General features: G+C 39.4%; 56 protein-coding genes and 1 other annotated feature (1 of these 57 running past the window's edge). Of the genes, 2 read left to right on the top strand and 54 right to left on the bottom strand.

Annotated features, from left to right (window positions below; translation table 11 throughout):
* Together V7150_RS05815 and V7150_RS05810 are read right to left on the bottom strand one after the other, a co-directional pair.
* Positions 1-832, bottom strand: partial view of a DAK2 domain-containing protein gene (locus V7150_RS05815; protein ID WP_335514763.1) — the start only. 851 nt of this gene lie to the left of the window's left edge; the window shows 832 of its 1,683 coding nt (coding positions 1-832); it begins with the start codon at positions 830-832; its stop codon lies off the left edge, out of view.
* A 15-nt stretch (positions 833-847) separates the two neighbouring features.
* On the bottom strand, positions 848-1,210 hold the full coding sequence (locus V7150_RS05810) for an Asp23/Gls24 family envelope stress response protein (RefSeq protein ID WP_283922595.1): 363 nt from the start codon (positions 1,208-1,210) through the stop codon (positions 848-850).
* A gap of 285 nt (positions 1,211-1,495) precedes the next feature.
* Here V7150_RS05810 and rpmB point away from each other — a divergent pair, with 285 nt between their 5' ends.
* Positions 1,496-1,684: a 50S ribosomal protein L28 gene (gene rpmB, locus V7150_RS05805; protein WP_007087786.1), complete on the top strand. Its 189-nt coding sequence runs from the start codon at positions 1,496-1,498 to the stop codon at positions 1,682-1,684.
* Positions 1,685-1,895: 211 nt separating this feature from the next.
* On the opposite strand, the gene spoVM is transcribed toward rpmB, so the two are convergent.
* The 17 genes from spoVM to V7150_RS05720 form a co-directional block, all read right to left on the bottom strand.
* A complete protein-coding gene (gene spoVM, locus V7150_RS05800; RefSeq protein WP_308184389.1) occupies positions 1,896-1,979 on the bottom strand; it encodes a stage V sporulation protein SpoVM in 84 nt (27 codons plus the stop codon).
* Between the two features lie 104 nt (positions 1,980-2,083).
* The gene (locus tag V7150_RS05795) at positions 2,084-2,731 is read right to left on the bottom strand and encodes a thiamine diphosphokinase (RefSeq protein WP_335514758.1); all 648 of its coding nucleotides are present in this window, start codon (positions 2,729-2,731) and stop codon (positions 2,084-2,086) included.
* 59 nt (positions 2,732-2,790) lie between these two features.
* Positions 2,791-3,435, bottom strand: a complete 645-nt coding sequence (gene rpe, locus V7150_RS05790; RefSeq protein ID WP_335514755.1) for a ribulose-phosphate 3-epimerase — start codon at positions 3,433-3,435, stop codon at positions 2,791-2,793.
* A gap of 1 nt (position 3,436) precedes the next feature.
* Positions 3,437-4,318, bottom strand: coding sequence for a ribosome small subunit-dependent GTPase A (gene rsgA, locus V7150_RS05785; RefSeq protein ID WP_335514753.1), 882 nt, complete (start codon positions 4,316-4,318; stop codon positions 3,437-3,439).
* 99 nt (positions 4,319-4,417) lie between these two features.
* Positions 4,418-6,397, bottom strand: a complete 1,980-nt coding sequence (pknB, locus tag V7150_RS05780) for a Stk1 family PASTA domain-containing Ser/Thr kinase (RefSeq protein WP_335514751.1) — start codon at positions 6,395-6,397, stop codon at positions 4,418-4,420.
* A gap of 6 nt (positions 6,398-6,403) precedes the next feature.
* The gene (locus V7150_RS05775) at positions 6,404-7,153 is read right to left on the bottom strand and encodes a Stp1/IreP family PP2C-type Ser/Thr phosphatase (RefSeq protein ID WP_335514946.1); all 750 of its coding nucleotides are present in this window, start codon (positions 7,151-7,153) and stop codon (positions 6,404-6,406) included.
* A 5-nt stretch (positions 7,154-7,158) separates the two neighbouring features.
* Positions 7,159-8,250, bottom strand: a complete 1,092-nt coding sequence (gene rlmN / locus V7150_RS05770; protein WP_335514748.1) for a 23S rRNA (adenine(2503)-C(2))-methyltransferase RlmN — start codon at positions 8,248-8,250, stop codon at positions 7,159-7,161.
* A gap of 3 nt (positions 8,251-8,253) precedes the next feature.
* The gene (rsmB, locus tag V7150_RS05765) at positions 8,254-9,603 is read right to left on the bottom strand and encodes a 16S rRNA (cytosine(967)-C(5))-methyltransferase RsmB (RefSeq protein ID WP_335514744.1); all 1,350 of its coding nucleotides are present in this window, start codon (positions 9,601-9,603) and stop codon (positions 8,254-8,256) included.
* 1 nt (position 9,604) lies between these two features.
* Positions 9,605-10,549, bottom strand: coding sequence for a methionyl-tRNA formyltransferase (fmt, locus tag V7150_RS05760; protein WP_335514741.1), 945 nt, complete (start codon positions 10,547-10,549; stop codon positions 9,605-9,607).
* Complete coding sequence (def, locus tag V7150_RS05755) at positions 10,546-11,031, bottom strand: peptide deformylase (protein ID WP_335514738.1); 486 nt, start codon at positions 11,029-11,031, stop codon at positions 10,546-10,548. The genes fmt and def overlap by 4 nt, the downstream gene beginning before the upstream one ends.
* Positions 11,032-11,153: 122 nt before the next feature.
* On the bottom strand, positions 11,154-13,565 hold the full coding sequence (gene priA, locus V7150_RS05750; RefSeq protein WP_335514735.1) for a primosomal protein N': 2,412 nt from the start codon (positions 13,563-13,565) through the stop codon (positions 11,154-11,156).
* Positions 13,552-14,775 carry a bifunctional phosphopantothenoylcysteine decarboxylase/phosphopantothenate--cysteine ligase CoaBC gene (coaBC, locus tag V7150_RS05745; protein ID WP_335514732.1) on the bottom strand — a complete coding sequence of 408 codons (1,224 nt, stop codon included), beginning with the start codon at positions 14,773-14,775 and terminating at the stop codon, positions 13,552-13,554. Before coaBC ends, priA begins: the two co-directional genes overlap by 14 nt.
* Positions 14,776-14,972: 197 nt before the next feature.
* Positions 14,973-15,191, bottom strand: a complete 219-nt coding sequence (gene rpoZ / locus V7150_RS05740; RefSeq protein WP_283922584.1) for a DNA-directed RNA polymerase subunit omega — start codon at positions 15,189-15,191, stop codon at positions 14,973-14,975.
* A 1-nt stretch (position 15,192) separates the two neighbouring features.
* On the bottom strand, positions 15,193-15,807 hold the full coding sequence (gene gmk / locus V7150_RS05735) for a guanylate kinase (RefSeq protein ID WP_335514728.1): 615 nt from the start codon (positions 15,805-15,807) through the stop codon (positions 15,193-15,195).
* 11 nt (positions 15,808-15,818) lie between these two features.
* Complete coding sequence (gene remA / locus V7150_RS05730) at positions 15,819-16,082, bottom strand: extracellular matrix/biofilm regulator RemA (protein ID WP_283922582.1); 264 nt, start codon at positions 16,080-16,082, stop codon at positions 15,819-15,821.
* A gap of 61 nt (positions 16,083-16,143) precedes the next feature.
* Positions 16,144-17,019 (bottom strand): YicC/YloC family endoribonuclease, encoded by an 876-nt coding sequence (locus tag V7150_RS05725; protein ID WP_335514724.1) that lies wholly within the window; start codon positions 17,017-17,019, stop codon positions 16,144-16,146.
* Positions 17,020-17,122: 103 nt separating this feature from the next.
* On the bottom strand, positions 17,123-19,801 hold the full coding sequence (locus tag V7150_RS05720) for a calcium-translocating P-type ATPase, SERCA-type (RefSeq protein ID WP_335514721.1): 2,679 nt from the start codon (positions 19,799-19,801) through the stop codon (positions 17,123-17,125).
* A gap of 322 nt (positions 19,802-20,123) precedes the next feature.
* On the opposite strand from V7150_RS05720, the gene V7150_RS05715 reads away from it, so the two are divergent.
* Complete coding sequence (locus V7150_RS05715; RefSeq protein WP_335514717.1) at positions 20,124-21,833, top strand: Rqc2 family fibronectin-binding protein; 1,710 nt, start codon at positions 20,124-20,126, stop codon at positions 21,831-21,833.
* Between the two features lie 122 nt (positions 21,834-21,955).
* Here V7150_RS05715 and pyrE read toward each other — a convergent pair whose 3' ends face one another.
* The 35 genes from pyrE to mraY all read right to left on the bottom strand — a co-directional run bounded on the left by pyrE (position 21,956) and on the right by mraY (position 57,591).
* Positions 21,956-22,585 carry an orotate phosphoribosyltransferase gene (gene pyrE, locus V7150_RS05710; RefSeq protein WP_335514714.1) on the bottom strand — a complete coding sequence of 210 codons (630 nt, stop codon included), beginning with the start codon at positions 22,583-22,585 and terminating at the stop codon, positions 21,956-21,958.
* A complete protein-coding gene (gene pyrF / locus V7150_RS05705; RefSeq protein ID WP_335514711.1) occupies positions 22,582-23,298 on the bottom strand; it encodes an orotidine-5'-phosphate decarboxylase in 717 nt (238 codons plus the stop codon). The genes pyrE and pyrF overlap by 4 nt, the downstream gene beginning before the upstream one ends.
* Positions 23,270-24,211: a dihydroorotate dehydrogenase gene (locus tag V7150_RS05700; protein WP_335514709.1), complete on the bottom strand. Its 942-nt coding sequence runs from the start codon at positions 24,209-24,211 to the stop codon at positions 23,270-23,272. Before V7150_RS05700 ends, pyrF begins: the two co-directional genes overlap by 29 nt.
* On the bottom strand, positions 24,208-24,978 hold the full coding sequence (locus V7150_RS05695) for a dihydroorotate dehydrogenase electron transfer subunit (protein ID WP_335514944.1): 771 nt from the start codon (positions 24,976-24,978) through the stop codon (positions 24,208-24,210). The genes V7150_RS05700 and V7150_RS05695 overlap by 4 nt, the downstream gene beginning before the upstream one ends.
* Positions 24,978-28,184, bottom strand: coding sequence for a carbamoyl-phosphate synthase large subunit (gene carB / locus V7150_RS05690; RefSeq protein ID WP_335514706.1), 3,207 nt, complete (start codon positions 28,182-28,184; stop codon positions 24,978-24,980). The genes V7150_RS05695 and carB overlap by 1 nt, the downstream gene beginning before the upstream one ends.
* Positions 28,163-29,269: a carbamoyl phosphate synthase small subunit gene (locus V7150_RS05685; RefSeq protein ID WP_335514703.1), complete on the bottom strand. Its 1,107-nt coding sequence runs from the start codon at positions 29,267-29,269 to the stop codon at positions 28,163-28,165. The genes carB and V7150_RS05685 overlap by 22 nt, the downstream gene beginning before the upstream one ends.
* A complete protein-coding gene (locus V7150_RS05680; protein WP_335514700.1) occupies positions 29,266-30,552 on the bottom strand; it encodes a dihydroorotase in 1,287 nt (428 codons plus the stop codon). Before V7150_RS05680 ends, V7150_RS05685 begins: the two co-directional genes overlap by 4 nt.
* Positions 30,512-31,456 (bottom strand): aspartate carbamoyltransferase catalytic subunit, encoded by a 945-nt coding sequence (locus V7150_RS05675; RefSeq protein WP_335514697.1) that lies wholly within the window; start codon positions 31,454-31,456, stop codon positions 30,512-30,514. Before V7150_RS05675 ends, V7150_RS05680 begins: the two co-directional genes overlap by 41 nt.
* A gap of 150 nt (positions 31,457-31,606) precedes the next feature.
* A complete protein-coding gene (locus V7150_RS05670) occupies positions 31,607-32,917 on the bottom strand; it encodes a solute carrier family 23 protein (protein ID WP_335514694.1) in 1,311 nt (436 codons plus the stop codon).
* Positions 32,918-33,092: 175 nt separating this feature from the next.
* Complete coding sequence (pyrR, locus tag V7150_RS05665) at positions 33,093-33,635, bottom strand: bifunctional pyr operon transcriptional regulator/uracil phosphoribosyltransferase PyrR (protein ID WP_335514691.1); 543 nt, start codon at positions 33,633-33,635, stop codon at positions 33,093-33,095.
* Between the two features lie 183 nt (positions 33,636-33,818).
* Entirely contained in the window at positions 33,819-34,730 is a 912-nt protein-coding gene (locus tag V7150_RS05660; protein WP_335514689.1) for an RluA family pseudouridine synthase, read from the bottom strand.
* Positions 34,702-35,211, bottom strand: a complete 510-nt coding sequence (gene lspA / locus V7150_RS05655; RefSeq protein ID WP_283922569.1) for a signal peptidase II — start codon at positions 35,209-35,211, stop codon at positions 34,702-34,704. The genes V7150_RS05660 and lspA overlap by 29 nt, the downstream gene beginning before the upstream one ends.
* Before the next feature lie 222 nt (positions 35,212-35,433).
* Entirely contained in the window at positions 35,434-35,718 is a 285-nt protein-coding gene (locus V7150_RS05650; protein ID WP_335514684.1) for a hypothetical protein, read from the bottom strand.
* 148 nt (positions 35,719-35,866) lie between these two features.
* Positions 35,867-38,638: an isoleucine--tRNA ligase gene (gene ileS, locus V7150_RS05645; protein ID WP_335514680.1), complete on the bottom strand. Its 2,772-nt coding sequence runs from the start codon at positions 38,636-38,638 to the stop codon at positions 35,867-35,869.
* Positions 38,639-38,715: 77 nt separating this feature from the next.
* Positions 38,716-38,959, bottom strand: a binding site (T-box leader).
* A gap of 51 nt (positions 38,960-39,010) precedes the next feature.
* Positions 39,011-39,526 carry a DivIVA domain-containing protein gene (locus V7150_RS05640; protein ID WP_335514677.1) on the bottom strand — a complete coding sequence of 172 codons (516 nt, stop codon included), beginning with the start codon at positions 39,524-39,526 and terminating at the stop codon, positions 39,011-39,013.
* Between the two features lie 84 nt (positions 39,527-39,610).
* Positions 39,611-40,384 carry an RNA-binding protein gene (locus V7150_RS05635; protein ID WP_335514674.1) on the bottom strand — a complete coding sequence of 258 codons (774 nt, stop codon included), beginning with the start codon at positions 40,382-40,384 and terminating at the stop codon, positions 39,611-39,613.
* A 31-nt stretch (positions 40,385-40,415) separates the two neighbouring features.
* Complete coding sequence (locus tag V7150_RS05630; protein WP_335514672.1) at positions 40,416-40,679, bottom strand: YggT family protein; 264 nt, start codon at positions 40,677-40,679, stop codon at positions 40,416-40,418.
* A gap of 5 nt (positions 40,680-40,684) precedes the next feature.
* The gene (locus V7150_RS05625; protein WP_335514669.1) at positions 40,685-41,146 is read right to left on the bottom strand and encodes a cell division protein SepF; all 462 of its coding nucleotides are present in this window, start codon (positions 41,144-41,146) and stop codon (positions 40,685-40,687) included.
* A gap of 11 nt (positions 41,147-41,157) precedes the next feature.
* Positions 41,158-41,835: a YggS family pyridoxal phosphate-dependent enzyme gene (locus tag V7150_RS05620; protein ID WP_335514666.1), complete on the bottom strand. Its 678-nt coding sequence runs from the start codon at positions 41,833-41,835 to the stop codon at positions 41,158-41,160.
* A complete protein-coding gene (gene pgeF, locus V7150_RS05615) occupies positions 41,832-42,662 on the bottom strand; it encodes a peptidoglycan editing factor PgeF (protein WP_335514664.1) in 831 nt (276 codons plus the stop codon). The genes V7150_RS05620 and pgeF overlap by 4 nt, the downstream gene beginning before the upstream one ends.
* A 62-nt stretch (positions 42,663-42,724) precedes the next feature.
* Positions 42,725-42,994 (bottom strand): YlmC/YmxH family sporulation protein, encoded by a 270-nt coding sequence (locus V7150_RS05610; protein WP_335514660.1) that lies wholly within the window; start codon positions 42,992-42,994, stop codon positions 42,725-42,727.
* Between the two features lie 96 nt (positions 42,995-43,090).
* Positions 43,091-43,870: an RNA polymerase sporulation sigma factor SigG gene (gene sigG / locus V7150_RS05605; RefSeq protein WP_040204876.1), complete on the bottom strand. Its 780-nt coding sequence runs from the start codon at positions 43,868-43,870 to the stop codon at positions 43,091-43,093.
* Between the two features lie 170 nt (positions 43,871-44,040).
* Positions 44,041-44,760 (bottom strand): RNA polymerase sporulation sigma factor SigE, encoded by a 720-nt coding sequence (sigE, locus tag V7150_RS05600; protein ID WP_283922558.1) that lies wholly within the window; start codon positions 44,758-44,760, stop codon positions 44,041-44,043.
* 44 nt (positions 44,761-44,804) lie between these two features.
* Positions 44,805-45,743, bottom strand: a complete 939-nt coding sequence (gene spoIIGA, locus V7150_RS05595; protein WP_335514655.1) for a sigma-E processing peptidase SpoIIGA — start codon at positions 45,741-45,743, stop codon at positions 44,805-44,807.
* A gap of 331 nt (positions 45,744-46,074) precedes the next feature.
* Positions 46,075-47,208, bottom strand: coding sequence for a cell division protein FtsZ (gene ftsZ, locus V7150_RS05590; protein ID WP_335514653.1), 1,134 nt, complete (start codon positions 47,206-47,208; stop codon positions 46,075-46,077).
* Between the two features lie 36 nt (positions 47,209-47,244).
* Positions 47,245-48,540 (bottom strand): cell division protein FtsA, encoded by a 1,296-nt coding sequence (ftsA, locus tag V7150_RS05585; RefSeq protein WP_335514651.1) that lies wholly within the window; start codon positions 48,538-48,540, stop codon positions 47,245-47,247.
* 121 nt (positions 48,541-48,661) lie between these two features.
* Positions 48,662-49,024, bottom strand: coding sequence for a small basic family protein (locus V7150_RS05580; protein ID WP_335514648.1), 363 nt, complete (start codon positions 49,022-49,024; stop codon positions 48,662-48,664).
* Positions 49,024-49,755, bottom strand: coding sequence for a DUF881 domain-containing protein (locus tag V7150_RS05575; RefSeq protein WP_335514942.1), 732 nt, complete (start codon positions 49,753-49,755; stop codon positions 49,024-49,026). The genes V7150_RS05580 and V7150_RS05575 overlap by 1 nt, the downstream gene beginning before the upstream one ends.
* A gap of 43 nt (positions 49,756-49,798) precedes the next feature.
* Entirely contained in the window at positions 49,799-50,509 is a 711-nt protein-coding gene (locus V7150_RS05570) for a DUF881 domain-containing protein (RefSeq protein ID WP_335514644.1), read from the bottom strand.
* 4 nt (positions 50,510-50,513) lie between these two features.
* Positions 50,514-51,275, bottom strand: coding sequence for a cell division protein FtsQ/DivIB (locus V7150_RS05565; RefSeq protein ID WP_335514641.1), 762 nt, complete (start codon positions 51,273-51,275; stop codon positions 50,514-50,516).
* 390 nt (positions 51,276-51,665) lie between these two features.
* Positions 51,666-52,574, bottom strand: a complete 909-nt coding sequence (gene murB, locus V7150_RS05560) for a UDP-N-acetylmuramate dehydrogenase (protein ID WP_335514638.1) — start codon at positions 52,572-52,574, stop codon at positions 51,666-51,668.
* Between the two features lie 62 nt (positions 52,575-52,636).
* On the bottom strand, positions 52,637-53,740 hold the full coding sequence (gene murG / locus V7150_RS05555) for an undecaprenyldiphospho-muramoylpentapeptide beta-N-acetylglucosaminyltransferase (RefSeq protein ID WP_335514635.1): 1,104 nt from the start codon (positions 53,738-53,740) through the stop codon (positions 52,637-52,639).
* A gap of 153 nt (positions 53,741-53,893) precedes the next feature.
* Positions 53,894-54,994: a stage V sporulation protein E gene (gene spoVE / locus V7150_RS05550; RefSeq protein WP_335514632.1), complete on the bottom strand. Its 1,101-nt coding sequence runs from the start codon at positions 54,992-54,994 to the stop codon at positions 53,894-53,896.
* 269 nt (positions 54,995-55,263) lie between these two features.
* Positions 55,264-56,613 carry a UDP-N-acetylmuramoyl-L-alanine--D-glutamate ligase gene (murD, locus tag V7150_RS05545; RefSeq protein ID WP_335514629.1) on the bottom strand — a complete coding sequence of 450 codons (1,350 nt, stop codon included), beginning with the start codon at positions 56,611-56,613 and terminating at the stop codon, positions 55,264-55,266.
* Complete coding sequence (gene mraY, locus V7150_RS05540; RefSeq protein ID WP_335514626.1) at positions 56,614-57,591, bottom strand: phospho-N-acetylmuramoyl-pentapeptide-transferase; 978 nt, start codon at positions 57,589-57,591, stop codon at positions 56,614-56,616.
* Positions 57,592-57,671: the final 80 nt, after the last annotated feature.

The following is a 57,671-nucleotide window of genomic DNA, read 5'->3' as shown; positions in this document are numbered from 1 at the left end:
ATAACGAGTCCCCTAATTTACTTAGGTCATTTCGGAAAACAACTTCATTGAATGGATGTTTTGCAGTTTTGTCCTGTTCAAACCTAACCATAAATTCTGTACAATAGCCAAAAACAATATCTTCAGTGTTTATATGGCCTTGAACACTTTTATGATGTTCAGCACTAACCATTTCCGACATAGAAGGAAGCAGGTCTGATGATTCCGGCAGCTTTTCCCCTTTTAGTTCAGCGAGAAAACCTTCATAAACGAAAACAAGTCCTTGTCCACCGCTATCAACAACACCGACCTCCTTTAAAACAGGAAGCAGGTCTGGTGTACGCTTTAGGGATGCCTTTGCTTCTTTTAGTATTTCATCCATAATGACAATAATATCATCTGATTTTTGAGCAGCTTGAAGTCCCATTTTAGCAGAGTCCTTTGCTACTGTTAAAATGGTTCCTTCAACAGGCTTCATGACAGCTTTATAAGCTGTTTCTACTCCTGCCTCTAAGGCATTGGCAAAATCTTTCCCGGAAATTTTCGCTTTCGTTTCAACTGCCTTAGAAAATCCTCGAAATAGCTGTGAGAGAATGACACCTGAATTTCCGCGTGCTCCCATAAGCAAGCCTTTGGAAAGGGCTGTCCCTACTTTACCAATATGTTCCTGAACATTATTTTTTACTTCCTTCGCCCCGGAGGTCATTGATAAATTCATATTTGTTCCCGTATCACCGTCGGGCACAGGAAAAACGTTTAAGGCATCAACCATTTTTGCATTCACAGCTAAATGATTCGCACCTTGAATCACCATCTCTGCAAAACGTTTTCCATCTAATGCTGTTATTGACACAAACTTTCCTCCTAACTACAGGTTCGTCACACGAACTCCCTGAACGTAAATATTGACCGAGTCAACGGCAAGTCCAACTGTCTTATCGAGGGTGTATTTAACCTTTGATTGCACGTTGTTTGCAATTTCGGAAATTTTCGTTCCATAGCTGACAATAATGTACATATCAATATGTAATGCCTCATTTTCCTGGCGCACAATTACGCCCCGAGTAAAGTTTTCTTTTCTTAATATTTCCGTAATTCCATCTTTAATTTGATTCTTAGAGGCCATACCGACGATTCCATAACATTCGATTGCCGCTCCACCAGCAATCGTAGCAATTACTTCGTTTGAAATATCAATTTGTCCGTACTTTGTTTTTAATTCAATGGACATGAATCGTTCCCCCTTTGGAAAATTGCTCCTTGACTACAGTCATTTTACTATAGTCAATCCAATATTGAAAGTCATACCTGCCTGTTTACTATAAGAGCATTTATTTATTACCTATGTCAAGGATTTTTTCTTGAAAGGTTTACTATTGCATTCGGGTAAGTTGTATGATAAATTATTAAAGTATCTTAAGACTAGAAAATTTGCATTTGACAATTTTCTATATCCTGATAAAGCATCTTAATGATTGCTGTATAAAGCTTTGGGTAGTTAAGGAGGGAAATCATTATGCCACGTAAATGTGTAGTAACTGGAAAGAAAACAACAACTGGTAACGCACGTTCTCACGCTATGAACGCTAATAAGCGCACATGGGGTGCTAACCTACAAAAAGTTCGTATTCTTGTTGATGGAAAGCCTAAGCGTGTTTGGGTTTCTGCAAGAGCGTTAAGATCCGGTAAAGTAGAACGCGTATAATAAGACCTGAGCATCCTAAATTAGGGTGCTCTTTCTTTTTGGATAGGCGAAAAAACTTCTTGGGTGTTAAACAAATATTGAACAAAAAAGAACAATTTCCAACCTGATTCCATTACTATTCCCTATCGAACAAAATAAAAGCACCCAAATTTTTAATAGGTGCCTTTAGGAACATGAAAAATTTTACCATTCCGAAAAATTGTTAAAAATTCTATTCGTTCTTCTTAAACACACCAATCATCGCCCGGACTATTCCGCCTAAAAATCTTGGCAGTTTAATTGTATAAAATTTCATACTGTCCCTCCTCACAAATCTCCCCGGCTTATTCCATTTACCTTTTTCGTACGCCCTACCATTTTATTCAAACGAACGAAATTAGTACCTAATAGTAATGCCTATTAATCGTGACTTCTTATCACTATTAATATGCCTTCGGAAAATGAAAAAGTACCATAATCATTAATAAGTTCATTACTAATACATAGTGTTGATCCAAGGGAAATATGACGATTCTTCAAAGGAAATTTAAAGCCCTCTAGTGTTATATCACGGACATTTAGCGTTAAAGGCACAAAAGATACATATTTTTTATCTTTCATCCTAGTGATTTTATAACTTCCTGGCTCCTTTAAAAAGACTATATTATTCCGGTCAATTAAGCAGACATCAGCTGAATGTTTTTCTTTTAGCGGATTAAGCAGGAGGTGAACATTTGCAAATAAATGATCAAGTCTGCCGCCTGTTGCTCCAAACAAACGAATGGTCCTTGGTTCTTGATCTAATGCCCAGTTGAGGGCAAGTTCCATATCTGTTTCATCTTTCTCTGGTTTAAACCTCTTTAATTCTGTAACTTTGCTTTCAATAAAGTGTAACTCTTCCTGTGAAACGGAATCAAAATCACCAAAAGCAATCGCGGGTTTAATGTTTCTTTTTAGCAAATGAAAGACCCCGCGATCGACACCGACCCAGATGGCATTTTCCGCTTCAAATTCCGTTAAATCAGGCAGCAGTTCCACAGGGCCTCCAGCAAGAATATTAATAACCATTTTATTTACTCCTTTTCACTATGCAAAAAGCCGAGCATAATACCCGGCTTTCTTTCAGACTACCCTCTAATTAATGATATGGCTTTTGCGTAATCTGGTTGATTATAAATTGCCGAGCCTGCAACGAGGACATTGGCACCGGCTTCCATGCATTGTTTCGCTGTCTCTGGATTGACACCGCCATCAATTTCAATCTCCAGGTTTACTCCTTTTTGTTCAGCCATTTCCTTGACTTTTCTTATTTTCGGAAGAACCTCAGGAATGAATTTTTGACCCCCAAAACCAGGATTGACTGACATTAATAATACCATATCAATGTCCCCGATTACATGTTGAATGGATTCCACTGGAGTAGCCGGATTTAATACTACGCCAGCCTTGATCCCAAAAGATTTGATATTTTGAATGGTCCGATGAAGATGCCGGCATGCTTCCACGTGTACAGTAATATAATCCGCCCCCGCCTTAGCAAAGGCCTCAATATATTGATCAGGGTTTTCAATCATTAAGTGCACGTCTAGCGGCAGCTTCGTAATCGGACGAATAGCCTCAACAATAAGGGGTCCAATCGTTATATTCGGAACAAAATGACCATCCATGACATCAATATGAATGTAGTCTGCTCCTCCTTTTTCAACTGCTAGAATCTCTTCCCCCAATTTTGAAAAATCGGCAGAAAGAATTGAAGGTGCTATTTTTACCATGTTAATACCTCGGCTTTCTATCTTTAATTTCCTGTAGGAAATCCACATAATGTTCGTAACGATACTCGGGGATTTCACCGGACTCAACCGCTGACTTCACAGCACATTTTGGCTCTGTCACATGTAAACAGCCCCGAAATTTACAATTCTCACTCGCTCTTAGTAATTCAGGAAAGCAAAATGATAAATCTTCCGCTTCAATGTTGGTGAATTCCAATGAGCTAAAGCCCGGTGTATCGGCAATAAGTCCATTACCGATCTTCATGAGCTCCACATGTCTTGTTGTGTGCTTTCCTCTTCCAAGATGGGACGATATATCATTGGTTTTTAATTCAAGGTCAGGTCTTAAGACATTCAGTAATGATGACTTCCCCACACCTGATTGCCCGGCAAAGACAGATATTTTATTTTCTATATGTGGATTTAATTGTTCAATTCCTGCTTCAGTTTCAGAGGAAGTTAAAATTACTTCATAGCCAGCAGTTTTATATTGTTCAGCGTATTGTGAAATCATCTGCATTTGATCATTATTAGTAAGATCAATCTTGGTAATACAGATTAGTGGTTCAATGTGATTAAACTCGACCAAAACAAGAAAACGATCCAATAAAACCGTACTGAAGTCTGGCTCCACCGCAGAAAAAACAAGAATGGCCTGATCCACATTCGCTATCGGCGGTCGGATTAATTCATTTTTCCGCTCTTTCACTTCTAGAATGTAACCTTCCAAATCATTCTCAGCTTGAAAAACGACCTCATCCCCCACAAGCGGGGAAATTTTGTTTTTTCGAAATACTCCTCTTCCTCGACATTGGATTAAGTTCTCATCATGAAGAACATAATAAAAACCACTTAATGCTTTGACAATTTTTCCTTCAGGCATAGCCACACTCCTTGCCCTGTTACTTACCGTGTAATTACTTTTTCCCCTTTAGAATTTGAGCGTATTCATTCCTTTTTATTCAGTAGAATGCAATACTAACTATTCTGTTTCTGAATAGTATTTCTTCTCATCGAAAATGACCTGGGAATCACGAATGACTTTGTATCCGGCTTTTCCGCCATATGGAATTAATAATTTAATTGGTATTTTTTTATTTTCTGTTATATAAAAGGTATCTGCCGCCTCTGTCATGCTGTGTCCCATATCCTCAATGAATATTGTAACCAATTGTTTTTGGCCAGGCTGACCTGGAACAGCTGGTTCATATGGAATTGTTAGATCAATGATAACCTCTTTTGGAGGTTTTTCCTCTTTCCCTTTTGAAATGATTACCGTAACCTTGTCGCCCTTTTTCATTTCTGTACCTTTTACAGGTGATTGGGATATCACCATGCCTTTAGGAATTTTTTCATCAAATTGTTCTTGTGAGGCGTCTAAATTCAGTCCTACCAATGAAGCATAATCCTGAGCGCCTTGTAAATTGTATTGGGTTAAATCCTTTAATACAATTTTTTCCGGACCTTTGCTAACTTCAAACTCTAAGACTGTCTCCTCTGGAACAACCTTTTTCCCTCCAGAAGGATTTTGGTTGATAATGGTTCCTGGGTCACTGTCATCGGTCTTCTCAATTTTCTTTATATCTTTAAAATTCTGATTATCAAGTAAACGGAGAACATCTTCATACTGCCGTCCTACATAATCAGATAGTTCATATTTTTCTTTTCCTGAACTAATATATAGAGTGATTTTGGAATTTTCCTTTACCGTAGTGCCAATTTCCGGATTAGTCTTGATTATTCTTCCCTTTTTTACTTTTTCATCGATAATCTCAATTTTATTTCCTGCCGCTAATCCTTTTAGCTTAAGCTCGGAAATGGCATCATCTACATTCATACCACTTATATCTGGTATTTTCACGTCCTTTGCAGACATCATTCCAGGTAAAAATATAAAAGTTAATAATCCAAGAATGGCAAGTACTAGGAAGGTAGATATTAAGATAATCGGCCACTTTTTTCTTTTTTTATTTTTATCTTTTCCTTTTTTTTCTGCTTTTTTCGGATTAGGTACGGATTTTTCGTTACTATGCACTAATGTTTCATCTAGATTCTTTAGGGGCTGGTTATCTGTTATAACCGGTATTGCCTTTGTAGCTTCATTATCAATTGGGATGGAAAACTTTGGTTCATCCATCCTCTCCGGATTAAGTGCTGTTCGTAAATCTTCTTCCATTTCATCAACACTGTTATAACGATGAAATGGATCTTTGGCAGTAGCCTTTAGGACTATATTTTCAACACTTTGTGGAATAGCAGGGTTCCATCTTCTTACAGAAGGTGTTTCTGATTGAAGATGCTTCAAGGCAATTGATACAGCCGACTCCCCTGAAAACGGAAGCCTTCCTGTCAATAACTCAAACATCACAATCCCTAATGAATAAATATCAGACTTCCTGTTTGCCATTCCGCCTCTTGCTTGTTCTGGTGATAAATAATGAACCGAACCTAATACAGAATTGGTCTGTGTAATACTTGTAGCACTTAGTGCCATCGCAATACCAAAATCTGTAATTTTCACATTACCATCATGATCAACTAAAATATTATGTGGTTTTATATCACGATGAATAATATGGTTTTGATGGGCATGAGAAATCGCTGAAGTAAGTTGTCTCATGATTCCAATTGCATCTTCCACTCTTAATGGGGAATTTTGCTGTATGTATTGCTTAAGTGTGTGACCATCAACAAACTCCATTACAATATAATAAAGATCATTTTCCTCGCCAACATCGAAAATATTAACAATATTGGGATGAGCAAGGCTTGTTGCCGATTGTGCTTCGCGGTGAAATCTACGGATAAACTCCTCATCATTTGCAAAATCTAGCCGAAGCATTTTTACTGCTACATCGCGGTCAAGGATCATGTCATGGGCAAGGTAGACGTTGGCCATGCCGCCTCCACCAATCATATCGAGAATTTTATAACGGCCGCTAATTCTTTTCCCAATTAACATTTATCTTCACCCTCTTTCATTATGATCATCAAACTCTAGTATGATAAGGGTGATGTTGTCTTCTCCACCATTTTCATTTGCCAAGTTAATCAGTGATGAAGCCTTTATTTCCAGTGAGTCCTCAGTTTGAAGTATAGAAACCATCTCTTCTTCTTTTACTTTATTCGACAATCCATCAGAACATAAAAGAAGGATGTCTCCTTCCTCAAACATAATCGTTTTAGTATCTATTCTTACATCCGGCTCAGTACCTATTGCACGTAAGATAACATTTTTTCTCGGATGATGCTCGGCATCCTCCCTGGATATTTGCCCTGTTCGCACTAATTCATTTACAAGTGTATGATCTTCAGTCAACTGCTGAAACCCGCTATCATTGAAAATATAACAACGACTGTCACCAACATGGGCAATCGTAGCAAAATGATTTGTGGCAATCACAGCTTCAATCGTTGTGCCCATACCATCACATTCTTCATTGTTATTTGCATGTTCAAAAACCAATTGATTTACCTCGAGAATATGAGTTTGAAGCCATTTTTCAGCATCGTCTGCCGTTTGAAAACCTTCTGCTTGTTCCCACAATTCTTGCAAATGGGTCACGCTCATTTTACTTGCCACATCACCGGCTCGGTGGCCGCCCATACCATCTGCTACAATGGCTAGGCGCTGACCATCCCGGTTGACAAAAGTTCCACCGCTGTCCTCATTATTTTGGCGAACTCTGCCTTTATCCGTCTTATAAACAGCCTTCACTATCGTCACCTCGTCTCCTCTTTCCGCTCCTTTGCACGAAGTTGTCCACATGCTGCATCAATATCATGACCGTGCTCTCTGCGAATTGTCACATTAATCCCACGTTTTTTCAATGTTTTTTCGAAAGCAAAAATTTTGTCTCTGGGTGTACGTACATAGTCCCTTTCAGGAACATAGTTAACCGGAATAAGATTCACATGGCATTTGATTCCTTTTAATAGTTCTGACAACTCCTCTGCATGCTCAGTTGAATCATTCACACCGCCAAAAAGTCCGTATTCAAAGCTAATTCGGCGTCCAGTCTTATCGATATAATACCGTACCGCTTTCATTAAGTCATCAAGTTTATACGCCTTGTTAATCGGCATTAACTTTGATCGTAATTCCGTATTAGGAGCGTGCAAGGAAATAGCAAAATTTATTTGCGTCTTTTCATCAGCAAATTGATAAATTTTTGGGACGATTCCACTTGTCGAAACAGTGATATGGCGAGCCCCAATATTTAGTGCTTTGTCATGATTAATGATTTTTAAAAAGGCAAGCATGTTGTCGTAGTTATCGAACGGCTCACCGATCCCCATAATCACCACTGAGTCCACTCGCTCTTCTGTTTCATCAAGAGCCTGCTGCACTTTGACCACCTGTGCAACAATTTCTCCTGCTTCGAGGTGTCTTTTTAAGCCGCCAAGTGTAGAGGCACAAAAGGTGCAGCCAATCCGGCAGCCAACCTGTGTTGTAACACATACAGAGTTTCCATAATCATGGCGCATTAGCACTGTTTCAATTGAGTATCCATCCTGAAGCTCGAATAAGAATTTAATCGTTCCATCAGAGGATGTTTGTTGGATGACTGTATTTAATGTGGTAATTTGAAAATGACTCGATAGCTTTTCTCTCAAGCCATTAGATAAATTGCTCATGTCTTCAAAAGCAGTAATTCTTTTTTTATAAAGCCAATCGTATATTTGTTCAGCACGAAACGGCTTTTCTCCATTCTCTGACAGCCAGTTTTTTAATTCGTGAAGCTCCAGTGAGTATATAGATTTTTTCTTTATGTCCATTGTTGTTTTTGTCTCAGTTGTATTCAATTGTTCCAACTTTCACACCTTCTTTCTTAATGCTGCAATATAAAAACCATCTGATCCAAAATCCTGAGGGAATATTTGCAGATCATTGCCCATTACTAATGGTTGAATGGCTTTAGGCATCCTGCTTTTAAACGATTCATCGCTTTCGAACTCAGGATTATTTTCTAAAAATGTCTTTACTGTGTATTCATTTTCTTGTTTATCTACTGTACATGTACTATAAACAAGTATGCCGCCATTTTTCAATAATGGAGCAACAGATGTTAGCAGCTGTTGCTGAATTTTACTTAAACGGCCAATATCCTGTTCTGTTTTTGTATATTTCATGTCAGGCTTCCTTCTCATCACGCCAAGGCCAGAGCACGGAGCATCGAGTAGAATTCGATTGAATGATTCATCCTTGAACTTTTCCCGTAAAAGTCTTGAATCCGAAACATTTGTTTTTATATTTGATAATCCTAACCGTCGGGCATTATCATTGATTAATTTTACTTTGTGCTGATGAAGATCAACGGAGATTACTTCACCCGTATTTTGCATTTTTTCAGCGATATGTGTACTTTTACCTCCGGGCGCTGCACAAGCATCCAGGACAAATTCATTTTGCTCTGCGCCTAATGCATAGGCGGCAAGCATCGAACTTTCATCTTGTATTGTTAACAATCCATATTTAAAGGCAATTGTGGAAGCTAAGTTTCCCTTTAGCGACCTTATCGCCTCAGGAATGATGGGACTTTTTTCGATTTGAAAACCATCTTCTTCTAGAATTGCCACACATTCGTCTCTAGAAATCTTTGTGAGATTCACTCTTGCTGTTTGCAATGGTGCTGTTAAGTTAATTTCACACATTTCTTTTATTTTGTCATAACCAAATTGGTGAATCCACCTGCTCACAAGCCATAAAGGGTGACTCGTTTCAAGTGATAATCTTTCGGCAGGGTCAGAAACCTCACTAAAAGATGGGAGTCCTTCTCTCTGAATGCTTCTTAATACTCCATTTACCAAACTGGCGATTCCTTTATGGCCGCGTTTTTTGGCAATTTCCACCGCTTCGTAAATAGCGGCTCTATCTGGAATTCGATCAAGGTAAACCATTTGGTATAGCGTGAGTCTAAGTAAATGGTGGATCCAACTCGCTAGCTTCTTATTGTCTTTAATGAATGGCTTTAAAAAGAAGTCTAGCGCCATTTGTCTTTGTAATGTTCCATAAGTTAACTCTGTTAGTAAGCCGACGTCGATTGCGGACAAATCGTTTTTTTCAATCACATTGTTAAGAAGCAAATTGCTGTATGATTGATTTTTCTCAATTGTTACAAGAAGATCCATGGCGATGGCACGTACATTTTTTTTTGTAGAAGTCATCTTATTCTCCCAGCCTGCTGCCTAATGAAATTTTTGAACCCGCACCCCGTAAAAATTGTTCACAAGACATTTTAGTTTTCCCGGAAGGCTGTAGTTCGATGATTTTAATTGCAGTTTCATTACCCGTGCTAACCGTAAAGCCATCTGAATCTATTTTTATAATGGTTCCAGGCTCTTGTCTCTTTAAGTCAGATGTCTTTTCGGTCCGCCATATTTTTATGACCTGGCCCTCCATCGTAGTAAATGCAACGGGCCACGGATTTAACCCACGGACATGATTATAGATTTCTTCCCCCGTTTTCTCCCAGATAATCTTTTCCTGCTCTCGCTTAATGTTTGAAGCAAATGTAGCTTCCGCCTCATTTTGCGGTTTTGGAGTAAGGCGACCTGCCAATAATAGCGGCAAGGTTTCTGATAATAATTTTGACCCTGCAGCACTTAACTTTTCATGAAGGGTACCGACATTGTCGTCTTCAGTTATGGGTAATTCTACACTCGTTAACATATCTCCGGCATCTAATTTTTCGACCATATACATGATTGTAACACCGGTCTTCTTTTTCCCTTGCATGATGGCGTAATGAATCGGAGCGCCGCCGCGAAGCTCAGGCAATAGGGATGCGTGAACATTAATACAACCGAATTTAGGTGCATCCAACAGCTTTTTCGGTAAAATTTGCCCAAATGCAGCAGTAACAATTAAATCCGGCTGTAATGAAAGGATTTTCGCAAGCTCTTCTTCTTGGCGAATTTTTTCCGGTTGAAAGACGGGGATCCCATTTTTTAATGCCTCCACCTTTACAGGTGGTGGTGTTAACACTTTTTTTCTTCCAACCGGCCTGTCAGGCTGGGTTACAACACCAATGACCTCATGGCCATCATGAATGATTTGCCGTAAGACAGGTACGGAAAAATCAGGGGTTCCCATAAAAACTATTTTCGTCATTCACTTTCTACTCCTTTTAACTCGTCTTCCTCTAGGTATCTCGTTACTTTTGTGGTAAATAATATTCCGTCAAGATGGTCGATTTCATGCTGAATGGCTCTTGCTAAGAATCCTTCTGCTTCGAGGGCATATTTCCTGCCTTTCCGGTCAAAGGCTTCAATCTTCACAAAATCAGGTCGCGTCACTTCTCCAAATAGTCCGGGAAAACTTAAACATCCTTCTGGCCCTGTTTGCTCGCCCGATGTTTTCAAGATGCGGGGGTTAATCATTTCAATTGTTCCTTGTTCATCGTCAATATCCACAATAGCTATACGCTCATCTAGACCAATTTGTGGAGCAGCTAGTCCGACCCCATCATACTCAATCATTGTGTCGTACATATCATCAAGAATTTTTGCCAGCTTCCGATCAAACTTCACTACTTCCGTGCAGGTTTGCTCGAGAATATCAGCTGGGTGGATAACAATTTTTCGTATCGCCAAGTCTGTTCCTCCATTATGCCAATCTTATGTTAGCAGCTTAATTTTTTTAATATTTTTCTAAATATCATTTTCACCTAAAAATCGATTTCATAACCTTTTTATAGCTGGAATCTCCTATGTGTTTACATTAAAATATGTGGATTTACATCTATAGAAACCTGCAAACCAATTTTCGTATCTTTTTGGTATTGATCAAGGATAGTTTTTAGAGTATTTATTAGATTCGGTTCCCGTTTGTATTTTATCAGACATTGGTAGCGATATCTATTATTAATCCTAGGTATTGGTGAGGCAGCAGGTCCTAAGACAACTGCTTCCTTTGAAACGTGCGCGCGAACATAGCTTACAATTTTCTCCATCTCAGACACAACTGTGACCAGCTGCTCATGGCTGACCGTTATGAGAGATAGATAATAGAATGGTGGATAATGATGCATTTTTCGAATCATCATTTCCCGCTGATAAAAAAGATCATAGTCATGGTGACTAGCAAGCTCTATGCTGTAATGTTCAGGTGTATACGTTTGAATGATGACCTCTCCTGGCAATTGATGGCGTCCTGCGCGCCCGCTAACCTGAGTCAACAGTTGGAAGGTTTTTTCAGATGCCCGGAAATCAGGTAAATGCAGCATCGTATCAGCTGAAAGCACGCCTACTAACGTTATGTTTGGAAAATCCAATCCTTTAGCAATCATTTGCGTACCTAATAAAATATCTGCTTTTCCATCCTTAAAATCAGTTAATAGTCTCTCGTGTGAACCCTTTCGTCCTGTTGTATCAACATCCATTCGAATGACCCTTGCTTCAGGAAGAATTTTTCCAAGCTCCTCCTCTACCTTTTGTGTCCCTGTTCCAAAATAGCGGATATATTCACTATTACACTCGGGACAATGCTTCGGTACAAAACTTTCATAGCCGCAATAATGGCATTTCATTTGCTCAGTTACACGATGGTATGTCAGCGAGATGTCACAGTTCGGGCAATTCATCACATAGCCGCAGTCTCTGCACATCACAAAGGAAGAATGACCACGTTTATTTAAAAATAAAACAGACTGTTGCTTTTTCTCGATTCGATCTTTTAGCATTTCAAACAGCTTCCTCGAAAACATCGAGCGATTGCCATCACGGAGTTCCTCTCTCATATCAATGATCTCCACGGCAGGCAGGTTCTGATTGTTCATCCGGTTAGGAAGTGATAATAGATGGTACACCTTTTTTTGTGCTCTGGCAAATGACTCGAGCGATGGGGTGGCACTGCCAAGTACAACCGGACAGTTATAGTTTAAAGCTCGTTCAACCGCCACATCTCTTGCATGATAGCGAGGCATTTCTTCCTGCTTATAGCTTGTTTCATGTTCCTCATCGATAATAATGATGCCGATATTTTCAAATGGAGCAAAAATCGCGGATCGTGCTCCAACAACGACTTTAACTTCCTTGCGCTGAATTTTCCGCCATTCATCATATTTTTCCCCAGCTGACAAGCCACTGTGTAAAACAGCCACTAAGTCTCCAAATCTTCCTTTAAAACGATTAACCATCTGCGGGGTGAGCGAAATTTCTGGTACAAGGACGATTGCTTCCTGGCCTTTTTCAATGACTTCTTGTATAGATTGTAAGTAAATTTCAGTTTTCCCGCTCCCCGTGACACCATAAAGTAAAAACACCTCATGATGATTCTGTTCAATTGCATTAAGAATCGGTTCGATAGCTGTTTGCTGTGCCTCCGTTAAAGGCAACGGCATCGTTCGTTCAAATGTTCGATGTTCAAAGGGATTACGATAAACCTCCATTTCGAACTCAGTCAGCAGCTTTTTTTCAACAAGGGCCTTTACCGTTGATGCTGAAGTTTTAACATCGGCTACAAGTTTCTTTAATTCAACCTCATTGAAATGCCTAGAAAAATAGCGTAATACTTGCCTTTGCTTTTCCGCATTTGCAGGGATCCGTTCTATTTCGTTATTTAATTCTGTAAGCGGTACGTTTGGGCGGACATATTTTCGCTTTTTTTTCTTAACCCGTTCCTTGACCATATAAATCACTTCTAGATGCCCTTTTGCTGCTTCTCTTTGTAACTGGGGAACTATTGCCTTTTTCAGAGCATCATCCCAGTCAAGCATATCAGCATTTTCAAAAAAAGCTTGAAGCGTTTCGGGTAGATCCTTGACGGCTAACCCATCAGCAAGCCTTACCTTTTTTTCGTATTTTGCTTTTAATGCCGCAGGCAGCATGACTTGATAGGCAAAAATTTTAAAGCAGAGGGTACTTTCAGTCAGCCAGTCACCGAGCTTCAATAATTCCTGGTTTAAAACAGGTTCTAAATCCATCGGCTCAATAATATTTCTTAACTTCTCAAACTCTGATTCTGCTTTTAAATCGACGACAAATCCTTGGATATTTCTCGGGCCAAATGGAACAATTACCCTCATTCCCGGCTGAATGACTCCACGCCATTGTTCTGGAATAAAATAATCGAAAGGCCTATCCGTTTGTTTTGTCGGAACATCCACAATTACACTAGCAATTTCCATTTTGATCCATATCCTTCAAAAGTGAAGTAACTTCTTCGATAATCCTTCTTGCAACATCTGCTTTTGACATAAGTGGCAATTCGGTAATCTCTCCGGAACGCTTAAAAAGGGTGACAATGTTTGTATTTGTCCCGAAACCGGCACCCGTTGCTTTCACATTATTCGCCACAATCATATCAGCATTTTTCTTCGTTAATTTTTTTCCGGCATATTCTTGCAGATTTTCAGTCTCTGCGGCAAAGCCTACAAGTACTTGATTCTTTTTTCTTTGCCCCAGTTCGAATAGAATATCTTTTGTTCTTTCAAGAGCGATACTTGCGTCGCCTGCTTGCTTTTTCACCTTCTGATCATAGGTAACTTTTGGACGATAGTCAGCGACTGCTGCAGTTTTAATTACAATATCCGCTGATTCATAGTATTTCAACACGGCGTTATACATTTCGTCTGCAGTCTCTACCTTTACTAGTTCCACACCGGCAGGTGCTGCTATTTGGACAGGTCCGGAAATTAAGACAACATCAGCACCTTGTTTTTTCGCTTCTTCAGCAATGGCAAAGCCCATTTTTCCAGTTGAATGATTGGAGATAAAGCGGACTGGGTCAATTTTTTCCCTTGTAGGACCTGCGGTAACGACCACCGTTTTTCCTGTAAGATGTCTTCGTTCATCTTTGGCAAAAAATCTTTGGATCAACTCTACAATTTTTTCAGGCTCTTCCAGGCGTCCCCTGCCGACATAACCACAGGCTAGATAACCTTCGCTTGGTTCGATAAATTGATACCCATACTCAGCCAAAATGGATAGGTTTTTTTTCACTGCAGGATGGTCATACATATGCACATTCATAGCAGGAGCAATCCACACAGGTGCGGTTGCAGCAAGCAATGTGGTCGTAATCATATTATCAGCAATTCCGGCAGCTATTTTGGCAATCGTATTGGCAGTTGCAGGGGCAATCAAAATTAAATCTGCCCAGTCAGCCAAATCAATATGGGCAATTACATGAGGATTTTTTTCATCAAAGGTATCAGTAAATACTTCATTGCGGGATAATGCCTGAAAGGTTAAAGGGGTAACAAATTTTTCTGCAGATTCACTTAAAATCACCTTAACTTTTGCCCCAGCTTGAACAAGTTTACTTGTTAAGGCTGCTGCTTTATACACAGCAATACCTCCCGTAACACATAATAAAATTTTTTTATCCTTGATCATCACCTTAAATCCCTCACTTCTCGTCCACGTTATCTTCTTTTTATTATGCTAGAACTGCATTAAATTTTCATCATTTTCCTTTCATTTTTGACAAATTTCCTGAAAGGCAAATAAAAAAGGCTGACACTTTTAGGAGTTTTCCTTTGTTGTCAGTCCTTCTTTCATGCTTTGATCTATTTCATGCAAAGCCTCAATGATTACTCAGCAGATGTTTCAGCTTTTTTGGAAATACGATAGGTAAGCTCACCACTATAAATTTCCTCTAATGCTCTTCCAACACATTTATAGGAAACATATTTTGGTAATCTTTCGTCTCTTACCTGTGACATTACACGTGCACGCTTCGCGGCAACGGAGACAAGGGAATATTTTGAATCAATTTTTTCTAGTAGTGAATCAATAGACGGATATAACATATTATTCAACCTCCAGCAATTTTTTATAGCGATGTTCTACTCTTTCTCTGCGGCAATGCTCAGCTGTTACAATCGCCTTCACACGTTCACATGCGAGTTTCACCTGGTCATTTTCAACGACATAATCATATAATTCCATCATTTCAATTTCTTCACGTGCAGATAACATTCGATTTTGAATGATATCCTCTGTTTCTGTTCCTCTAGTCACAATACGATTCTTTAATTCGGTTAGACTCGGCGGCATCAAGAAAATAAATAACCCTTCAGGAAATTTTTCCCGCACCTGACGGGCACCCTTTACTTCAATTTCTAAAAAAACATCTTTCCCGGCATCTAAAGTTTCACGGACATAATCAACGGGGGTACCGTAATAGTTACCGACAAATTCAGCGTACTCTAAAAGCTTTCCCTGCTCGATTAAATGTTCAAATTCTTCTCTTGTTTTAAAAAAATAATCTATCCCATTCACTTCCCCCGCGCGTGGTACGCGAGTTGTCATAGAAATCGAGTATTCAAAAGCTGTTTCGGGATGTGAAAAAATTTCTTTTCGAACCGTTCCTTTTCCAACCCCAGACGGCCCGGAAAGTACAATCAGCAATCCTTTTTCCTGCATATTTTAAAATCCTACCCTTCATCAATAGTTTCATCACGGTCCGTTAAGCGATTGGCAACCGTTTCAGGCTGTACAGCTGATAGAATGACATGGTCACTATCCATGACGATCACTGCTCTTGTACGTCGTCCGTATGTAGCATCTATTAACGAGCCCCGATCCCGGGCATCCTGGATAATTCTTTTAATTGGTGCTGATTCCGGGCTGACAATGGAAATAATACGATTGGCAGAAACGATATTCCCAAATCCAATATTAATTAATTTAATCGACATGGTCACTCATCCAATCATCAATAATATATTTTGACCGTGTTAAACAGTTTCTAAACAAGTCCTATTCGATATTCTGAACCTGTTCTTTCAACTTTTCAAGTAAACTTTTTATCTCGACAACCTTTTTAGCGATATTGGAATCATTTGCTTTTGATCCAATCGTATTCGCTTCTCTGTTCATTTCCTGAACGATAAAATCGAGTTTTCTGCCAATAGGCTCTTGATCATTTAAAGTTAGCAAGAATTGTTGAATATGGCTTTTTAAGCGGGTAATTTCTTCATTAATATCTGCTTTATCAGCAAAAACAGCTACTTCTGTTAAAATTCGCGTTTCATCTAATTGCCCATTGACAAACTCCTGCATCCTTTTCGTAAGTCGCTCTTTAAAAGATTGAACAACAAGCGGAGCATATTTCTGAAGCTCAAATACATTTACCTCTAATTGGGATGAAATAGCAAGCAAATCTTTTTTCAATTCTTCCCCTTCGGCCATTCGCATTTTTCTAAGTAATATCACGGCTTCTTCCACAGCAGAAAGAACTAAATTCTCAATTTCTTCATTACCAGCTTCACTTTCTTCAATATGTAAGAGGTCTGTTCGATTAAGCAAATCCCTTAGAGTAATTGTTCCTTCAATCCCATATTTACTTCGCGCCTGCTCGATGAACTGATAATATTCTTCAATCAGCTTCCAATCAACGTGAACTTTGCGGCTGACGACCCCTTCTCCTTCAACACTTACATAAACCTCTACCCTGCCGCGGCGGATATACTGATTAAGTTTCTTTTTTATTTTATCTTCTATTTTTAAAAGCTGTCTTGGCATCCGAATATTTATTTCAGAAAATCGGTGATTGACTGTTTTTACTTCCACATTTACTGAGAAGGCTCCTGAGACGGCCTTTCCTCTGCCAAAGCCTGTCATACTTATAACCATTACGTGCACATCCAATCTTTGAAAAATGATCGGCTTTCTATGAAATTAAAAAAGACAAAAGGTAATAGAATGGTTTCTATTACCTTTTGGATTATAACATACTTTATTTTGTTTTTCTTAACAAAAATGACCCGGCTAGTAAAAAAGTTGGAATTGAAGATAGTCCAACAATCAACAACCACTCTTTTGCAGCAATCGGCAATGTGTGGAAAATTGGCTGTAATGGCGGATAATAAATGACAACCAACATTAACACGAGTGAAGAGATTACAGCCCAAACAAGATATTGATTCCCAAAAGGGTTTCTAGAGAGCACAGATTTTTCACTGCGGCAATCAAATACATGAATAAGCTGGGCCATAACAAGGGTCGCAAAGGCAACCGTCTGCGCATATGGCAGCTGTGACTGGTCATTATGGTACACAATGATGAAGGCTAATAGTGTAACAAGACCAATCAGGAAGCCACGCGATATCACCTTCCAGCCTAATCCACGTGAAAAGACACCTTCATTCGGACTGCGAGGTCCCCTTTTCATCACGTTCTCCTCTGGACGATCGAGACCGAGTGCCATTGCCGGCAGTCCGTCCGTCACTAAATTAACCCATAAGATTTGGATTGGTACTAGGGGCAGTGGCAACGCAAGCACCATTGCAAACAACATTACCAATATTTCACCTACATTAGATGCAAGCAGGTAGCGAACAAATTTGCGGATATTTTCATAGATGTTCCTGCCCTCTTTTATTGCGGCCTTAATTGTAGCAAAATTATCGTCTAACAAAACGAGTGCTGATGCTTCCTTCGCGACATCCGTCCCGGTTATCCCCATCGCTACACCAATATCTGCCGCTTTGATGGCAGGAGCATCATTCACCCCATCACCTGTCATTGCAACAATATGTCCGCGATTTTGTAATGCTTTGACAATTTTCAGTTTATGTTCGGGAGAAACTCTTGCAAAAACAGAGACGTCATCGACGACATCTTCTAGCTCTTCCACCGGCATGTTAGATAATGCTTTGCCGTCAAGCACCCTGCTCTTTTTCGTTAAAATCCCTAACTGGGAAGCAATTGCTTTTGCTGTAATCACATGGTCACCGGTAATCATAACGGTTTTAATCCCAGCTTCCTTACATTCTTTTACCGCAGCTTTTACTTCAGGTCTTGGCGGATCTATCATGCCTTGGACGCCAATAAAGGTTAATTTTTTTTCTGCTTCCTGCTCACTTAGGATGATGGTATTAGCTGGTATTGGCTTAAAGGCAATCGCAATCGTTCTGAGCGCCTGTGAAGCAAGACCATTTATCGCTTCTTGAACCTTTATATGTGTGTCTTTATTTAAATATTGTGTCCTCTCATCCCAAAGGATCGATTCACAAATACCTAAAATGACGTCAGGTGCACCTTTTGTTACGATGAAATGGCGGCCTTGCTTGTCTTTAACATGGATACTCATCATTTTTCTGGCAGAGTCAAATGGGAATTCATTAATAATCGTAAACTCATCTAATAATTTTGGACGATCTAAGCCGGCTTTCATTGCACTTACCAGTAAAGCACCTTCCGTGGGATCACCTTCTAGTATGAAATCATCATCCTTTAAAACCAAGTCCGAATGGTTACATAGCATCCCAAAAATCAACATTTGCTGCAAGGCTTTTTCATCCTTAGACTGAACTAATTGTTTGTTTCGATAAAAATTCCCCTGTGGCTGGTATCCAACACCGTCAACGCTCCACGTTTGACCGCCGCTCCATAGGTGGGTAACGGTCATTTTATTTTGCGTCATTGTACCTGTCTTGTCGGAACAAATAACCGAGGCACAGCCAAGAGTTTCAACTGCCGGCAATTTCCTGACAATCGCATTCTTCCTAATCATTTTCTGAACACCAAGAGATAATGCTACAGTCACAATCGCCGGCAGCCCTTCAGGTATCGCCGCAACTGCTAGAGACACCCCGGCTAAAAACATTTCATATAATTCGTGTCCACGCAAGACACCCACTACAACTACGAGAACGGTTAACAACAAAGCAACTGTGATTAAAATTTTTCCCAACTGCTCTAACCGGCGCTGCAAAGGCGTTTCTTGTGACTCGGCATTTTGGAGTAAATCAGCAATTTGGCCCATAGCTGTTTTCATTCCGCTCGCAATGACAACTCCTACCCCGCTGCCCCTTGTAATCATCGTGCCCATGAAGGCGATATTTTCCATATCACCGATTCCTGGATTAGGATTGGTTAAACTGTCGATATGTTTCGACACAGGGACAGATTCACCCGTTAAGGCAGATTCTTCAATTTCTAAGCTTTTAGATTCAATGATTCGGACATCAGCACCTATTCTGTCACCACTAGCAAACTTCAAAATATCACCAATCACAATTTCCTTTGAAGGTGCCTTAATCCATTTTTTATCCCGAAGGACTGAAACCTGTGGTGCCGATAATTCCTTCAATGCCTGAAGTGATTTCTCCGCTCTCCGTTCTTGGTAAAATCCAAGACAGCCGTTAATAATTACAATTGCGATGATGGCAATAGCATCAATATATTCGCCGAGCAACCCTGAAATCAAGGTAGCAGCAAGAAGCACTAAGACCATAAAATCTTTAAATTGACTAAAAAATAAGAGTAAAGCAGATTGCTTTTCTCCCTCGTGTAATTCATTTAGACCGTGTTGTTTCATTCGCTTTTTTACTTCTTCCTGTGATAATCCAGAAGAAAAGTCGGTTTCTAAGGCCTTTTCTACTTGATCTATCTTCATTTCATGGAATTTCATCCGACCATCTCACTTCCCCCTTTATTCATTCAGACTAGCTCTAAAGAAAGCTTATTCAGGGTCGTCCAAAAAAATGCTATGATTAACGTTATTGCAAGGGGAAAATAAGACAGTGTTTAGATAAGTAGGATATAATAAGGTGAAAAACTTCAAACAGTGGGTAGTTTTCCCTCCCCACTGTTTGTTAGTTAAACCAATTGGGCTTATACGTGCAGTTTAACACCACTAATCCTAAAATTTTCATCTCATAGTCTTGAAGCGGGGATCCTACTGCACGTTAATTAGGAATGTAATTATATATTGGAAGAAAAGGATGTTTTCGATGTCATTTGATGGTCTATTTACAAAAGCTATGGTCGATGAGCTTGTTCTCTCCTTGAAAGGAGGAAGAATTAACAAGGTTCATCAACCTTATAAAAATGAAGTGATTCTTACCGTTCGTGCACATGGTGTGAATCAAAAACTTCTTTTATCTGCACACCCAAGTTACGCCCGAGTCCAGCTTACTAATGAAGCATATGACAATCCAAGTGAACCGCCTATGTTTTGTATGCTTCTTAGAAAGCATATTGAGGGTTACATTTTGGAGGATCTTTATCAGATTGACAATGACCGGATGATTATTTTTGAAATTAAGGGCCGGAATGAGATTGGTGATATAAGCTATAAACAATTAATTATTGAAATAATGGGCCGGCACAGCAATATCGTTTTGGTTGATAAAACGAGGAATGTCATTCTTGATAGCATCAAACATGTCTCTTTTGCCGTTAACAGCCACAGGGCAATTTTGCCTGGACAGCCTTATATTTTCCCTCCAGAGCAAAACAAGGTAAATCCATTTGAAGCAGTTGAAGAAGATATATTAAGGTCAGTTGATTTTATTGGTGGTAAGGTGGATCGCCAGTTAGTCGAGCATTTTGCCGGAATCTCACCTATTTTTGCAAAGGAAGTTATTTTTCAAAGCGGTCTTGCAAATCGTACTACTGTCCCAGGGACATTTGTACGATTGATTAAAAAAATTGATGCAGGTGATATATCGCCTGCGATAATATCAGCTAATGGAAAAGAAGCGTTTTATCTTTTTCCACTTGAGCATCTGAAGGGTGAAAAGAAAACCTTCAAGACCCTCAGTGAAATGCTTGACCGCTATTATTTTGGAAAAGCAGAACGGGACCGGGTTAAGCAGCAAGGAAATGATATTGAACGCTTCATAAGCAATGAAAAAGAAAAGAATGAAAAAAAAATAGTTAAGCTTGAGAATACATTGAAAGAAGCGGAACGGGCAGAGCAGTTTCAGCGTTATGGAGAATTGTTAACAGCCAATCTATACGCAGTAACAAAGGGTATGAAGGAAATCGAAGTTCTCAATTATTATGATGATTTGGGAGGAACAATGGTGATTCCGCTTGATCCAAGAAAATCACCATCTGAAAATGCGCAAAAGTATTTCTCCAAATACCAAAAAGCGAAGAATGCTATTGCTGTGGTAGTTGAACAAATCGAAAAAGCTCGTGAAGAAGTTGCGTATTTTGATAATTTAATGCAACAGGTCCAAGCTGCCTCTCCAAAGGATATTCAGGAGATTCGTGAGGAGCTTGTCGAGGGCGGCTATATCCGTGAACGCCAGAAACGAAACGGTAAGAAGATTCAGAATGTTAAGCCGGTGCTGGATCACTTTATTGCCTCAGATGGGACGGATATTATTGTAGGAAAAAACAATAAGCAAAATGATTATTTGACTAATAAGCTGGCGGCGAGGGATGAGATTTGGCTGCATACGAAGGATATTCCAGGCTCTCATGTAGTGATTCGCAGTAAAGAACCTTCTGATGATACGATTATAGAGGCAGCTGTGTTAGCGGCATATTACAGTAAAGCGCGGAATTCTAGCTCGGTTCCTGTAGATTTTACAAAGGTTCGTCATGTCAAAAAACCTAGCGGTGCCAAACCCGGATTTGTAATTTATGACAATCAGCAAACGGTTTATGTTACACCGGATGAGGAATTGGTTTTGAAATTAAAGAAATAGAAAGGAAAGAGGGTATCCAACTTGGACACCCTCTTTTTCGATTTATCAGCGGATTTTTATGATTTATCAGCGAATATAGAATTATATCAGCGAATTTTAGATTTTATCATCGAATCAGTTTACTAAAACTGTTTGCTCCATTCAGAATGATCTTTTCTCCACAACAGCAGACTTTCCTGATCTTCTGAGCTAACATAGCCTTTTGAAATAGCTACTTCGATTAATGTCGGAAAATCAGTCAGTGAAAAACTGTTAATTTCTGCCCCATGAAGTAACTGATTTCCTTTTTCAAGTCCATATGTAAAAATAGAGACAACCCCTAACACTTCGCAGCCTGCTTCCCTTAAAGCTTGCACAGCGGTGATTACACTGCCCCCGGTTGAAATGAGATCTTCTACGACAACCACCTTTTGGGCTTGTTCCACTTTGCCTTCGATTTGATTGCCCTTGCCGTGCCCTTTTGCCTTTGAACGGACATAACACATCGGCAGGTCCATTAGCTCACTTACCCATGCAGCATGTGGAATCCCCGCTGTCGCTGTTCCTGCAATTACCTCTGCTGCTGGAAAGTTTTCAAGAATGAGGTTTTGTAATCCTTTTGCAATCTCTCTTCTAACTTCAGGATAGGAAAGAGTCAAGCGATTATCACAATATATCGGGGATTTTAGTCCTGATGTCCAGGTGAATGGGTCTTTTGGTCTTAATGCCACGGCATTGATTTCTAATAGTTTTTCAGCAATTTTCTTTTTCATTGTTGTACACCTCTCCATGCCCTTATCCATTGATCATAGCTTTTTACTGGGTCCATTGACCTTGTAATCGATCGTCCGACAACAATTGCACTTACACCTGTATTTCTCGCAAATTCAGGGGTAGCCACACGTTTTTGGTCACCAACAAGATCAGTCTCCATCCTGATACCCGGACAAACAGTTAAAAATGAGCTGCCTGTTTGATTGTGAATTATTTCAGATTCCCAAGCTGAGCACACTACCCCATCTAAACCCGCATCTTTTGTTAGCGTTGCATAATGTAACACTGATTCATTCAATGTAATGGGGATTAGTTGCTCCTTATTCATTTGTTCTTGTGATGTGCTGGTTAATTGGGTTACAGCGATACAATTTGGACGTTTCCTTCCTGCTGACGTTCCTGCCTCTAATCCCTCTATTGCCGCTTCCATCATTTCTCTTCCTCCAGCAGCATGAACATTGACCAGGTCACATTCTAGTAGCGCCAGCCCCTTCATAGCACTTTTTACGGTGTTCGGAATATCATGCAGCTTTAAATCAAGAAAGATCTGATGTCCCTTTTCTTTTAATTGATGAACAATTGCTGGGCCTTCCTGGTAAAAAAGCTCCATACCCACTTTTACAAAAAGCTTTCGATCTTCAAACGGTGTCAAAAAACGTTCAATTTCACTTTTGTTAGCAAAATCAAGCGCGATGATAAGTGAGTTCTCCATGCTTCTTCCAGCTCCTTCCCTTGCATTCACTGATATGTTCAAACCCTAATTTTTCTAAAAGCACTGGCAGTTCCTCAATGATCGTTGGGCAGACAAACGGGTCAACGAAGTTTGCTGTTCCAACAGCAACCGCACTCGCCCCCGCGTAAAAATATTCGATGACATCCTCCGCTGATTGTACACCGCCCATCCCGATAATCGGAAGCGAAACGGCTTGGCTCACTTCATAAATCATCCGAATTGCCACCGGCTTAATCGCAGGACCTGATAGACCACCTGTATTGTTGGCTAAAATCGGCCTGCCTGTCTTTAAATCAAGTCTCATGCCGACAAGAGTATTAATCATTGTTAGACCATCAGCTCCGCCCTCTTCCACAGCTCTTGCCATCTCAACAATATTGGTAACATTTGGGGACAGTTTCACATATACAGGAACCTTGGATACCTCTTTTACCTTCCTTGTCAATCGCTTAGCAACCTCGGGAATCGTTCCAAACGCGATCCCGCCAGTTTTAACGTTTGGGCAGGAAATATTTAATTCTAACGCATGAACATTTGCTGCCTTGGAAATTTCGCTTGCAACCGAGACATAATCTTCTTCAAGGGAACCGGCAACATTTGCAATGATCGGAACATCAAACTGTGAAAGCCATGGCAGTTCTTCGGACAAAACTTTTTCTAATCCCGGATTTTGCAGACCAATGGCATTGAGCATTCCTGCATCCGTTTCAGCGACCCGTGGGGTAGGATTGCCAAATCTCGGCTCAACTGTTGTCGCTTTGATCATGATAGCTCCAAGTTCATTTAAATCATAAAATTGGCTGTATTCACGTCCAAACCCAAAACAGCCCGATGCTGGCATTATAGGGTTTTTTAAGTTTAAACCAGGTAACTCAACATTTAAACGGTTCATATTACTACCTCCCCAGCGCGAAAAACTGGTCCGTCACTGCAGACTTTTTTATAAGAAAAACCTGTTGGATCATCCGCCTTGTGGCAGACACACGCGAAGCAAGCACCAATGCCACAGCCCATTCGTTCTTCTAAGGATAAGAACATCTTTTTGTCCGAATAAAGTCGTTCAAGTGCTTTTAACATCGGAGTGGGGCCACAGGCATAGATAGCATCGAAACCTAAATTTTCGATTACATCTGTTACAAACCCTTTTGTCCCATAGGTTCCGTCAACCGTAGCCACATAGGTTTCTCCATTTTTCAAAAACTCCTGTTCATAAAAAACAGCTGATTCCGTTTGAAAACCGAGTACATGAATGACTTTAATCCCTCTCGCTATTAACTGCGTGGATAGTTCATATAACGGCGGTACACCGATTCCTCCGCCAACAAGCAACGCTGTTTCCCCTATTTCCATTTCTTCAACAGGAAAACCGTTCCCTAACGGACCGAGGATATCAAGCTCCATTCCTGGTTTCATTTCAGATAGTTTTGTAGTCCCCTTGCCATCCCTCCGATAAATCATCGTCATTTGCCCTTTCACGGAATTAAACGATGAAATACTGATGGGTCTCCGCAAAAGCGGGTCCAGGGCATCAGCAACCCGAATATGAACAAACTGCCCTGGAGCTTTGATTTGACTTACCATTGACGCTTTTACTGTTATTTCAAAAATATCATCGGCAATTTCCGTTTGGCTGATGATTTGGCAAAGTTCTTTCTGAATCATACGAGGACTTCCTCCTTAATTGCTGCACCCATCGCTTCAGTGGAAAAATTCATCGACTCGATTACTCTTAAAATTGCATTTGCCGTATCTAATGAGGTTAAACAAGGAACACCGTTTTCAACGGCTTCCCGGCGAATTCGAAAGCCATCTCTCGCAGGCTGCTTCCCTTTTGTCAGAGTATTGACGATGAACTGCACTTCTCCATGATGAATCACATCCAATAAAGTCTGACCTTCTGAGCCAATCTTGCCAACAACCTTTACTTTCAAACCTGCGGACTCAAGCACGGCTGCTGTCCCACTTGTGGCCATTATGCGGTAGCCATTTGCGGCAAACCTTACCGCTAGTTTTAATGCTTCTTCCTTATCTTTATCAGAAACGGTAAACAACACTGTACCAAACCTTTGAATATTCATACCAGAGGCTATCAAACCTTTATAAAGTGCCTTTTCAAGGGTGTGATCCTTGCCCATTACCTCACCGGTTGATTTCATCTCCGGTCCTAATGTGATATCGACACTTTTTAGCTTAGCAAATGAGAATACCGGAACCTTGACATAAACGCCATTTTTTTCTGGAACAAGCCCTGGCTGGTACCCTTGCTTAATAATAGAAATTCCTAGAATTGCTTTTGTCGCAATTTTCGCCATTGGTACATTGGTGATTTTACTCAAAAATGGAACAGTTCGACTTGAACGCGGATTGACTTCAAGAACGTATACTTGATTTCCTGATAAGACATACTGAATATTTAACAGCCCAATAATATTTAAGCCTCTAGCCAATTTTTCCGTATACTCAACAAGTGTTTGTTTCACATTTCCCGATAGTGACTGCGGCGGATATACAGCGATTGAATCACCAGAGTGAACTCCTGCCCGTTCAATATGCTCCATAATCCCCGGGATCAATACATGTTCCCCGTCACAAATGGCATCCACTTCGATTTCCTTCCCTGTTAGATACCTGTCGATTAAGACAGGATGTTCCGGATTAATTTTAACGGCATTCTCCATGTAATGGAGCAATTCTTCTCTTTGGTAGACGATTTCCATCGCCCTTCCGCCAAGAACGTATGAAGGACGGACTAGAACCGGATAACCGATTTCCTCGGCAATGATAACAGCTTCTTCCACCGATAAAGCTGTTTTACCAAGCGGCTGCGGAATATTTAACTGATCTATTGCTTGTTCAAATTTATCCCTATCCTCTGCACGGTCTAAATCCTCTAAGCTTGTTCCTAATATTTTTACCCCATGCTCGACCAGCTCAGCAGCAAGATTTATCGCTGTCTGCCCGCCGAACTGAACGACCACTCCAATCGGATTTTCCAAGTCGATGATTTGCATAACGTCCTCAATTGTCAGCGGCTCGAAATAGAGCTTATCTGAAATACTGAAATCAGTCGAGACAGTTTCCGGATTGTTATTAATAATGATCGCCTCATAACCCGCTTCTTTTATAGCTTTTACCGAATGGACAGTGGCATAATCGAACTCAATTCCTTGACCGATCCGGATTGGACCTGAACCTAGAACAATTACACTGTCCTTGCTGGTCACAACCGATTCATTTTCCTCTTCATAGGTACCATAATAATAAGGCGTTTCACTCTCAAATTCAGACGCGCATGTATCCACCATTTTGTATACAGGAATGATGCCCAATTCTTTGCGCAAATGGTATATTTCGGTTTCTGATCGATTCCAAAGCTCAGCAATTTTTTTATCGGAAAATCCCTTTTGCTTTGCTTCCTTAAGGAGTTCCCTGTCGAATGGGCAGGCTGCAAGCTTTACCTCAAGTTCAATAATACCTGCCATTTTTTTTAAGAAAAATAAATCAATTTTGCTCCACTGATGAATGGTTTCTATTGATGTCCCACGCTTTAAGCTTTCCGCAATATAAAAGAGCCGCTCATCTCCCGCTTTAAGAATTCGTTTTTCAAGTAATTCATCATCAATATCATCTGCACCGTTTAATTCAAAATGATGGACTTCACATTCAAGGGAACGGATGGCTTTTAACAGTGATTCCTCAAACGTCCGGCCGATGGCCATTACTTCACCCGTTGCCTTCATTTGCGTTCCGAGCGAGCGGTTTCCTGATTCAAATTTATCAAACGGCCACCGCGGGATTTTTGTCACGATGTAGTCGAGTGCCGGTTCGAAACAGGCATATGTTTTTCCAGTTACCGGGTTAAGCATTTCATCGAGTGTTAATCCAACTGCTATTTTGGCGGCAAGCTTTGCAATCGGATACCCTGTCGCTTTAGATGCAAGGGCAGAGGAACGGCTGACCCGTGGATTTACTTCGATAATATAATAATTAAAACTATATGGGTCTAAAGCAAGCTGAACATTACAGCCCCCTTCAATTCCGAGAGCTCGAATGATTTTTAGTGAAACGTTTCTTAGCAGCTGGTATTCGCGGTCGCTTAAGGTTTGACTAGGAGCGACAACGATGGAATCACCTGTATGGACGCCAACCGGGTCGATGTTTTCCATGTTACAAACTACAATCGCGTTATCAGCGGCATCACACATAACTTCATATTCAATTTCCTTGTAGCCTGCAATGCTTTTTTCAAGTAAGCATTGATGTACGGGGCTATTTTTCAGTCCACTTGTGACAATTTCCTCAAGTTCATCATGGTTTCGGCAAATACCGCCACCGGTTCCTCCAAGTGTAAAGGCCGGGCGGACAATGACTGGGAAACCAATTTTTTCAACAAAAGCTTTAGCTTCCTCAATTTCATGGATAATTTCACTGTCTGGGACTGGTTCATTTAACTCATTCATTAAGCTGCGGAATAATTCTCGGTCCTCTGCTTGATTAATAGCAGAAAGTTTTGTACCTAAAATTTCAACTTCACACTCTTCTAGGACTCCCGATTTTGCAAGCTCAACAGCAAGGTTCAAACCGGTTTGACCTCCAAGCGTAGCTACTAAAGCATCAGGACGCTCTTTACGAATAATCCGGCTGACAAATTCCACTGTTAATGGCTCAATATAAGTGGCATCGGCGATTTCTGTATCTGTCATGATGGTTGCTGGATTTGAGTTTACGAGGATGACACGATAACCTTCCTCCTTTAGCGCCATACAGGCCTGAGTGCCGGCATAATCAAATTCTGCAGCCTGACCAATGACAATTGGTCCTGATCCAATGACTAAAATGGAGTTTATATCTGTACGTTTTGGCATGTTGCTGTTACCTCCTGTTTTTCAGCCTCAATCATAGCAAGAAATTGTTCAAATAAGCTGTTTGCATCCTCTGGCCCCGGAGAAGCTTCTGGGTGGTATTGAACCGTAAAGGCCGGATAATCTAAATGTTTTAAGCCTTCGATTGTACCATCGTTTAAGGCTGTATGGGTTATCGCTAATCTAGTTTGATGTAAAGATTCTGTTTCTACTGTGTATCCATGGTTTTGCGAAGTGATAGCAATTTTACCTGTAGCCAGTTCCTTGACAGGATGGTTTGAACCACGGTGGCCAAATTTCATTTTCATCGTATTCGCACCACAGGCCAAGGCAAATAATTGATGTCCCAGGCAAATTCCAAATATCGGAACTATTCCTAGCACTTGTTTAATCATGTGTATGGCTTCAGGAACATCCTTTGGATCTCCAGGTCCATTTGAAAGCATGATTCCATCCGGGCGTAATTGCAGGATTTCATCTGCCGTTGTATGGTATGGAACAACAATGACATCACACCCGCGCTTATTTAATTCTCGTAAAATACCGTGCTTCATCCCAAAATCAACGAGAACAATTCGTTTCCCGCGGCCAGGGCTCGGATATGAATTTTTTGTAGACACTGTTCTGACTTGGTCTATCGGAAGTTTTGTCTGCCGTAATCTGCTAACAACCTCATACGGATCCCGATCAATACTGCAGATTGCACCTTTTAATGTTCCGTATTGACGGATAATCCTTGTTAATTTTCTAGTATCAATCCCGGCAATTCCGGGAATTTTTTTCATTTTAAAATATTCATTGATGGTAAATTCACTGCGCCAGTTGGAAGGGTAGTCGGTCACTTCTTTGACAATAAATCCTTTCACTGCGGGATTAATCGATTCAAAATCATCACGGTTGATCCCGTAATTTCCGATTAACGGATAAGTTAGCATGACAATTTGGCCGCAATAGGAAGGATCCGAAAGAATCTCTTGATAACCTGTCATTCCTGTATTAAAAACAACTTCACCAATTGTATCCATATGACTGCCAAATCCGTCCCCGATAAAAACCGTTCCATCTTCTAAAATTAGCTGTGCTTTCATGCTGTAACACATCCCTTTTCCCAAACTATTTGACCACCAGCTATTGTCATTTCCGGCCAGCCTTTACATTTCCAGCCTGTAAATGGGGTATTTCTCCCCTTGGATAGGAACTCGCTTGGATTAATTTCTCTTTCTTCATTCAGATTAATTAAAACGAGATCTGCCGGAGCACCTACTTCAATTTTCCCATATGGAAGGGCAAAGCTTTGGGCTGGCTTCTTCGTTAAGAAGCTGATTAATTGTTCTAAAGAAATAATTCCTTTTAATACAAAATGTGTATATAGAAGCGGGAATGCTGTCTCTAATCCGACAATCCCGAACGGCGCCAATTCCATTCCTTCATTTTTTTCTTCCAGTGTATGTGGTGCATGATCAGTAGCAATGAAATCAATTGTTCCATCAAGAAGGCCTTCGATTAACGCTGCACGATCTGCAGCATCCCTGAGCGGCGGATTCATCTTATAATTTGTATCAAGACCTGGGATATCGTCTTGCGATAATAATAAATGGTGCGGGGTAACTTCCGCAGTGACATTGATACCCGCTCGCTTGGCATCCCTGATGACACGGACAGACTCCTTCGTACTGACATGACAGACATGGTAATGACAGCCTGCTGCCTCAGCAAGTAAAACATCTCTAGCAATCTGGACTGATTCACAAACGGATGGAATTCCGTTTAAATCGTTTTGTTTCGCGTATGAACCCTCATGCACGCAACCTTTATTGATTAGGGTGTTTTCTTCACAATGGGCAACAATGGCCATATTTATTGCTGCAGCTTTCCTCATAGCTTCAAGCATCATGCTCGCCGATTGCACCCCAACACCATCATCCGTAAAGGCAAACGCCCCAGCGCTTTTCAGCACCTCAAAGTCTGTTAATTCCTGACCAAGCAGCCTTGTCGTAATAGAGGCATAAGGTAAAACCCGTACATGGGCTTTCTCTTGAATCATTTTTTGTAAGTTGTCCATGTGGTTTTTGGTGTCAGGCACCGGTCGGGTGTTTGGCATGGTGGCAACAGTGGTAAATCCTCCTTTAGCTGCGGCCATAGTTCCGGTTGCAATCGTTTCTTTTTTTTCACCGCCGGGCTCCCGTAGGTGGACATGTAAGTCGATAAATCCAGGTGAGACAACCATTCCCGATGCGTCCACAGTACGGTCTACCTCTGTATTAATCGTCTTTTCTATTTTCGTTACAATCCCATTTTCTATTAAAATATCTGTCTTATCATTTTGACCGTTAGATGCTATGTAATTTGTGTTCTGGATAAGCAGTTTCATATTGATTCCCTCCCATTAAACTTTCGATTGACCGTTTTAAGGCAGCCATTCTGACATAAACACCGTTTTCCATTTGCTTAAAGATTCTTGAGCGATTGCATTCTACAAGGCTATCAGCAATTTCCACATTTCTATTTACGGGTGCGGGATGCATAATAATACTGTTTGTTTTCATGCGCTTTTCTCTTTCTAAGGTAAGGCCAAATTGGCGGTGATACTCTGAAGCTGTAAAACTTCCCTTTTTTTGATGACGTTCATGCTGGACCCTTAGAAGCATGACGACATCAGCTTCTCTGATTGCTTCATCAATTGGTTTAAATCTTGCATTATTTAAACTGTGGTAATCGAACCATTCTTCCGGTCCGGAAAAAATGACATCTGCACCAAGCCTTGTTAAGGCATCGGCATTTGACCTAGCCACTCTGCTATGACTTATGTCGCCAATAATCGCTATTTTCAAGCCATCAAATCGACCAAACTCCTGTTGGATGGTTAACAAATCAAGGAGCGACTGCGTTGGATGATGGCCACATCCATCACCGCCATTAAGAATCGGGATATTAATTTTTCCAACCAAATCATCAAAATAACGATCCTGCCCATGGCGAATGACGATTGCATTGACCCCGATCGATTCCAATGTTTTAACCGTATCGTAAAGTGTCTCTCCTTTTTGAACACTTGAAGTTTCCACTTCAAACGGAATGACCCCTAAGCCTAACCTTCGTTCCGCTACCTCGAAACTGCATTTTGTTCTTGTACTTGCTTCAAAAAATAGGTTTGCAGCAAACATTTGCTGTTCCGGCCTCCAGACCATTCCTTCCGAAAACCTTTTAGCATCCTCAAGCAATTGACATATTTCCTCAACCTTTAACTCATTTGTAGTAAGTAAATGATGTAACATCCTATTCCCGCCTTCCTCTCTAATATAAAAATACACCCTGAATCATCTATCAGGGTGCATTGAATCCAAGCTAAACCATTTTTATCAATCTGGTTTTTTTAGCTTAACACCCTTTTAAGCCTCTCTGGACTTAGTTAAAAGGTAACTTTATTATGCTGTTTTTTGGTCTTCTTTTGTTTCCTCTCCAAACATGTCATCACTCACTGGCTGTCCGCCTGGAAGAATAAGGTTTAACACTACACCTAAGATTGCTGCTAACGCCATCCCTTGGATTTGGATATCTTTAATAGGCAGCTTAAGGATGGCCCCGCCAATTCCGATAATCAGAATCACAGATGCAATCACCAAGTTTCGTTTATCATCAAAATCAATTTTACTATCGACTAACATCCTTAATCCTGAGGAAGCGATAATACCAAACAGAAGGATGGAGACACCGCCCATGACAGGTGTTGGAATGGTTTGGATTAAAGCAGTAATTTTGCCGACAAATCCGAAGATGATTGCTAATACTGCTGCACCTGCTAGTACGTACACACTATAAACCCGAGTAATCGCAAGGACGCCGATATTTTCACCGTAGGTGGTTTTTGGCGGACCCCCGACCAATGCTGATATAATTGTTGCTGTTCCATCACCAAGGATAGAACGATGTAAGCCTGGTTCTTTAATGTAATCTCGACCGACTACCTTACTAAGGATTAACTGGTGGCCGATATGTTCGGAAATGGTAACTACGGCTACAGGTACCATTAACCAGAAAATGTCCCATGTGAATTTTACTTTATAGCTGACAAATGGGATTATAAATTCCGGCATTTCCAGCCAATCAGCTTTCATTACCGGTCCAAAATCAACGATTCCCATCATTAATGCGTAAATATAACCAACAACAATGCCTGCTAATATCGGGATAATGCTTAATATTTTTTTTGCAAAAATCGAGAAGATGATCGTTGCAGCAAGAGTGACCAACGCCACAGAGAAATGAAGCATACTATACTTTCCTGCTGGGTTATTCATTGCCATTCCCACTGCTGTTGGGGCGACAGACAAGCCAATAACTATGATTACTGGTCCAACCACAACAGGCGGCAGAAGCTTCATTATCCAACGATGTCCTGCTTGGCTGATAATCAGAGCGATAATCGCATAGACTAGGCCAGCCAGGAAGGTTCCAACCATAGCTGCACCAGGACCCCCTCCAGCTTTAGCCGTAATAACAGGCGTAATAAAAGCAAACGATGAACCAAGATAGGCTGGTACTTTGAATTTTGTTATTAATAAGAAAGCCAATGTTCCAAGTCCGCTTGAAATTAGAGCAATCGCCGGACTTAAGTGAGTAAGATAAGGGACAAGGATCGTTGCTCCGAACATCGCGAATAAATGCTGAACACTTAATGTAAGCCACTGAGATAGTTTTGGTTTATCTGATACGTCTAATATGGGTTTTTTGCTCATACTGATCTCCCTTGTTTACTGATTTATTTTTTGTTTTATCTTGCTCTTTTTTAATAAAAAAACCCTCTTTGTCCGTAGAGGTACAAAGAGGGTTTAGAAATTGCCGGACTTAAATAAACAACCGGCTTTTTCCCCTTTGTCAGCCTCACGGGACTGCATTTAAAAGGGTTGCTATTTACTTATCAAAAATACTTACTTGATCAAGCTGATCCACTTCAGCAAGCTCGACCACAATCTTTTCTTCACTTGATGTTGGAATGTTTTTTCCAACATAATCAGCACGGATTGGCAGTTCACGATGGCCCCGGTCCACTAACACCGCTAATTGTATTGCTGCTGGCCGCCCAATATCCATTAATGCATCAAGACCTGCCCTAACAGTTCTGCCTGTATATAAAACATCATCAACAAGAATGACTTTTTTTTCGCTAATATCAATTGGGATATCTGAACCTTTTACAAGTGGTTCTTGGTTATTTGTTTTTTTCGTTAAATCATCACGGTAAAGGGTAATATCTAATTCACCAACTGGAATTGTCTTTTTTTCAATCTCAGCAATTTTTTTCGCAAGTCTTTCTGCAAGGAAAATACCTCTCGTTCGAATACCAACCAGCAGGCAATCATCGATTCCTTTGTTTTTTTCAATAATCTGGTGGGCAATCCTTGTCATCGCTCTTCCGATTGCCTGTTCATCAAGAACAAGTGCTTTTTGGTTCATATTACACCTTCTTTTTTAAAAAATAAAAAACCTCTCACCAGTTTTGGCGAGAGGTGGACAAGTTAATGTACATGATATAGGCATAGATTGCCTACTATCTTTAACCGTTTCCTTCTCAGCCTCACAGGACCGAATTAAAGGCTTATTAAACTATAGTTAGTTTACTTTAAAAATCAGCTCACGTCAACGATTATTTCGGAGTTGATCAAGCAATCGTTCAAATTCCTCTGGAAGCGGAGCTTCAAATTCCAAATATTCGTTGGACCGAGGATGAGTAAATCCAAGAACACCTGCATGCAAGGCTTGTCCGTCAATATCAAGTGTTTTTTTGGGTCCATACTTTGGATCACCGGCAAGCGGATAGCCAATATATTTCATATGAACGCGTATTTGATGGGTTCTGCCTGTTTCTAATTGGCACTCAACAAAAGTAAAGTCTTTAAAACGCTCCAGCACCTGAAAATGGGTAACGGCATGCTTTCCGTTATCAACAACTGCCATGCTTTGACGGTCTTTTGTATCTCTGCCAAGCGGGGCATCAATCGTCCCAAAGTCATGAGGAATGACCCCATGAACAATCGCTTTATATTTTCGGGTAACTGTTTTTTCAACTAATTGGTTCACAAGGCTTTCGTGTGCCATATCGTTTTTAGCAACCATTAACAGACCTGAGGTATCTTTATCAATACGGTGAACTATACCTGGTCTTAACACTCCATTAATACCTGATAAATCCTTACAGTGTGCCATTAAGCCGTTAACAAGCGTTCCAGACAAATGACCAGGCGCAGGATGAACAACCATCCCCCGCGGTTTGTTTACAACTAAGACATCTTTATCTTCATAATATATTTCTAAATCAAGTTCTTCAGGCAGTACATCCAATTCCTCTGGCTCTGGAATGAGGATGTCAATTTGATCATTAAGGTTACATTTATAATTGGTCTTTACAGATTGCCCGTTTACTAGGACATTCCCATCCTTAATCCATTGCTGAACCTGTGTTCGTGACCATTCTTCGTTCAGTCCAGAGATTACCTTATCAATCCGATCTCCTTTTTGCACCTCAAGAATGGTGTGTTCCATTTTCTCCATACGTTTTCTCCTTTGTTTCTCTCTCATCACGCAACATTTGAATCATCAGCAGGATAACACCGATCACTAAAGCTGAATCCGCAATATTAAAGACCGGAAAATTATAGCTGAAAATATACGTATGAATAAAGTCGACTACTTCTTTACGAAGGACACGGTCAATAAAATTACCAACAGCCCCCCCGAGCATAAAAGCTAATGATACGCCTAATAACCATTTACCCTTTGCTTCTTTGTGAAGATAATACATAATTGCGATAATGACAGCGATCGTAATTACATAAAAGAACCACATTCGACCTTGAAGGATTCCCCATGCTGCTCCACGATTGCGGTGTGAAGTAATATACAACACTTTATCAATGATGGTTATACTTTCCCCTAAATACATATTGTTAACAATTAACCATTTTGTAATCTGGTCTAATAAAATAACAAAAATAGCGATTAAGTAATAAAACACTAAGAAATACCTCCACATCAACCTAAACTTACTGTCTAGTTTCAGCGCCCTGCGAATAGTGTACTGATTAACTCCCGCTTACGATAAGTTAAGATCGAATCACTATCACTCACCGTGTTTCTTTTATCTCTGTCGTATGCGGTCAGTCCATACATCGCTAAACCGTGGCTTCCACTTTTCATACTCTTAGCATTTTAGCATACTTTAGCGCGAAACAACAATGTAACATTCTAAAAATAGCTAGTAAATTGGTTTTTTGCAATATGTTTCTAAATCTTCAGAATCTTTTATTGACTTTAATGTAGGGATCATTTTTAATAAATAATCTGGCATCATTTCACCAGAAATTTCACATTTACCAAAATTTCCAGCTTTAAATTTTCTTAACGCTGTATCAACGTCTTCAAGCTCTTCTTCCAGAATGGAAGTTAACCAAGCTTGCTTTTGTTGGTTTTTAAGCGATTTTTCAATTTCTGCTTGCGTTTGACGGAGTTCCAAAAACAGCTGTTCCTGCATGGCATTCATAGTTGTTACCTCCGTTGTTTGTCATTTGTTTTATTATTTCCGACAGCAACCAGCTGAATCAGGAAAACATTTGACATCATCAACAACAATTAGCGTTAGAGGATAAATAATGAAAAAGCCCCGAGTTTTTTAACTCAGGGCTGTCTTTTTATGCTAAATGTGAGTAGTTTTCTTTTACAACATCAGCGCAGCGAGGGCAAAGGGTTTTATGCTCTGAATCTTGACCTACATCTGGCGTCACTATCCAGCAGCGTTCACATGTTTCACCTTCAGCTTTAGTAACTACGATAGCTGCTGTTTCAAATTTAAGCGCATTTGCAGGAGCTTCCTCATACGGTCCGGCCACTTCAAATGCTGAGACGATAAACAACTGTTTCAGATTCTCTTCAATCGAATCTACTAGTGCCTTCGATTTATCATTAACATAAAGTGTTACTTTTGCTGTTAATGATTTACCAATTACTTTGTGATTTCTAGCTTCTTCAAGAGCCTTTAATACATCATCACGAAGCTTCATAAATGCCGTCCACTTTTCTTCAAGATCTTTCGCACCCGCAAGCTCCTGATATTCTGGAAGGTCGGTTAATTGGACACTTTCTTCTTGGACATTAGGGATGAACTTCCAAACTTCATCTGCAGTATGTGAAAGAATTGGCGAAACTAATTTTGTTAGAGCTAGCAGTGACTCATATAGAACAGTTTGAATCGCACGGCGCTCGTGGTTGTCAACTGCTTCAATGTATAAAACATCTTTTGCAAAATCAAGATAGAAAGCACTTAGATCAAGGGTACAAAAATTGTTAACTGCATGGTAAATGCCTGCAAATTCATAATTTTCATAGGCATTGCGAACATATTTAATCAGCTTATTTAATTTTACAAGCATAAATTGATCAACTTCACGTAAGTTTTCGTAAGCAACCTTATTTACTGCTGGTTCAAAATCGGCTAAATTCCCAAGCAGGAAGCGGAAGGTATTACGGATTTTCCGGTAAACCTCGGCAACCTGTTTCAAGATTGCATCGGAAACACGAACATCGGCCTGATAATCAACGGAAGCAACCCAGAGTCGTAAAATATCAGCTCCTAATTGATTCATTACTTTCGCTGGGACAACGACGTTACCGAGTGACTTACTCATTTTTCTGCCATCACCATCAAGAGCAAAGCCGTGGCTTAGGACACCTTTATATGGTGCTTTGCCCGTTACTGCTACTGCAGTTGACAAGGAAGAGTTGAACCAGCCGCGGTATTGGTCTGAACCTTCAAGATAAAGGTCAGCAGGGCGTACTAAATCATCTCTTTCAAGAAGAACGGCTTGATGTGATGAACCTGAATCAAACCAAACATCCATGATATCCGTTTCTTTCGTAAATGTGCCATTAGGGCTTCCTGGATGGGTAAAGCCTTCTGGCAATAATTCCTTTGCTTCACGTTCAAACCAAATATTCGAACCATGCTCACGGAATAGATTAGATACATGATTAATTGTTTCATCGGTAATAATTTCTTCACCGTTTTCTGCATAGAAAACAGGAATCGGCACACCCCAAACACGCTGACGGGAAATACACCAGTCGCCGCGGTCACGCACCATATTAAATAGTCTTGTTTCTCCCCAAGCAGGTACCCACTTAGTTTCCTTAACTGCCTCAAGCAAATCAACTCGGAAGTCTTTAATGGAGGCAAACCATTGTGCTGTTGCACGGTAAATTACCGGTTTCTTTGTTCTCCAATCATGTGGATAGGAGTGAGTAATAAATGATAACTTCAATAGGGCACCAGCTTCTTCTAAAGCCTGTACAATTGGTTTATTTGCCGTATCGTAAAATAGACCCTCAAAACCAGGTGCTTCGCTAGTCATAACACCTTTATCGTCAACAGGGCAAAGAACGTCTAAGCCATATTTCTGACCAACATAAAAGTCATCTTCCCCATGACCTGGAGCAGTATGAACACAACCTGTTCCAGCCTCAGTCGTAACGTGTTCACCTAAAATGACTAATGAATCACGATTATATAATGGATGTGCTGCGACGATATGTTCTAATTCCGCACCTTTGACTTTTTGAACTACAGTAGCATCTTCCCAACCGATTTCCTGTGTTACTGCTTCAAGAAGAGCTTCGGCAACTAAAAACTTATTATCATTAACTTCAACAACCACATATGTCAGGTCAGGATGAACGGAAATTCCCAGGTTCGCAGGAATTGTCCATGGGGTAGTTGTCCAGATGATAATTTGTGTTTCAGTATCTAGAACACCTTTTCCATCTCTTACTTTAAAGCCAACAAAGATCGATGGCGAGCGTTTATCTTGATATTCAATCTCCGCTTCCGCTAATGCTGATTCACTTGACGGGGACCAATAAACAGGTTTTAGACCTTTATAAATATAGCCCTTTTTAGCCATTTCACCGAACACTTTTATTTGCTGTGCTTCGTATTCAGGCTTAAGGGTAATGTATGGATTTTCCCAATCACCGCGAACACCGAGACGCTTAAATTGGGTACGCTGATTATCAATTTGTTCAAGAGCATACTTTGTACAAAGATCGCGGAATTCAGCAACCGTCATTTCTTTTCGTTTGACACCTTTATTGGTTAATGCCTGTTCAATCGGCAGTCCGTGTGTATCCCAGCCAGGGACATATGGGGCATGGAAGCCGCTCATTGATTTATAGTGGACAATCATATCTTTTAGAATCTTATTAAGAGCATGACCGATATGAATATCCCCATTGGCATATGGAGGACCATCATGTAAGACAAACATCGGCCTGCCCTTCGTCCGTTCTTGTACCTTTTGATAAATATTCATTTCTTCCCATTTTGCCTGCATTTCAGGTTCTCTTTGGGGAAGGTTTCCACGCATTGGAAATTCAGTTTGCGGCATTAATAACGTATCTTTATACTCCATTTTTTCTTCCTCCTGAATATCTGTACATAAAGTGAAACAGAATGACCATTTCAATAAAAAAACCCTCTCATCCCCAAAAAAGGGACGAGAAGGTTTGACTCCCGCGGTACCACCCTGATAGATAGCCGATTTAAAATCGCTCTATCCGCTTTACCATTCGTAACGTGAATAACACGCCAGAGCCTACTGCCCTTTCACTTGGGTTTCAGTCTGGGACTCGAGGGTGATTTTCCAATTTTTCAGCTTTACCGGGCTTTCACCATCCCCAGCTCGCTTCACAAAGCATTAGAAAAATTGTACTGTCCCTTTCATCGTCAATTTCCATTCTATAAACTTATGTTTAAAAATTATATGCTAATAAAACACAATTCGTCAAGCTAAGGAATCCTCTTCTTGATGAATTTTCAACTCTGATGCATCTATCTCATATTCTAATAAATGATCCCAATCATCCGTATTCAGCATATCAAGCTGTGCTTCAATCAACATTTTAAATCGTGTTCGAAATACTTTTGACTGCTTCTTTAAATCCTCGATTTCAAGCGCAATTTTTCTAGCTTTCGATAAAGATTCATTTACAATTCGATCCGAATTTTTCTCGGCTTCTTTAATAATTAACTTTGCTTCCTTTTGGGCATTACGTTTTACATCCTCACCTGCTTCTTGAGCAATAACGATGGATTTGTTGAGTGTTTCTTCTATATTCTTAAAATGGCCAAGACGCTCTTTCATCTCATTTAATTGCTCTTCCATTTCTTTTTTTTCTCTGAGTACTAGTTCATAATCCTTAATGACTTGATCAAGAAATTCATTCACTTCATCCTCATCGTACCCGCGAAAACCTTTATTAAACTCTTTATTATGAATATCTAACGGCGTTAACGGCATTGATGCCACCTCCATACAATCTGTACTTCTATATGTATAAGCAAATATTCGACAAGTTTTTCGAAAATCCTGCTTTTTAATGAATTATTTTTGTTTCCTGACACTAATTCGCCATTTTTCTTTTTTTGTTTTACCCTCAACATCGATCAGTTTTGCCCTTCCAAATCCTCTTACTGAAATCATGTCTCCAGCTTCACAAATAAATGACGGATTTTCGATTAATGTCCAGTTCACTTTAACAAGCCCCTGTTGAATAAACACTAGTGATTTTTGCCTTGATACTTGATAAATACCAGATATGACAGTATCCAGACGTAATGAAGATACTGTTAAATCCCGCTCTTCCCATAATTCTTTTGCGACAATGACATTTGCAATATTTGTTTCAACCAATTTTACCCCAGCCCTGCCGATCGATTCGACATTGCTTTTTGTATAGTCACTTATTTCCTTTGCTGAAAAAAATTGGATCTTCCCATCCTTCATAAGAATGTCTCCAAATTTCCCTCGCTTTAGACCTAAAGACATAAGTGTCCCTAAAACCTGTCTGTGTTCAATTGTCACGAACTTCGTGGGATAATCAATTTCAAAGAGGCAAATTTGGAAATCATTTTCACTTGCAGTCAAATACTCAGGGAAAATATAAGCCCTTTTTCGTTCCACATCTTGACTGCCGCCAAAAAGGTTGTATCTTACCTCGCCATTTTCTCCAATTAGCATTTTAAGAATATGCTGCTCTCTGGGATCCAGAAAATCTGTTAGTTTAGGGGTATATTGTGTCTCAACATAATTTTTCCAATGCAATACCTGGTCTATATATTCTCGTTCTTCCGGCCTGAAATGTTGATAAATATTCATTATTGAAAACACAACCTAAATTAATTAATTCTTACATAAGCCATAAATATACACTGTGCAGCCCGCTTTTGGCAAAGTTTAATACAAGAAAGGCAACAATTGGAGAAATATCCATCATCCCAATTGGTGGAATTATTTTTCTAAATGGCTCTAAATATGGTTCACAGATTCTTGCTAAGAATTGACCAATTGAGGATTCTCTTGCATTTGGAAACCATGACATTAATATATAAATAATTAATGCCCACGAATAAATCTGGATTATCTGCTGTAATAGATAAAAAACAAAATCCATTTACATTACCACCTTGTATTTTGATTTTCATGGTCAAAGATTAACTCTGAAATATTCCCAGACACCTCGACATTATCAGGAGTACATAAAAAAATACTTGAACCGATTTTTTGAATGTCTCCTCCAATGGCATAGACTACCCCGCTTAAAAAGTCGATAATTTGCCGGCCTTGTTCATTATCAATGCGCTGCAGGTTTACTACAACCGCACGGCGATTTTTTAATTGATCGGCAATCTCTGTTGACTCTGAATAAGCTCGCGGCTCCACTAATATTACTTTTGACGACTTAGCGACATTTGAAGAACTTGTAGACTTTTGTACGCTTTGAAGACTGACAACATTTTGACTTTTCACTGGCTGTTGTTTTTGTTTTACTGGTTCAACCGCCTCTACATGCTCATCATTTTTATCATCATATTCATCATCTAAAAAGAAAAATGTTTTTAGTTTTGATTTAATCGTCATTTTTTTCTCTCCTAACCATTTTCACCTACAAGTGCTGTGCCTATTCTAACCATTGTTGCCCCTTCTTCAATAGCAATTGTAAAATCGCCCGACATTCCCATCGACAGCTCTGTGCAAGGCGCAAAATTTAAATGTAAGGCTTGAACTTGATCGCGAAGTTCCCTTAGTTTTCGAAAACAATCGCGAAGAATCTGGTCATCATCTGTTAAGGGTGCCATTGTCATTAAACCTTCTATCCTTATATTTTCAAATGGCTGCAGTGAACCAATAAAAGAAATTGCTTCATCAGGGGATAAGCCATGCTTGGATTCTTCACCAGTAATATTGACCTGTACGAGACATTTTACCTTATGATTTGCTCGCTTATTGATTTCTTCAGCAAGTGATAGACGATCTAAAGAATGAATATAGTCGACCTTATCAATAATATTTTTTACCTTGCGTGTTTGAAGTGTACCAATATAGTGCCAATGGGGCTTGTCCTTTAATACTTTCCACTTTTCAAGCAGCCCGTCATCACGATTTTCACCAAGATTTTTTATCCCTGCATCTAGCGCTTCTCTTGCTCTTTCCGTACTAACATATTTTGTTACAGCAATCAACTTCACTTCATCAGCGGTCCGATGTACTTTTAGGCATGCCTCATTTATTTGTTGATTAATTTGTTTTAGTTTTTCAGCTACTCTCATAAACGATCCACAGTCTCCTTCCAGCCAATAAAGCTCAGCATTCTTCCAGTCTTACCTTTATCGCGGCGGTGAGAAAAAAATACCTCATTGTTACAGCTAGAACAAAAATTAGTCTGGAGAATATTTTTATTTGGAACACCCGATGCAAGAAGAATTTGCCTGTTTAATTCACGTAAATTTAATGAATATTGCCCTTCTTTAACTAAATTATAGGGTATTACTGCTTCATCTACTAGTAATTTATCCACAAAGTTAATAACGCGCTCATCTACAATATAACATTTTTCACAAATAGACGGTCCAATTGCTACAAAAATCTGTTCAGGTTGAATTCCTTCCCTGCCCCAGGCTATTATCATTTGCTTTGCGATTTGCCCAACTGTCCCTTTCCAACCAGCGTGTGCCGTACCAATCATCTTTTTTTCAGGTGCAATAAAAAAAAGAGGGACACAGTCAGCAAAGCAAAGCGTTAACAGGATGCCCTCTTCATTTGTATAAAAACCATCAGTACCTTTAAAGGAATGGTCATAGGAATTGGACCCATATCCACGATCTGCTTTTGTAATCTTCTTCAATATAATGTCATGTATTTGTTCTGCCCCAACCCAATGACTTAAAGGGAAATTAAGCAATTCAGCCACTATTTCTCTATTTGAATAAACATTTGAGCGGTTATCACCAACATGAAAGCCAAGGTTAAGCGATTCAAAGACTCCTTTGCTCGTACCTCCACTTTTGGTTGTAAAACCGGAAATTAATTCTGGATATTGCCTAATCCAGTTTTCAATTGTTAAATAGGACTGATTTTTTAAAACAAAGGGTTCCATTTCAATACCTCTTATGTTTTTCTATAGTTTACCACGAAAAGAAAATTTGGTCACCGCAATTGTCAAACTTCTGTTTCTTCTGTTATACGTTCCACAGTGCCTTTATACCTTACTAATATAACATCCTGGCCAATTTTAATGATATTTTTCCAAGGAATGACTATATCTTCATCTTTCCCAAAAAAGCCAAGTACCCTGCCGCTGCCGGAGATGACGACCGCTTCAATTTTTCCTGTTGTTAAATTAATCTCGATATCCCCAATATTCCCTAGTCTTTTACCATCCGAAACATTCACGACATCTTTTATCTGGAATTCTGAAATCTTAACCACCTGCACCACTCCCAATTACATTACTAAAATAACTATATGATTGCAGTTGAAAATTTATTTATAAAGAAAAAATAAAGCTGTCCGGAAAGGACAGCTTTAACTTTGGATATTTTTATTCATTTGTCTAATAGCTGCTTTTTCAAGGCGGGAAACTTGGGCTTGAGATATCCCAATTTCATCAGCCACTTCCATCTGTGTTTTCCCCTGAAAAAACCGCTTCCGTAAAATTAATTTTTCACGTTCGTTAAGTCTTCGCATACCTTCTTTTAAAGCTATTTCTTCAATCCAATGAATATCTTTATTTTTTTCATCACTTAATTGATCCATCACATATATTGGGTCGCCGCCATCATTGTAAATCGGCTCAAACAGGGACACGGGATCCTGTATTGCATCAAGTGCAAAGACGATTTCCTCATGTGGTACTTCTAAAACCTTAGCGATTTCTTCAGCAGTCGGTTCACGAGAGGTTTCGCTCATTAAACGTTCTCTGACCTGAAGAGCCTTATAGGCGATATCCCTTAATGAACGAGAAACACGAATTGGGTTATTATCACGCAGGTACCTTCGAATTTCTCCTATAATCATTGGTACGGCATAAGTGGAAAACTTTACATTTTGACCTAAATCGAAGTTATCAATTGATTTCATTAGTCCGATACAGCCAACCTGAAATAGGTCATCAACGAACTCTCCGCGGTTGTTAAACCGCTGTATGACACTTAGGACAAGCCGTAAATTTCCGTTGACAAGCTTTTCACGAGCACTAATATCGCCCTCTTGCATTTGCTTGAAGAGTATTCTCATTTCTTCGTTCTTTAAAACAGGAAGTTTTGATGTGTCTACACCGCAAATTTCAACTTTATTTCGAGTCAATCCTTTTCCCTCCTCACAGGAGCTGCTGTACAAAAAACAGTATCTCCTTGAGAAGGAAAAATATGCACCTGTCCATGACCATAGACAAGTGCATAAATGTCGAAATATGCAATTAAATCAAGAATAGCATAGGGTTTTTTGATGGAAAAAAATTTCTTTTTTTACTTTTCTTATACCATCTTATTAAATTCTTTTCTTAATCTTTTAATTATTCTCTTTTCTAATCGTGAAATGTAGGACTGGGAAATACCTAGCATATCTGCTACATCTTTTTGAGTTTTTTCTTCTCCATTCATTAAACCAAATCTGAGCTCCATTATTTGCTTTTCACGGTCGGATAGCTGGTGCAATGCTTTTGTCAGCAGCTTCCTGTCCACATTCGCTTCTAGATCCTTTGTAATAATATCATCATCGGTTCCCAATACATCGGATAATAACAGTTCATTACCATCCCAATCAATGTTTAACGGTTCATCAAAGGATACTTCTGATCTTATCTTATTATTTCGTCGTAAGTACATGAGAATTTCATTTTCAATACATCTTGATGCATATGTAGCAAGTTTAATTTTCTTTTCAGGATTAAAGGTATTAACCGCTTTGATTAATCCAATTGTCCCAATACTGATTAAATCCTCAATATTAATACCTGTATTTTCAAACTTTCTAGCAATGTAAACAACAAGTCGAAGATTTCGTTCAATTAATATCGATCTTGCTGCCTTATCACCAACAGGCAGTTTTTTTAATAACATCTCTTCTTCATCTTTACTTAAAGGAGGCGGCAGGGCTTCGCTTCCGCCAATATAAAAAACTTCATCCGTTTTTATACCCAATTTAATTAACAACTTATACCAATAATAGGATAAGCGAAGTCTCCATTTTTTCATGCATGTTCCTCCTTCTAAAAAATGTTTTTCTGAGTATAGTATTATTAACTTACCTTCACAGACCCTACTTGCTGTTTTGGGCCAGTCAGCATTTTCGGATGAACTATGCACTCGAAAGCATCATCGGCCGATAGCTGCTGTAACGTAAAGGATACAAGACCTTTTTCACATAAATATTGAGTCCCGTTTTGTTCGATAAAAATTAGATCTGGTTGTATGGCAACAATGAGCTGATGCTCTTTTCCAACCACCCGGCAAGGAACAATTCTTAGCCTATTTTGCCATTCATCCGGGAAATCTTGGATTTCCGAAATGAGTGGATCTGGGTCTGCAGCCAGCTTTTTGATTGATTCAGGGATGGCTTCTAATTGGTTTTTGATAGAGACAAACATAACTGGGAGCTTTGACAAGGGATCATATAGTTGATTACCACTATCCACTAATCCCTTAAATATCATACTTTCACCTTCAATATTCAGCCTCACACAAACGATTTGTTCGAATTGAATTTTTGTCATCTCCATGCTTTCTACATTTTTTCTTGAGAAGTGCCAGGCAACCGGAAAACCAATTAGAACAAAAAGCCAACTAATTGGATCTCCAAAACCTTTTACACTGGACATGAGAATCTTGGTTGTCAACATAGGATTGTATTGAATAAAATAATGGGCTCCCAATAATGCCCCGCCAATTAAAAAAGTAGAAACATATAACGTCATTAATGCTTTTAGAAAAAAAGTTATCCGCTTATATCCAAAAGCTATTAAGACCATCATGATGGAACAAATAAGTTTGGAAATTGGATGGCTTGAATAGACATTTAATGGTGTAAAGGATAATAAAATAATCAATGAACCAATAAATCCCCCGACAAGTAATCTCCATAGCCGTATTTTTCTTTTCAGAAAAATTGCTGTTAAATAAAGGAGCAGGCTATCAAACAACAAATTAAGAGCCCAAATTACATCTAAATAAACAATCAAATGGACTTCACCCTTACTTCTGTTTACGAAAAAGTATAACCTACATGTATGGCTGAAGTGTGTCACTTTTTGTAATCAAAAAAACAGAAATTTTCACTATTCCCAACGGATTTTGTCATATTAAAAAACAGAAAAAATGCATGATCCAATTTGGACCATGCATTTTTTATTAAACTTCTTAATAATTAGAGAACTGTCTAACTTCTATACCCAACGCCTAGTGTACTTCGTCTCCTCATTCCGATAAGTCAACATCAAATATAGCTATATGTTTCCTTTATCTCATTCGGAGCGTTTCAGTCCATACGTCGCTATAGGACGGTTCCTTTTTTTATCTTCTACGATTACGGTTACGTAAGAATGTTGGAATATCCAGTGTATCCTCTTGGGATACATTTGTGTTACGAACTGGTTCCATAGGTGCTTCTTCCCGCTTATGCTCTCTCTTGACAGTACCAACAGATGGTTTTGCTTGTCCGAAAGACGGACGGGTTACTTTTGGCTGGGCAACTTCTTCATTAAATCCAGTTGCAATGACGGTTACGATGATCTCATCTTTTAATGATTCATTAATAACAGAACCGAAAATCATATTTACTTCTTGGTCGGTCGCAGTTGCAACAATATCTGCTGCTTCTTGCACTTCATAAAGACTCAAGTTAGCGCCACCAGTAATGTTCATCAGAACTCCCTGTGCACCATCAATAGAAGTTTCTAATAGCGGGGAATTAATAGCCTTTTTAGCAGCTTCTGTAGCACGGTTTTCACCTGTAGCAACTCCGATACCCATTAATGCCGATCCTTTATTAGACATGATTGTTTTTACATCGGCGAAATCTAGGTTAATTAAACCAGGTGTTGCGATTAAATCGGAAATCCCCTGAACACCTTGGCGGAGAACATTATCTGCCTCACGGAAAGCCTCAAGCATTGGAGTGCTTTTATCAACAATTTCAAGAAGACGATCATTTGGGATAACTATAAGTGTATCGACGGCTTCCTTCATGGAACCAATTCCGCCGGAGGCTTGATTCGAACGCTTTCTCCCTTCGAAGGTGAATGGACGAGTAACGACACCAACTGTCAAGGCACCTAAGTCACGAGCAATTTGAGCAATAACTGGTGCAGCACCAGTACCTGTTCCTCCGCCCATTCCTGCCGTAACAAATACCATATCAGCACCGCGAAGTGCTTCTTCAATTTGTTCCTTACTTTCCTCTGCGGCTTTTTTACCTACCTCTGGATTAGCCCCGGCTCCGAGTCCACGAGTCAGCTTAGCACCAATCTGCATTTTTATTTCCGCTTTTGAAAGATTTAAGGCTTGAGCATCTGTATTAACTGCGATAAATTCTACACCTTGAACACCATGTTCGATCATTCGGTTTACCGCGTTATTACCTCCACCGCCTACTCCGATTACTTTTATTGTTGCAAGAGAATCTAAATTTGTATCAAATTCTAACATGACAAATCCTCCTAATTCGTCGATTTTCCTTTTCGATTATTCGAAAAAGTAACCAAGGAATTTTTTTACTTTTGATGACATCTTTTCTTCCGGATGTTTTTCTACTTTTGCTTTTGGTTGATGTTGTTTTGGTACTCTTCTTTCGACTGGCTCAGAAACAGCTGACGTACCGCTGATTGTTCCTCCAGGTAATCTAGCATTCTTATAAGCATATTTAATTAAGCCAACCGCTGTTGTATATTGAGGTTCTCTTACACCAATATAGTCAGGTGAGGCAATCCGAACTGGATTTTGAAACATATCCTGGGCAAGCTCCAGCACACCTTGCATTTTTGCTGTTCCGCCTGATAAGACAAAACCACCTGGTAAATCATTCACACCTAATCGTTTTAATTCATTCGCAATTAATTCAAAAATTTCTTCCATTCTAGCTTCAATAATTTCAGATACATAAAGCTGATTAAATTGCTGATGCTGATCGCTTCCAATGATTGGTACGCTGAAGAACTCATCTTCTGAGGCATTATCATAGAAAGCATGACCATATTTAACCTTGATATTTTCAGCATCCTCGGTAGAAGTGTGCAAGACTTTGGAAAGATCATTCGTGAGAAGATCTCCGCCAACTGGAATCACACTCGTTGCCTTTAAAAATCCTTCTTCAAACACAGCAATTGTAGTAGAACCACCGCCAATGTCAATAAGGGCAACACCAAGATTCTTTTCATCCTTTGATAAAGCAAAATCCCCTGCTGCCAACGGCTGCAGAATAATATCTAAAATTTCAAGACCAGCACGTTCTACACAGCGCAATGTATTAATGATTGTGGATTTAGATCCAGTAATTAGTGTACCATCCATCTCTAAACGAACACCTATCATCCCACGGGGATCATTAATTTCATCCTTACCATCTAATATAAATTGCTTTCGAATGACGCCAATATTTTCTCTTTCTGGCGGTATGGATCCCACATGTGATGCTTCAATGACACGAAGGACATCCTCATTCGTAATTTCTCGGTTTTGGCTGGAAACAGCAACAATTCCGTGACAGTGCTGAAGCATGATGTCGTTCCCGGAAATACCAACAACCACTTCTCGGATCTCCATCCCTATCATTCTCTCTGCCTGCTCAATCGCCCGCTTAATAGAATGAACGGTGTCGTCCATATCTACAATCGATCCCTTACGTAAGCCTTCAGATTTCACACTGCCAACACCAATTATATTTAATGAGTCTTTCCCAGAGTCATTGACCATTTCACCAATGATTACTTTTACACTGGATGTACCGATGTCAAGACTAACATATATTTCATTGCTGTTCATTCTTTGGCACCTCCTTTTAATCTCCTTAGGTCGAACAACAATTCATTTTGTTCAATACAAGTTTCATAGTAATATCTTATAAAATTATTCGTCACAACAACATATTTCCCTTTAAAAAATATCAATTTTTTTCTATTTTTTCTCTGTTTGTTGACCATTTTGTCAATAATATTCGTCTTATGACAGCAATATTTTGAAACAACCTGACACCAAACGCAAAAACTGCTGCTAAATACAAGTCTACACCAAGATGAACACCGAGAAAAGCTAAACTTGCAGCAAGTATTATATTAAAAAAGAAACCGGAAACAAACACCTTTTCATCATAAATATTTTGCATGTAAGCCCTGATACCACCAAATAGTGTATCAAAAGCTGCAAGTACTGCAATCGACAAATAATTGGAATATTCTTCAGGAATTCGAATTTCAGTTAATAAACCGAGAATAATTCCAATTACGAGTCCCATAATCGGAAGCCACATTAAGAACCGCCCCCTTCTTTGATCGGCTCCATGTACTTAATACGAATTGAATTATCATAGGCTGGGATCGTAATAGTTGGATTTGGTGCTGAGATATTTAGTCTCAGATTTTCAGTAAAAAATTCATCCCTTGCTTTTGAGACCTTCATCCGATTAGATAGTTTTTCAGCAGTATTCATTTCATTTACGCCCACCTTAATCTCGATTGGTAAGCTCCTGATTGTATGCCCATCAATTTTTGTATCCCCATTAATATCCCTAATAACAGTGGTATTAATAATTCTTTGACCGTCAATCGCTACATATTTCGCTTCATACATATTTAATTCGTTTAATAACCTTTTTAAGAGTTCGGGTGAAACAACTCGTGTAACAGGAACTCCCAATTTTGCATCCTCAATAACAGGTTCTATTTGCACTGTAATACCGGGGCCAGTTACCTCGGTAAGTCCAGCTTCTATTTTCAATTCTTGTAATGTATCCTTTAACACCTGTTCTTTACTTAGTTTTCGTTTAGATTCATAAGCTGATAGTTTCTCTTCATTCGAACGAATTTCGCTCAATAATTCAGACTGAAGTTCTTTTTCTTTTAATAATGCTTCACGAAGCTGCCAGACATCACGTGTATCACGTTCAACAGGTTTTTTCACAGTTTGGAATTGAATAGCAATCATGAATCCAATTACCGTTGCGACCAAGGTAAAACTTATATTTATTTTTGGCTTGTCCACTTTATTCACCTAACCTCTAATATAATCATTACGTGGACACTGTTTAACTGCCTAAAATTGGATCTAGGACAATTTCATTTACTTTTTCCAGTGTAAAAACAAGATTATCGTTGACTAATTGATCCTTTACTCCTCCGGACAGGTTTAATGCAGATGATAATACATCTGGTTCACCAATGGCGGTAATAATAAACGGTGCAGGATGTGGAACCCCGTCAACTGTAATAACTGGACCGTTACAAATAATATAAGAATGGCTCGTAAGTCTTTGTCCATTTATGGCAACAGCTGCAGCACCAGAGATATACAGTTCATTCACTACTTTAAAAACATGATGTTCATGTACAAGATAATTGTTTACATTATCTTCTTTTGGATCATATGCGCCGTCAGATAGAGTAATCTTTACACCTTTTCCTTTTACCTTCACCTTGCCAAGAAACATCCGATATTTTTCAGTATCCTCAGCAATGTTAAGGAAAACCTGTGCTTCCTTTGCAAGATCCTTTTCATTTTTAAGAACTTTATCTTGCTTTTGCTTTAATTCTTTTTGCAGTTTTCGATTGGTCTCCTCTTGAGCAATTAATTGATTTCTTAATGCAAGGGTCTTTTCATATTGTTTACCTGATATATCCCGATTTTCTGTTTGATTTTCTTTTTGGGTTAGATGATAGGAGAAAGCCAACATAAACCCTAAAACAAGGCATACAAGGGACAAGATAAAATGCTTACCCTTCACCTTTATCTGTTTCAACTTCTTATTCCTCCACTTCCGGTTCAAAAGCCTTAAAATACGATCCTACTTCTAAGTCGATAATTCCCTTTTTGTTAGGGTCTAGTTGGCTAATGATTGAAGGATAATGCACCATCTTTTCCGAAAAACTTCTAAGAGTAGCACTTACTTCAAAGCCATCATTCATAAATAAGGAAATATGATACTGATCAGTTTTCTTCGGAGAATAATGAATTTCAGAAATGGAGTTTAAAATTTCACTTGGGAGAATTTCTAACTCTTTTACCATTTGGTTAAGGACATCGCCTTCTTTGAATTCGAAAAGAATCGGAGAATTATCTGTGATTATTTCCGTTTTTCTATCTTTTAAAATTTTCCCGTTTTCCATAACTGGTAAGTAGTTTGTATCTTGCTTAAGATACGCCACTCTTTTATGTTCTTTTACTTGAATTTGAATGGTATTAGGCCAACGAATTTTTATTTCCGCCTGTTTTATTTCGGATAAATGCTGCAGCTTTGAAGCAATATCACTTTTTTTTACTTTCCAAATATTTGTTTGATTAGTAATACCGCTCGTTTTTATTATTTCAGCATCCGAATACACTTCATTTCCTTTTACGGTAATATTCTTAACATGACTTAATGGTGATTGAGTATATGCAACAACTACTATCATTGTAAAAAACAGAATGAGCAGAAGCGCAAGTCGTTTGTTTGCTTTTCGCCGTCTTTGCTCCTTTAGTTTTGGAATACGATCCTCAAGAGCAACGATTTTACCTTTTTCCATTCATTTTTCCTCCACATAAAGTGAAACTTCAATCAGTGGTTTTTCCCATCTCCACTAATTATTAGTTGAACCAAATAGGGCTTTTACGGACAGTTCCCTCCACCTATCCTTTTTGCTCTTGTAAAGTCTTGACGAGGGTCCTTCTGCTGGTTAATCCAGGATAAAAAGACATTGCCCTAAAAATTAATAAAATGTTTGTCCTTTAAACACGTGAAAATGGTTACCTTGAAAAGAGAAACAACGGCACGAAAATTCATGCCGTCACTCATTTTCATTAGGGTTCCCACCTATAATATTACCAGTAATTATAACACAACATTTGTCATTCGTAAGGCATTTCTTACAAGAAAAGTAAGTTAAAATTTTTAGAACTTTGTATACTCGCTACTTCTATTTCCTTCCGATTATTTCCACTTCAGTTTCCATTTTAACTTCATATAAACTGTAAATAGTATCTTTGACATGCTGAATTAAGGCGAGCACGTCACCGGCAGAAGCATTACCGGCATTGACAATAAAATTCCCATGCATTTCGGAAATCTTTGCACCACCAATACTGAAGCCCTTTAAACCAGCGGCTTCAATTAGTTTTCCTGCATAATTTGGAAGCGGATTTCGGAAAATACTTCCTGCACAAGGAAAATTCCATGGTTGTGTCTCTTTTCGATAATCCTTGTTGTGTTGCATTTGAGACACAATCTCTGCTCTATCTCCCCTATCAAGCTGGAAAACAGCTTCCACAACAATTCCCGGGCGCTTTTTCTGTAGAATCGATGTTCTGTAAGAGAATTCCATTTCTTCATTCGAAAGCCATTCCATCCTCCCGTCATCAAATAAAACATGAGCCCTTGTTAATATTTTGCTAATATCTGACCCATGTGCACCAGCGTTCATATAAACAGCTCCGCCGACTGATCCAGGGATGCCACTGGCAAACTCAAGGCCAGTAAGTCCTTTTTTACTAATTAATGTTGAGAGACTAACAAGTGAATGACCACTGCCGACTGTAATTTCTGTCTCGTTAATTTCGAGGTGGCTCATTCCCGGACCGAGCTTAATCACTGCTCCCTCAATCCCTTTGTCTGAAACTAAAAGATTAGAGCCTCTTCCAATCGCCCGCCAATTTATGCGGTGTTTGTTAATTACCGCCATTACCTGTTTTAAATTATCAACTGATGAAGGCTCAATAAAAAGGTCAGCAGGACCACCAATTTTTATTGTCGTGTGATGAAGGAGAGGTTCATTTTTTTTCACTTTCCCAATATTTAAATTTTGCAATTCCGTTAATATCGCGTCCATATTTATCACCCTAACTTTCCTAGATGCGTTTTATGTTAGTTTATGCTAAAAATTTATTTGGGCTACCTATGATTTGATTTTACAAGCTGCTTCATTACTGAATAAAGTCTGCTCGCTGAATCTGGTACACCCATTTTCTTAGCTTTTATTTTCATATCATGTAAATTTTCTTTATTTAATAGAATTCGATCTATATGATACACCAGACTTTTATTATTTAAATCTTTTTCTAAAAGCAATTCAGCCGCACCATAATCACAAAGAGACCTAGCATTTTTCTCTTGATGGTTATTTGTAACATATGGGCTTGGGACAAGAATGCTTGGAATACCGAGTGAAGTAATTTCGGCAAGCGACGTTGCTCCCGCTCTTGAGACAACTAAATCAATCCCCGCAAGAACCTCTGGCATATTGTGAATAAAAGGTTTTATCACTACATTAGTCGGACTTCCTATTAACTCCACTTCCTTTTTGACATCCTCATAATGGACATCGCCAGTAATATAGAGAATCTGATAAGGTTTTTCAGCCAATTCTGCGAAGGCTTTAACTACCGCTTCATTAATTGGCCTCGCACCACGGCTGCCACCAAAAATTAGAACGGCAGGTTTAGTTGTACTTAGACCAGCTGAAAGTCGCCCTTTTATTCCATCCTTTCCGATTACCTCGGAAGCACGTGGATTTCCCGTGAAAACTACCTTTTCACTTGGAAAATAATTTTTTGCTTCTTCAAAACAGATGGCAATTTTGTTTACATACCGGCTCAAAAATTTATTTGTAAGCCCTGGAACACTATTCTGTTCATGAATGATCGTTGGAATCCGAAGCTTATGGGCTGCATAAACAACAGGGCCACAAACATATCCACCAGTTCCAATAACAATGTCAGGCTTAAACTCTTTTAATAATCTTTTACTGTCTTTCACACCTTTTAGAAAACGAAATACGGTTTTGACATTCTCAAAGGAAAGCTTCCGTTTAAATCCAGTAATATGAATGGATTTAAAGGCAATCTTCTCTCGAGGGACAATTTTACTCTCCAAGCCATTTTTTGTACCTATGTATAGAAACTCTGCATCTTTGTTCTCTTTTTGAATTTCCCTTATAAGTGCGAGCGCAGGATAAATATGTCCGCCAGTCCCGCCGCCGCTTACTACTATTTTCATTTTTTCCACCTCATTAACGATTTAACACCTGAATGCATTCCTATCTTACTATAAAAATAAAGATAATAAAGCAAATGAAAAAAGATTGTTATGTAATTGTAAACTAATCCTCAAATAAAAAAGAACCCTGTTAATGTGAACAGGGTATCATTTTTAATATCTTGAATAACGGCTAATATTTAGGAGAACACCGATAGCCATTAACATCAAGGTCAGCGAGGAGCCCCCATAGCTTAAAAATGGTAATGTAATGCCCGTTACTGGCATAAGACCTGTTACAACACCGATATTAATCATTACCTGAATAGCAACCATGGCGATAATTCCTACTGCAAGAAAACTTCCATATAAATCAGGGGCGCCAAGAGCGATGCGTATTCCACGCCATAACAAAAGCGCAAACAATAGCAGGATAAAAGAACCACCAATAAATCCTAATTCTTCTGAAAGAATTGCAAAGATAAAGTCCGTTTGCGGTTCAGGTAAGTAAAAAAACTTTTGCCTGCTTTCACCAAGACCAAGTCCGAATAAACCTCCGGGACCGATGGCGTATAGCGATTGTATAATTTGAAATCCGCTGCCTAATGGATCCGACCAAGGATCTAAAAAGGAGGTAATCCGCTTTATTCGATAAGGTGCCGAAGCAATTAAGCCGACAAACCCTGCAACACCCAATAGTCCAAGGAAAGCAAAATGACTAATTCTTGCACCGGCTATGAAAATCATTACAACGCATGTTCCCATCATGACGGTTCCTGTACCTAAATCGGGCTGCAGCATAATCATTGTAAAGGCTAAAAAGGCAAGTCCTAAAGAAGGAACAAGCCCCTTCCTAAAAGAGGTAATCAGCTTCTGTCTTTCAGAAAGATATTTGGCCAAAAAGGCAATCATCGCTAATTTCATAAATTCTGAAGGCTGAATCGAAAATGCCCCTACTCCTATCCAGCTTCTTGAGCCATTCCGAACATTTCCGATTCCTGGAATTAAGACTAGTACTAACATGACAAAACAAACAATTAAAATGGTTTTAGCCCAAGTTCTCCATGTCCAGTAATTAATGTTCATAATAAAAAACATGGCAGCGATTCCGACACCTGCGAATAGAGTTTGCCGTTTTGCAAAGAAAAAAGAATCATGAAATTTATATTCAGCCCAAATTGCGCTTGCGCTGTAAACCATAATTAACCCTATTGCCAGCAGCGTGAAAGTTACAATAATTAAAATAAAATCAGGAGTTGTTCTCTTTGTCGGCACCACTATACACCTCAACTACGAGTTTTAGGGCTTAGAGAACCACTCTGAGTGGATAATAACACGAAGTGTCTAGCTACAGAGCCTAGGGGCTCGCCGGTCTACAGCCAATCCGTCGAGAAGATAAAAGAACACCTTCACGCTGGCATTTCTTATGCTTGGCTACAGAAAGTTAATGCATTCTGTACACATTAAGGCCGACTAGTCTCTGACTGAGCTCCGCTTGTCACTCGACAAGACGCTTCCGCTTTTCTTTGTGGTACAAGCCCTTACTAAAGCTTATGCACCGCTTCGATAAAAATGTCTCCCCTGATCTCAAAACTTTTATATTGATCCCAGCTTGCACATGCAGGAGATAACAGGATGATGTCACCTGATTCAGAGTATCGATAAGCTTCAGGCACTGCCTCTTCAACATTATCGACACGTGTAATTTTTTTTATTCCTGCTTGAGCCCCGACCCGCTCAATCTTAGGAGCGGATTGACCAAATGTTATCAATGCCTTCACATGATTTAAATAAGGAAGCAGCTCATCAAATTCATTGCCGCGATCTAGTCCTCCTGCAAGTAAGATGATCGGGGCTTCAAACGCAGCAAGAGCATTGATAGTGGCTAAAATATTCGTTGCCTTTGAATCATTATAAATCCTTCTTCCATTTACATCAGCGACGAATTGTAAACGGTGCCTGACACCAGTAAATGTTCGCAGCACTTCTTGGATTGCTACATTTCCTACTCCGGAAAGTTTAGCTGCTGCCATGGCGGATAAAATATTTTCGAGATTATGTACCCCCGGCAAGGCAATTTCACTAATTTCCATTACCTTTTCATGATTAAACATAATCCAGCCATTTTGAATATAAGCACCTTCTACCAATTCCCTCTTTGTAGAAAAAGGTATAATACTGGCTTTTGAGTGCCGCGCGATTTCCAATGTTTCTTCTTGGTCTGCATTAATGATTAAATATTCAAGCTCTGTCTGGTTTTTAGTGATGTTTGCCTTTGCTGCAATGTAATCCTTTCGTGAACCGTGATAATCCAAATGGGCATCATAAAGGTTTGTGATAATCGCAATTTTCGGGTTAAAGGTTTCGATTCCCATTAGCTGAAACGAAGATAATTCAATGACAATGGTATTTTCCATTGTTGCCGCTTGAGCAACACCCGAGGCAACAGTTCCGATATTACCGGCAATTAACGGCTGTTTCTCTCCTTGGTTCAGCATTTCATATACAAGCGTGGTTGTTGTTGTTTTTCCATTTGTTCCTGTAATCCCAATAAAAGGTGCTTCTGAAACCTCATAAGCAAGCTCAACTTCTGTAATGACAGGTATTCCTTTTTCAATAGCTCCTTCAATCATAGGATTGTGATAAGGAATTCCAGGATTTTTCACAATAAGTTCAAACCCTTCATCAAGAAGTTCAATTGGATGATCACCACAAATCACTTTAATCCCTTGCTCTAACAATCCTTGGGCCTCTGGGTTTTCCGATAATGGCTTTTTATCGTTCACTGTAACAAATGCTCCAAGCTTATGCAGCAATGCCGCTGCCGTTACACCACTTTTGGCCAAACCAAGGACAAGAATTTTTTTATGTTGATAAGATTCAATCTGTTTCAATTACAACCACACCTCGATATAGATACCTAGTATCGCAAATATTAGACCAACACTCCAAAATGTAACGACTACCCGCCATTCCGACCAGCCAACTAATTCATAATGATGATGAAGCGGACTCATTCGGAAAATTCGTTTTCCAGTCATCTTAAAGGATGAGACCTGAAGAATAACTGATAATGTTTCGATGACAAAAACTCCGCCAATAATGATAAGCAGAATCTCAAGCTTTGTTAAAATAGCAATCGCAGCTATCGCACCACCAAGTGCAAGTGATCCAGTGTCCCCCATAAATACCTTAGCAGGATGAGCATTAAAAACCAAAAATCCTAATACAGCACCAACCACTGCAACAGAGAAAACAGCTATTTCAAAGTTATTTTGGTTCCATGCTAAAACAGCAAATGCTCCAAATGCGATAGCTGCCGTTCCTGAAACCAAACCGTCGAGACCGTCTGTCAAGTTCACTGCATTGGAGAATCCAACTAGCCAGAAAATGATTAAAAACACATATGACCATCCTAAATCGATGGAGTAATCCCCAAAAGGCAGTTTAAGTTCTGTCGATTGCCCAGTATGTTTATAGATTAGGTAAAATATTACTGAAATAATAATTTGACCTAAAAACTTTTGTTTTGATGTTAATCCTAAGTTTCGTTTCAATACTACTTTAATAAAATCATCCAAAAAACCGAGCAATCCGAACCCAAATGTTACAAACAAAAGTAAAAATGTTGTAACTGGAATTTGTTCTGAGTATTTCCCGATCATAACTAAAGTGGTAATGATAATCGAGAATAAAATCATCACACCACCCATTGTAGGCGTGCCTGATTTTTTTTGGTGTGATTTGGGACCTTCCTCCCGGATGCTTTGTCCAAATTTCAACCTTCTTAAGAAGGGAATAAAAATCGGAGAAAGTAAAACTGAGATAAGAAAACCCATAATTATTGTAAAAAAAATAACTTGCTCCTTCATTTTATCCCCTCCTTTCCATATCTATTGGTAATTTATTTGTCAGCTTTTCTAATATCACAGCTATATCATATGTTTGATTA

Origin of the sequence: Neobacillus drentensis (assembly GCF_036965245.1) — a bacterium.
Taxonomy (GTDB): domain Bacteria; phylum Bacillota; class Bacilli; order Bacillales; family Cytobacillaceae; genus Neobacillus; species Neobacillus drentensis_G.
Note: the sequence above shows the minus strand (reverse complement) of the source record. Positions and strands in the feature narration are given on the sequence as shown.

What these genes read in the sequence shown, in the direction of transcription:
- rsgA (WP_335514753.1), bottom strand. Translation starts at nt 4,318, where the DNA reads ATGCCTGAAGGAAAAATTGTCAAAGCATTAAGTGGTTTTTATTATGTT.
- remA (WP_283922582.1), bottom strand. Translation starts at nt 16,082, where the DNA reads ATGTCGATTAAATTAATTAATATTGGATTTGGGAATATCGTTTCTGCC.
- rpoZ (WP_283922584.1), bottom strand. Translation starts at nt 15,191, where the DNA reads ATGTTATATCCGTCTATTGATTCACTACTAGAAAAAATTGATTCAAAA.
- ftsA (WP_335514651.1), bottom strand. Translation starts at nt 48,540, where the DNA reads ATGAACAGCAATGAAATATATGTTAGTCTTGACATCGGTACATCCAGT.
- V7150_RS05640 (WP_335514677.1), bottom strand. Translation starts at nt 39,526, where the DNA reads ATGCCGTTAACGCCGTTAGATATTCATAATAAAGAGTTTAATAAAGGT.
- sigE (WP_283922558.1), bottom strand. Translation starts at nt 44,760, where the DNA reads ATGAAAAAATGGAGACTTCGCTTATCCTATTATTGGTATAAGTTGTTA.
- V7150_RS05625 (WP_335514669.1), bottom strand. Translation starts at nt 41,146, where the DNA reads ATGACGATTAAATCAAAACTAAAAACATTTTTCTTTTTAGATGATGAA.
- V7150_RS05795 (WP_335514758.1), bottom strand. Translation starts at nt 2,731, where the DNA reads ATGGTTATTAATATTCTTGCTGGAGGCCCTGTGGAACTGCTGCCTGAT.
- V7150_RS05630 (WP_335514672.1), bottom strand. Translation starts at nt 40,679, where the DNA reads ATGGATTTTGTTTTTTATCTATTACAGCAGATAATCCAGATTTATTCG.
- V7150_RS05620 (WP_335514666.1), bottom strand. Translation starts at nt 41,835, where the DNA reads ATGAGAGTAGCTGAAAAACTAAAACAAATTAATCAACAAATAAATGAG.
- V7150_RS05635 (WP_335514674.1), bottom strand. Translation starts at nt 40,384, where the DNA reads ATGAATATTTATCAACATTTCAGGCCGGAAGAACGAGAATATATAGAC.
- pyrF (WP_335514711.1), bottom strand. Translation starts at nt 23,298, where the DNA reads ATGGAGAACTCACTTATCATCGCGCTTGATTTTGCTAACAAAAGTGAA.
- mraY (WP_335514626.1), bottom strand. Translation starts at nt 57,591, where the DNA reads ATGAAGGAGCAAGTTATTTTTTTTACAATAATTATGGGTTTTCTTATC.
- rsmB (WP_335514744.1), bottom strand. Translation starts at nt 9,603, where the DNA reads ATGACTTCTACAAAAAAAAATGTACGTGCCATCGCCATGGATCTTCTT.
- gmk (WP_335514728.1), bottom strand. Translation starts at nt 15,807, where the DNA reads ATGCAGGAAAAAGGATTGCTGATTGTACTTTCCGGGCCGTCTGGGGTT.
- V7150_RS05720 (WP_335514721.1), bottom strand. Translation starts at nt 19,801, where the DNA reads ATGAAATTCCATGAAATGAAGATAGATCAAGTAGAAAAGGCCTTAGAA.
- pyrR (WP_335514691.1), bottom strand. Translation starts at nt 33,635, where the DNA reads ATGAACCAAAAAGCACTTGTTCTTGATGAACAGGCAATCGGAAGAGCG.
- V7150_RS05670 (WP_335514694.1), bottom strand. Translation starts at nt 32,917, where the DNA reads ATGAGCAAAAAACCCATATTAGACGTATCAGATAAACCAAAACTATCT.
- V7150_RS05810 (WP_283922595.1), bottom strand. Translation starts at nt 1,210, where the DNA reads ATGTCCATTGAATTAAAAACAAAGTACGGACAAATTGATATTTCAAAC.
- spoVM (WP_308184389.1), bottom strand. Translation starts at nt 1,979, where the DNA reads ATGAAATTTTATACAATTAAACTGCCAAGATTTTTAGGCGGAATAGTC.
- V7150_RS05580 (WP_335514648.1), bottom strand. Translation starts at nt 49,024, where the DNA reads ATGTGGCTTCCGATTATGGGACTCGTAATTGGAATTATTCTCGGTTTA.
- V7150_RS05725 (WP_335514724.1), bottom strand. Translation starts at nt 17,019, where the DNA reads ATGGTTATAAGTATGACAGGCTTTGGCAGAGGAAAGGCCGTCTCAGGA.
- V7150_RS05660 (WP_335514689.1), bottom strand. Translation starts at nt 34,730, where the DNA reads ATGGAGAAAATGGAACACACCATTCTTGAGGTGCAAAAAGGAGATCGG.
- pgeF (WP_335514664.1), bottom strand. Translation starts at nt 42,662, where the DNA reads ATGGAACCCTTTGTTTTAAAAAATCAGTCCTATTTAACAATTGAAAAC.
- V7150_RS05650 (WP_335514684.1), bottom strand. Translation starts at nt 35,718, where the DNA reads ATGAATGCCATGCAGGAACAGCTGTTTTTGGAACTCCGTCAAACGCAA.
- V7150_RS05715 (WP_335514717.1), top strand. Translation starts at nt 20,124, where the DNA reads ATGTCATTTGATGGTCTATTTACAAAAGCTATGGTCGATGAGCTTGTT.
- priA (WP_335514735.1), bottom strand. Translation starts at nt 13,565, where the DNA reads ATGGAAATTGCTAGTGTAATTGTGGATGTTCCGACAAAACAAACGGAT.
- V7150_RS05680 (WP_335514700.1), bottom strand. Translation starts at nt 30,552, where the DNA reads ATGAAACTGCTTATCCAGAACACAAATTACATAGCATCTAACGGTCAA.
- rpmB (WP_007087786.1), top strand. Translation starts at nt 1,496, where the DNA reads ATGCCACGTAAATGTGTAGTAACTGGAAAGAAAACAACAACTGGTAAC.
- fmt (WP_335514741.1), bottom strand. Translation starts at nt 10,549, where the DNA reads ATGACGAAAATAGTTTTTATGGGAACCCCTGATTTTTCCGTACCTGTC.
- rpe (WP_335514755.1), bottom strand. Translation starts at nt 3,435, where the DNA reads ATGGTAAAAATAGCACCTTCAATTCTTTCTGCCGATTTTTCAAAATTG.
- ftsZ (WP_335514653.1), bottom strand. Translation starts at nt 47,208, where the DNA reads ATGTTAGAATTTGATACAAATTTAGATTCTCTTGCAACAATAAAAGTA.
- coaBC (WP_335514732.1), bottom strand. Translation starts at nt 14,775, where the DNA reads ATGATCAAGGATAAAAAAATTTTATTATGTGTTACGGGAGGTATTGCT.
- murB (WP_335514638.1), bottom strand. Translation starts at nt 52,574, where the DNA reads ATGGACGCGATATTAACGGAATTGCAAAATTTAAATATTGGGAAAGTG.
- pyrE (WP_335514714.1), bottom strand. Translation starts at nt 22,585, where the DNA reads ATGAAAAAGAAAATTGCTGAAAAACTATTAGAAATCAATGCCGTGGCA.
- carB (WP_335514706.1), bottom strand. Translation starts at nt 28,184, where the DNA reads ATGCCAAAACGTACAGATATAAACTCCATTTTAGTCATTGGATCAGGA.
- V7150_RS05700 (WP_335514709.1), bottom strand. Translation starts at nt 24,211, where the DNA reads ATGAACCGTTTAAATGTTGAGTTACCTGGTTTAAACTTAAAAAACCCT.
- V7150_RS05685 (WP_335514703.1), bottom strand. Translation starts at nt 29,269, where the DNA reads ATGAAAGCACAGCTAATTTTAGAAGATGGAACGGTTTTTATCGGGGAC.
- pknB (WP_335514751.1), bottom strand. Translation starts at nt 6,397, where the DNA reads ATGTTAATTGGGAAAAGAATTAGCGGCCGTTATAAAATTCTCGATATG.
- V7150_RS05675 (WP_335514697.1), bottom strand. Translation starts at nt 31,456, where the DNA reads ATGTTACATCATTTACTTACTACAAATGAGTTAAAGGTTGAGGAAATA.
- V7150_RS05565 (WP_335514641.1), bottom strand. Translation starts at nt 51,275, where the DNA reads ATGGAAAAAGGTAAAATCGTTGCTCTTGAGGATCGTATTCCAAAACTA.
- murG (WP_335514635.1), bottom strand. Translation starts at nt 53,740, where the DNA reads ATGAAAATAGTAGTAAGCGGCGGCGGGACTGGCGGACATATTTATCCT.
- lspA (WP_283922569.1), bottom strand. Translation starts at nt 35,211, where the DNA reads ATGTGGAGGTATTTCTTAGTGTTTTATTACTTAATCGCTATTTTTGTT.
- ileS (WP_335514680.1), bottom strand. Translation starts at nt 38,638, where the DNA reads ATGGAGTATAAAGATACGTTATTAATGCCGCAAACTGAATTTCCAATG.